The sequence below is a fragment of the Janthinobacterium sp. AD80 genome (assembly GCF_002878455.1).
Classification (GTDB): Bacteria; Pseudomonadota; Gammaproteobacteria; order Burkholderiales; family Burkholderiaceae_D; genus Janthinobacterium.
Genome location: NZ_NRDQ01000019.1, coordinates 1 through 55,842 on the forward strand (window position 1 = coordinate 1; position 55,842 = coordinate 55,842).

At 62.3% G+C, this 55,842-nt stretch carries 57 protein-coding genes (1 of these 57 only partly in view); 19 read left to right on the plus strand and 38 right to left on the minus strand.

Going from position 1 to position 55,842, the window contains the following annotated elements; all coding sequences use genetic code 11:
• On the plus strand, window positions 1-497 hold a 497-nt coding region (locus JaAD80_RS04010), incomplete at its 5' end, for an aminotransferase class IV (RefSeq protein ID WP_180979292.1).
• On the opposite strand, the gene JaAD80_RS04015 is transcribed toward JaAD80_RS04010, so the two are convergent.
• Complete coding sequence (locus JaAD80_RS04015) at window positions 494-853, minus strand: DUF1428 domain-containing protein (RefSeq protein ID WP_102292989.1); 360 nt, start codon at window positions 851-853, stop codon at window positions 494-496. The genes JaAD80_RS04010 and JaAD80_RS04015 overlap by 4 nt on opposite strands.
• Window positions 854-971: 118 nt before the next feature.
• The gene (locus JaAD80_RS04020) at window positions 972-1,565 is read right to left on the minus strand and encodes a glutathione peroxidase (protein ID WP_102293091.1); all 594 of its coding nucleotides are present in this window, start codon (window positions 1,563-1,565) and stop codon (window positions 972-974) included.
• A 180-nt stretch (window positions 1,566-1,745) separates the two neighbouring features.
• Between JaAD80_RS04020 and JaAD80_RS04025 the strand changes: the two genes are divergently transcribed.
• Complete coding sequence (locus JaAD80_RS04025) at window positions 1,746-2,879, plus strand: poly(3-hydroxybutyrate) depolymerase (protein ID WP_102292990.1); 1,134 nt, start codon at window positions 1,746-1,748, stop codon at window positions 2,877-2,879.
• 19 nt (window positions 2,880-2,898) lie between these two features.
• On the opposite strand, the gene gabD is transcribed toward JaAD80_RS04025, so the two are convergent.
• The 15 genes from gabD to JaAD80_RS04100 all read right to left on the minus strand — a co-directional run bounded on the left by gabD (window position 2,899) and on the right by JaAD80_RS04100 (window position 20,041).
• Window positions 2,899-4,353, minus strand: coding sequence for an NADP-dependent succinate-semialdehyde dehydrogenase (gene gabD / locus JaAD80_RS04030; protein WP_102292991.1), 1,455 nt, complete (start codon window positions 4,351-4,353; stop codon window positions 2,899-2,901).
• A gap of 92 nt (window positions 4,354-4,445) precedes the next feature.
• Window positions 4,446-5,288, minus strand: coding sequence for a PPK2 family polyphosphate kinase (locus tag JaAD80_RS04035; RefSeq protein WP_102292992.1), 843 nt, complete (start codon window positions 5,286-5,288; stop codon window positions 4,446-4,448).
• On the minus strand, window positions 5,285-5,707 hold the full coding sequence (locus JaAD80_RS04040; RefSeq protein ID WP_102292993.1) for a CoA-binding protein: 423 nt from the start codon (window positions 5,705-5,707) through the stop codon (window positions 5,285-5,287). The genes JaAD80_RS04035 and JaAD80_RS04040 overlap by 4 nt, the downstream gene beginning before the upstream one ends.
• Before the next feature lie 172 nt (window positions 5,708-5,879).
• The gene (locus JaAD80_RS04045; RefSeq protein WP_102292994.1) at window positions 5,880-6,521 is read right to left on the minus strand and encodes a bifunctional 2-keto-4-hydroxyglutarate aldolase/2-keto-3-deoxy-6-phosphogluconate aldolase; all 642 of its coding nucleotides are present in this window, start codon (window positions 6,519-6,521) and stop codon (window positions 5,880-5,882) included.
• 13 nt (window positions 6,522-6,534) lie between these two features.
• Complete coding sequence (locus tag JaAD80_RS04050) at window positions 6,535-7,431, minus strand: SMP-30/gluconolactonase/LRE family protein (RefSeq protein ID WP_374755223.1); 897 nt, start codon at window positions 7,429-7,431, stop codon at window positions 6,535-6,537.
• Window positions 7,432-7,445: 14 nt separating this feature from the next.
• Window positions 7,446-9,176, minus strand: coding sequence for an L-arabinonate dehydratase (gene araD / locus JaAD80_RS04055; RefSeq protein WP_102292996.1), 1,731 nt, complete (start codon window positions 9,174-9,176; stop codon window positions 7,446-7,448).
• Window positions 9,173-10,186, minus strand: a complete 1,014-nt coding sequence (locus JaAD80_RS04060) for a 2-dehydro-3-deoxygalactonokinase (RefSeq protein ID WP_102292997.1) — start codon at window positions 10,184-10,186, stop codon at window positions 9,173-9,175. Before JaAD80_RS04060 ends, araD begins: the two co-directional genes overlap by 4 nt.
• Window positions 10,187-10,266: 80 nt before the next feature.
• Entirely contained in the window at window positions 10,267-11,037 is a 771-nt protein-coding gene (locus JaAD80_RS04065; protein ID WP_102292998.1) for a hypothetical protein, read from the minus strand.
• Window positions 11,034-12,215, minus strand: coding sequence for a DNA-binding transcriptional regulator (locus tag JaAD80_RS04070; RefSeq protein WP_102292999.1), 1,182 nt, complete (start codon window positions 12,213-12,215; stop codon window positions 11,034-11,036). Before JaAD80_RS04070 ends, JaAD80_RS04065 begins: the two co-directional genes overlap by 4 nt.
• 67 nt (window positions 12,216-12,282) lie before the next feature.
• Entirely contained in the window at window positions 12,283-13,425 is a 1,143-nt protein-coding gene (locus JaAD80_RS04075) for a sugar ABC transporter permease (RefSeq protein ID WP_102293000.1), read from the minus strand.
• Complete coding sequence (gene xylG / locus JaAD80_RS04080; RefSeq protein WP_102293092.1) at window positions 13,422-14,999, minus strand: D-xylose ABC transporter ATP-binding protein; 1,578 nt, start codon at window positions 14,997-14,999, stop codon at window positions 13,422-13,424. Before xylG ends, JaAD80_RS04075 begins: the two co-directional genes overlap by 4 nt.
• Window positions 15,000-15,165: 166 nt before the next feature.
• The gene (xylF, locus tag JaAD80_RS04085) at window positions 15,166-16,140 is read right to left on the minus strand and encodes a D-xylose ABC transporter substrate-binding protein (protein WP_102293093.1); all 975 of its coding nucleotides are present in this window, start codon (window positions 16,138-16,140) and stop codon (window positions 15,166-15,168) included.
• Window positions 16,141-16,304: 164 nt separating this feature from the next.
• The gene (locus tag JaAD80_RS04090) at window positions 16,305-18,101 is read right to left on the minus strand and encodes an IlvD/Edd family dehydratase (protein WP_374755224.1); all 1,797 of its coding nucleotides are present in this window, start codon (window positions 18,099-18,101) and stop codon (window positions 16,305-16,307) included.
• Complete coding sequence (locus JaAD80_RS04095; protein ID WP_102293002.1) at window positions 18,086-18,853, minus strand: SDR family NAD(P)-dependent oxidoreductase; 768 nt, start codon at window positions 18,851-18,853, stop codon at window positions 18,086-18,088. Before JaAD80_RS04095 ends, JaAD80_RS04090 begins: the two co-directional genes overlap by 16 nt.
• A gap of 27 nt (window positions 18,854-18,880) precedes the next feature.
• Window positions 18,881-20,041 carry a fumarylacetoacetate hydrolase family protein gene (locus tag JaAD80_RS04100; protein WP_102293003.1) on the minus strand — a complete coding sequence of 387 codons (1,161 nt, stop codon included), beginning with the start codon at window positions 20,039-20,041 and terminating at the stop codon, window positions 18,881-18,883.
• 101 nt (window positions 20,042-20,142) lie between these two features.
• Here JaAD80_RS04100 and JaAD80_RS30535 point away from each other — a divergent pair, with 101 nt between their 5' ends.
• The 4 genes from JaAD80_RS30535 (at window position 20,143) to mmsB (ending at window position 24,292) form a co-directional block, all read left to right on the plus strand.
• Window positions 20,143-20,301, plus strand: coding sequence for a hypothetical protein (locus JaAD80_RS30535; RefSeq protein WP_180979293.1), 159 nt, complete (start codon window positions 20,143-20,145; stop codon window positions 20,299-20,301).
• A gap of 171 nt (window positions 20,302-20,472) precedes the next feature.
• Window positions 20,473-21,495: a multiple monosaccharide ABC transporter substrate-binding protein gene (chvE, locus tag JaAD80_RS04105; RefSeq protein WP_308410556.1), complete on the plus strand. Its 1,023-nt coding sequence runs from the start codon at window positions 20,473-20,475 to the stop codon at window positions 21,493-21,495.
• 48 nt (window positions 21,496-21,543) lie between these two features.
• Entirely contained in the window at window positions 21,544-23,085 is a 1,542-nt protein-coding gene (gene mmsA, locus JaAD80_RS04110) for a multiple monosaccharide ABC transporter ATP-binding protein (RefSeq protein ID WP_102293005.1), read from the plus strand.
• Entirely contained in the window at window positions 23,075-24,292 is a 1,218-nt protein-coding gene (gene mmsB, locus JaAD80_RS04115) for a multiple monosaccharide ABC transporter permease (RefSeq protein ID WP_102293006.1), read from the plus strand. The genes mmsA and mmsB overlap by 11 nt, the downstream gene beginning before the upstream one ends.
• Before the next feature lie 68 nt (window positions 24,293-24,360).
• On the opposite strand, the gene JaAD80_RS04120 is transcribed toward mmsB, so the two are convergent.
• Together JaAD80_RS04120 and JaAD80_RS04125 are read right to left on the minus strand one after the other, a co-directional pair.
• The gene (locus JaAD80_RS04120; protein ID WP_102293007.1) at window positions 24,361-25,992 is read right to left on the minus strand and encodes an NAD(P)/FAD-dependent oxidoreductase; all 1,632 of its coding nucleotides are present in this window, start codon (window positions 25,990-25,992) and stop codon (window positions 24,361-24,363) included.
• A complete protein-coding gene (locus JaAD80_RS04125; RefSeq protein ID WP_102293008.1) occupies window positions 25,992-27,503 on the minus strand; it encodes a polyamine aminopropyltransferase in 1,512 nt (503 codons plus the stop codon). The genes JaAD80_RS04120 and JaAD80_RS04125 overlap by 1 nt, the downstream gene beginning before the upstream one ends.
• Window positions 27,504-27,562: 59 nt before the next feature.
• Here JaAD80_RS04125 and JaAD80_RS04130 point away from each other — a divergent pair, with 59 nt between their 5' ends.
• The 8 genes from JaAD80_RS04130 (at window position 27,563) to JaAD80_RS04160 (ending at window position 33,809) form a co-directional block, all read left to right on the plus strand.
• The gene (locus tag JaAD80_RS04130) at window positions 27,563-27,949 is read left to right on the plus strand and encodes a DUF350 domain-containing protein (RefSeq protein ID WP_102293094.1); all 387 of its coding nucleotides are present in this window, start codon (window positions 27,563-27,565) and stop codon (window positions 27,947-27,949) included.
• Between the two features lie 31 nt (window positions 27,950-27,980).
• The gene (locus tag JaAD80_RS04135; RefSeq protein ID WP_102293009.1) at window positions 27,981-29,021 is read left to right on the plus strand and encodes an SPFH domain-containing protein; all 1,041 of its coding nucleotides are present in this window, start codon (window positions 27,981-27,983) and stop codon (window positions 29,019-29,021) included.
• Between the two features lie 21 nt (window positions 29,022-29,042).
• A complete protein-coding gene (locus tag JaAD80_RS04140) occupies window positions 29,043-30,506 on the plus strand; it encodes a DUF4178 domain-containing protein (RefSeq protein ID WP_102293010.1) in 1,464 nt (487 codons plus the stop codon).
• Window positions 30,503-30,679 (plus strand): hypothetical protein, encoded by a 177-nt coding sequence (locus JaAD80_RS30540; protein WP_180979294.1) that lies wholly within the window; start codon window positions 30,503-30,505, stop codon window positions 30,677-30,679. The genes JaAD80_RS04140 and JaAD80_RS30540 overlap by 4 nt, the downstream gene beginning before the upstream one ends.
• A 2-nt stretch (window positions 30,680-30,681) precedes the next feature.
• A complete protein-coding gene (gene speD / locus JaAD80_RS04145) occupies window positions 30,682-31,053 on the plus strand; it encodes an adenosylmethionine decarboxylase (protein WP_102293011.1) in 372 nt (123 codons plus the stop codon).
• Between the two features lie 63 nt (window positions 31,054-31,116).
• Entirely contained in the window at window positions 31,117-31,668 is a 552-nt protein-coding gene (locus JaAD80_RS04150) for a hypothetical protein (RefSeq protein ID WP_102293012.1), read from the plus strand.
• A 348-nt stretch (window positions 31,669-32,016) separates the two neighbouring features.
• The gene (gene rsgA, locus JaAD80_RS04155) at window positions 32,017-33,081 is read left to right on the plus strand and encodes a ribosome small subunit-dependent GTPase A (protein WP_102293013.1); all 1,065 of its coding nucleotides are present in this window, start codon (window positions 32,017-32,019) and stop codon (window positions 33,079-33,081) included.
• A 140-nt stretch (window positions 33,082-33,221) separates the two neighbouring features.
• On the plus strand, window positions 33,222-33,809 hold the full coding sequence (locus JaAD80_RS04160; protein ID WP_102293014.1) for a hypothetical protein: 588 nt from the start codon (window positions 33,222-33,224) through the stop codon (window positions 33,807-33,809).
• Window positions 33,810-33,876: 67 nt separating this feature from the next.
• Here the strand turns inward: JaAD80_RS04160 and JaAD80_RS04165 are convergent, their stop codons facing one another.
• From JaAD80_RS04165 to mnmG, 13 genes are all read right to left on the minus strand, one after another.
• A complete protein-coding gene (locus JaAD80_RS04165) occupies window positions 33,877-34,296 on the minus strand; it encodes a F0F1 ATP synthase subunit epsilon (protein ID WP_102293015.1) in 420 nt (139 codons plus the stop codon).
• A 62-nt stretch (window positions 34,297-34,358) separates the two neighbouring features.
• Window positions 34,359-35,759, minus strand: a complete 1,401-nt coding sequence (gene atpD / locus JaAD80_RS04170) for a F0F1 ATP synthase subunit beta (protein ID WP_034752705.1) — start codon at window positions 35,757-35,759, stop codon at window positions 34,359-34,361.
• Between the two features lie 29 nt (window positions 35,760-35,788).
• The gene (atpG, locus tag JaAD80_RS04175; RefSeq protein ID WP_102293016.1) at window positions 35,789-36,664 is read right to left on the minus strand and encodes a F0F1 ATP synthase subunit gamma; all 876 of its coding nucleotides are present in this window, start codon (window positions 36,662-36,664) and stop codon (window positions 35,789-35,791) included.
• Window positions 36,665-36,727: 63 nt separating this feature from the next.
• On the minus strand, window positions 36,728-38,269 hold the full coding sequence (gene atpA, locus JaAD80_RS04180; RefSeq protein WP_034752701.1) for a F0F1 ATP synthase subunit alpha: 1,542 nt from the start codon (window positions 38,267-38,269) through the stop codon (window positions 36,728-36,730).
• A 78-nt stretch (window positions 38,270-38,347) separates the two neighbouring features.
• Window positions 38,348-38,893, minus strand: a complete 546-nt coding sequence (locus JaAD80_RS04185) for a F0F1 ATP synthase subunit delta (RefSeq protein ID WP_071080008.1) — start codon at window positions 38,891-38,893, stop codon at window positions 38,348-38,350.
• 2 nt (window positions 38,894-38,895) lie between these two features.
• On the minus strand, window positions 38,896-39,366 hold the full coding sequence (locus tag JaAD80_RS04190) for a F0F1 ATP synthase subunit B (protein ID WP_071325906.1): 471 nt from the start codon (window positions 39,364-39,366) through the stop codon (window positions 38,896-38,898).
• 43 nt (window positions 39,367-39,409) lie between these two features.
• Window positions 39,410-39,688, minus strand: coding sequence for a F0F1 ATP synthase subunit C (gene atpE / locus JaAD80_RS04195; RefSeq protein ID WP_071080009.1), 279 nt, complete (start codon window positions 39,686-39,688; stop codon window positions 39,410-39,412).
• Between the two features lie 59 nt (window positions 39,689-39,747).
• The gene (gene atpB / locus JaAD80_RS04200; protein ID WP_102293017.1) at window positions 39,748-40,557 is read right to left on the minus strand and encodes a F0F1 ATP synthase subunit A; all 810 of its coding nucleotides are present in this window, start codon (window positions 40,555-40,557) and stop codon (window positions 39,748-39,750) included.
• 51 nt (window positions 40,558-40,608) lie between these two features.
• Complete coding sequence (locus JaAD80_RS04205; protein WP_076564767.1) at window positions 40,609-40,977, minus strand: ATP synthase subunit I; 369 nt, start codon at window positions 40,975-40,977, stop codon at window positions 40,609-40,611.
• A 269-nt stretch (window positions 40,978-41,246) separates the two neighbouring features.
• Entirely contained in the window at window positions 41,247-42,131 is an 885-nt protein-coding gene (locus JaAD80_RS04210; RefSeq protein WP_102293018.1) for a ParB/RepB/Spo0J family partition protein, read from the minus strand.
• Between the two features lie 64 nt (window positions 42,132-42,195).
• Entirely contained in the window at window positions 42,196-42,966 is a 771-nt protein-coding gene (locus JaAD80_RS04215; RefSeq protein ID WP_034752687.1) for a ParA family protein, read from the minus strand.
• Window positions 42,967-43,134: 168 nt separating this feature from the next.
• Window positions 43,135-43,779, minus strand: a complete 645-nt coding sequence (rsmG, locus tag JaAD80_RS04220; RefSeq protein WP_102293019.1) for a 16S rRNA (guanine(527)-N(7))-methyltransferase RsmG — start codon at window positions 43,777-43,779, stop codon at window positions 43,135-43,137.
• Window positions 43,776-45,725 carry a tRNA uridine-5-carboxymethylaminomethyl(34) synthesis enzyme MnmG gene (gene mnmG / locus JaAD80_RS04225; protein WP_102293020.1) on the minus strand — a complete coding sequence of 650 codons (1,950 nt, stop codon included), beginning with the start codon at window positions 45,723-45,725 and terminating at the stop codon, window positions 43,776-43,778. Before mnmG ends, rsmG begins: the two co-directional genes overlap by 4 nt.
• 326 nt (window positions 45,726-46,051) lie before the next feature.
• Between mnmG and sugE the strand changes: the two genes are divergently transcribed.
• The 5 genes from sugE (at window position 46,052) to JaAD80_RS04245 (ending at window position 49,054) form a co-directional block, all read left to right on the plus strand.
• Window positions 46,052-46,372: a quaternary ammonium compound efflux SMR transporter SugE gene (gene sugE / locus JaAD80_RS04230; protein ID WP_102293021.1), complete on the plus strand. Its 321-nt coding sequence runs from the start codon at window positions 46,052-46,054 to the stop codon at window positions 46,370-46,372.
• Between the two features lie 91 nt (window positions 46,373-46,463).
• A complete protein-coding gene (locus JaAD80_RS04235) occupies window positions 46,464-46,823 on the plus strand; it encodes an NADH-quinone oxidoreductase subunit A (protein WP_102293022.1) in 360 nt (119 codons plus the stop codon).
• A gap of 9 nt (window positions 46,824-46,832) precedes the next feature.
• Entirely contained in the window at window positions 46,833-47,000 is a 168-nt protein-coding gene (locus JaAD80_RS30545; RefSeq protein ID WP_180979295.1) for a hypothetical protein, read from the plus strand.
• A gap of 60 nt (window positions 47,001-47,060) precedes the next feature.
• Complete coding sequence (locus tag JaAD80_RS04240; protein ID WP_102293023.1) at window positions 47,061-48,218, plus strand: iron-containing alcohol dehydrogenase; 1,158 nt, start codon at window positions 47,061-47,063, stop codon at window positions 48,216-48,218.
• Between the two features lie 44 nt (window positions 48,219-48,262).
• Window positions 48,263-49,054, plus strand: a complete 792-nt coding sequence (locus tag JaAD80_RS04245; RefSeq protein WP_102293024.1) for an EAL domain-containing protein — start codon at window positions 48,263-48,265, stop codon at window positions 49,052-49,054.
• A 57-nt stretch (window positions 49,055-49,111) separates the two neighbouring features.
• Here the strand turns inward: JaAD80_RS04245 and JaAD80_RS04250 are convergent, their stop codons facing one another.
• The 6 genes from JaAD80_RS04250 to JaAD80_RS04275 form a co-directional block, all read right to left on the minus strand.
• Window positions 49,112-51,172 carry a 3-hydroxybutyrate oligomer hydrolase family protein gene (locus tag JaAD80_RS04250; RefSeq protein WP_102293025.1) on the minus strand — a complete coding sequence of 687 codons (2,061 nt, stop codon included), beginning with the start codon at window positions 51,170-51,172 and terminating at the stop codon, window positions 49,112-49,114.
• A 77-nt stretch (window positions 51,173-51,249) separates the two neighbouring features.
• Window positions 51,250-52,230, minus strand: a complete 981-nt coding sequence (locus JaAD80_RS04255) for a branched-chain amino acid ABC transporter permease (protein WP_102293026.1) — start codon at window positions 52,228-52,230, stop codon at window positions 51,250-51,252.
• A 31-nt stretch (window positions 52,231-52,261) separates the two neighbouring features.
• Window positions 52,262-53,146: a branched-chain amino acid ABC transporter permease gene (locus JaAD80_RS04260; protein ID WP_102293027.1), complete on the minus strand. Its 885-nt coding sequence runs from the start codon at window positions 53,144-53,146 to the stop codon at window positions 52,262-52,264.
• A gap of 167 nt (window positions 53,147-53,313) precedes the next feature.
• Window positions 53,314-54,516: an ABC transporter substrate-binding protein gene (locus JaAD80_RS04265; RefSeq protein ID WP_102293028.1), complete on the minus strand. Its 1,203-nt coding sequence runs from the start codon at window positions 54,514-54,516 to the stop codon at window positions 53,314-53,316.
• 76 nt (window positions 54,517-54,592) lie between these two features.
• A complete protein-coding gene (locus tag JaAD80_RS04270; RefSeq protein ID WP_102293029.1) occupies window positions 54,593-55,321 on the minus strand; it encodes an ABC transporter ATP-binding protein in 729 nt (242 codons plus the stop codon).
• Window positions 55,321-55,842 carry the 3' portion of an ABC transporter ATP-binding protein gene (locus JaAD80_RS04275; protein ID WP_102293030.1) on the minus strand. 249 nt of this gene lie beyond the right edge of the window, so 522 of the gene's 771 nt are visible here — the last part of the coding sequence; its start codon lies beyond the right edge, outside the window — the gene reads right to left on this strand; it ends in the stop codon at window positions 55,321-55,323. The genes JaAD80_RS04270 and JaAD80_RS04275 overlap by 1 nt, the downstream gene beginning before the upstream one ends.

The following is a 55,842-nucleotide window of genomic DNA, read 5'->3' on the forward strand; positions in this document are numbered from 1 at the left end:
CGGCCTGCGCGGCGCGCCCCGACGACGCCCCCTTCCGCCTGCGCCTGGCGCTGCGCTGCGACGGCCAGTTCTACGTGCAAAGCGGCGCCCTGAGCGCCTTGCCTGACACCGTGAAGGTCATGCTGGCGCCCGACGCTACCGCGGCGGACGACCTGTTCCTGCGCCACAAGAGCAGCGTGCGCACGCGCTACGACGCGGCCTGGCGCGCGGCCGAGGCGCAAGGCGGCTTTGACATGCTGTTCTTTAACGAGCGGGGAGAATTGACGGAAGGCGGGCGCAGCAATGTCTTCGTGCAGTTCGATGGGCGCTGGCACACGCCACCCCTGTCCTGCGGTTTGCTGCCCGGCGTGCAGCGCGCGGCCATGCTGGCCGATCCCGCCTGGAACGCGCAGGAAACCGTCATCACGCGCGCCATGCTGGCGCGCGCCGAAGCCATCGTCGTGTGCAATGCGCTGCGCGGGGCGCTGCCGGCCGTGCTGGCCGTGCTGGCAACTTAAAGATCTATGCGCATTTCATAGCCGCCATAGATCATCCGCTTGCCATCGAACGGCAGCTTGGCCGGGTCCATCATCTCGGCCAGGCGGGGGTCTTTCATGACCTTGTCGTTGATTTCATCGCGCTTGGCGCGCGACTCGTACACGATCCAGGAAAACACCACCACTTCGCCATCCTGCAAGTCCACCGCCTGCGGGAACGACGTCAGCTTGCCCGGCTTGACATCGTCGCCCACGCATTCGCGAAACTCCAGCGCGCCATATTCGCGCCAGACGGCGGCGCAGCTGCGCGACATGGCCAGATAGTCATCGAGCCTGGCTTTCGGTACGGGCACCACAAATCCATCGACATACGCCATGATGATCTCCTTGATGGTTGTTCAAAAGATGAACAACCAGCTTAGGACAATGATGGCAAGACGACAAGCGCGGCATTAAAAAAAAGCAGGCATTCAAGCCTGCTTGTGTCTCGACAACTTACATCGCCAGCGCCTTTTCCACCGCGCCAACCAGTTTCTTGTCGTCCGGCGTCACCTTGCTGGGGAAGCTTTCCACCACCTTGCCCTGGCGGTCGATCAGGTATTTATGGAAATTCCAGGCCGGCGTCTTGCCCGTCTGCTTGATCAGGTCCAGGTACAGCGGATTGGGCGCCGGGCCGGAAACCACCGACTTGGCGAACATGGGGAATTTGACGCCATAGGTGTTGTAGCAGAAATCGGCGATTTCCTTGCTGTTGCCCGGTTCCTGCTTGCCGAAATCGTTCGACGGGAAACCCAGCACCACCAGGCCCTTGCCGCCGTACTTGGCGTACAGCGCTTCCAGCCCTTCGTATTGATTGGTAAAACCGCAATAGCTGGCCGTATTCACCACCAGCACGACCTTGCCCGCGTACTGGCACAGGTTTTGCGGTGCTTCATCCTGCAGGCGGTTGAAGGTTTGCTTGAGGATGGCGGGGCAGGCGGCCGGCGCGGCGGCGGCTGCAGGAGCTGCAGGGGTGGCGGCATGGGCCGGCACGGCCAGGCTGGCAGCGAGGGCCGCACACGCAAACAGCGGAGCTAGGATCTTGGACATGAAGGGCACCATGGTCGAAAAGAAAAAACCATTCTATGCCAAACGCCGCGCGCGCGTGCAAGGCAGACAACAACAGCAATTGCTTGAGCGACATCAAAGCCTGTGCAGTACTTGCCCAGCACACAGTTTTTTTACCTATGCTCGGCCTTCCTGTCCCTTTCCTTGCCCTGTGGAGTTGCCATGCCCTACCCGCACCTGACCGCATTCCCCGCCGCCCTGCTGGCCGCCAGCCTGCTGTTCCTGGCCCCAGCCGGCGTGCACGCCGCCACGACCGCCAAGGCAGCCAAAGCCGTCAAACCCGCCGCGGCCAACGATGCACCCGCCCTGCCCGCCTACCAGGTCGACCTGGGCCAGACCACGGTGTCCGGGCTGTCGTCCGGCGGCTTCATGGCGGCGCAGTTTGCCGTCGCCTATTCGGCCACCGTTGCCGGCACCGGCATCATCGCCGGCGGCCCGTATTTCTGCTCGGGCCAGCCGGGCCGCTTCCCGTATATTCCCTACCTGACCAACGCCCTGACGACGTGCATGAATCCGGGCGAATCGCAGGTGGCGCCACCCGTGGCCAGCGAATTGCTGCGCGCGGCCAACGATTTCGCGCGCGCCAATCTGATCGACGATACGGCCAACCTGAAGCGCCAGCGCGTGTATCTGTTCAGTGGAACGCAAGACCGGACCGTGACGCGGCCCGTGGTCAACCAGGTGAGCCAGTTCTACCAGCTGGCGGGTACGCCGGCGGCACAGATCCGCTTCATCGACAATGTCGGCGCGGGCCACGCCATCCTGACGGACAGCGCCAACGACAAGCCCTGCGCCGTGACAGAGTCGCCGTTCATCAACGACTGCGACTACACGCAGGCGCGCGACATCCTGCAGCATCTGTACCCGGACCTGCAGGCGCCAGCGGCCACCCCGACGGGCAAGATAATCGCCTTCAACCAGCGCAGCTTCATCCGCAAAGCGTATTCCAGCATGAACAATACGGGCTACGCCTACATTCCGAAAGCCTGCGACAGCGAAACCTGCCGCGTCCACGTGGTCTTCCACGGCTGTCTGCAAACGACGCAGGCGATCGGCAACCGCTTCTACACCAGCACCGGCTACAACCAGGTAGCGGACGCCAACAAGATCATCGTGCTGTATCCGCAGGCCGAGCCGAGCCCCGTCCACCCCTACAACCCGAAAGGCTGCTGGGATTTCTGGGGCTACACCAGCGTCAACCCCATCGACCCGGATTTCTACCGCAGGAGCGGCACGCAAATGGAGGCGGTCAAGGGCATGCTGGATCGTCTGGCTGCGCGCCGCGGCTCACGTTAAGCGGTCTTACTAAGCGGTCTTAGATACCGCCCATGCAGATGTACTTGATGACCAGGTAGTCTTCAATACCGTAGGTCGACCCTTCACGGCCCAGGCCCGATTGCTTGACGCCGCCGAAGGGCGCGATCTCGTTCGAGATCAAGCCCGTGTTGACGCCCACCATGCCCGTTTCCAGGCCTTCGGCCACGCGCCAGATACGGCCGATGTCGCGCGAATAGAAGTAGGCGGCCAGGCCGAATTCCGTGTTGTTCGCCAGGCCGATGACTTCCTCGTCCGTCTTGAAGCGGAACAATGGCGCCAGCGGGCCGAAGGTTTCTTCGGTGGCCACGCGCATGTCGTTCGTCACGTCGGCGATGATGGTCGGCTCGAAGAAGCCATTGCCCAGCGCATGGCGCTTGCCGCCGGCCAGCAGGCGGCCGCCCTTGCCCAGTGCGTCGGCCACGTGCTCTTCCACCTTGGCGACAGCCTTGTCATCGATCAGCGGACCTTGCGTGACACCCGCCTCGATGCCGTTGCCGACCTTCAGCTTGGCCACGGCCGCCACCAGTTTCTCGGCGAACGCTTCATACACGCTGTCCTGCACGTACAGGCGATTGGCGCAGACGCAGGTCTGGCCCGCGTTGCGGTATTTCGAGGCGATGGCGCCTTCCACGGCCGCATCCAGGTCGGCGTCGTCAAAGACGATGAACGGCGCATTGCCGCCCAGTTCCAGCGACAGCTTCTTGATCGTCGGCGCGCATTGTTCTGCCAGCAGACGGCCCACCTGGGTCGAGCCCGTAAACGTCAGCTTGCGCACGATCGGGTTCGAGGTCATTTCGCCGCCGATGTCTTTCGGCGCACCGGTGACGATGCTGAACACGCCCGCCGGCACGCCAGCGCGTTCGGCCAGCACGGCCAGCGCCAGCGCGGAAAACGGCGTCGCTTCGGCCGGTTTCAGGACCATCGGGCAGCCGGCGGCCAGGGCCGGGCCGACTTTGCGAGTGATCATGGCGGCGGGGAAATTCCATGGCGTGATGGCGGCGCACACGCCGATCGGCTCCTTGGTGATGACCAGGCGGCGATCCGGCCATGGCGACTGCAGGGTGTCGCCCGCGACGCGCTTGCCTTCCTCGGCAAACCACTCGATGAACGAAGCGCCGAACTGCACTTCGCCCTTTGCCTCCGGCAGCGGCTTGCCCTGTTCGGTGGTCATGATCAGCGCCAGGTCGTCGGCGTTTTCCAGGATCAGGTCATGCCAGCGGCGCAGCACGGCGGCGCGCTCCTTGGCCGTCTTCTTGCGCCAGGCAGGCCAGGCCGCGTTGGCCGCTTCGATGGCGCGGCGCGTCTCGGCCGCGCCCATCAAGGGCACCGTGCCGATATGCTCGCCGGTGGCGGGATTGCTCACATTAATCGTCTGGCCACCGTCGGCATCGACCCAGGCTCCGTTCAAGTAAGCCTGGTGACGCAACAAGGTAGGATCTTTCAACTGCAGCATATGGATCTCCGGTCTGGTTTGAATTATCGACGGAAGATACTATGCCACAGCGCGGCCGATTCCGCAGGCGGACAGCCGAAGCGCCCGCGCTTTTACTCGACCTTGTAGGACGACAGCTTCGGGTCCGGCGGCGGATACGCGAGCTTCATGCCCTGCAGGGTTTCCAGCAGCAGCGACGCCACCACCAGATTGCGCTGGGTCTTGGAATTGGCCGGCACCACATACCACGGCGCGTGGTCGGCGTCCGTCTCGCGGATCGCCGTTTCATAGGCGCGCTGGTAGGCGTCCCACTTCTTGCGCTGGGCGATATCGTTGGGATCGAACTTCCATTGGCGGTCGGGATCATCGAGCCGCTCCTGCAGCCGTCCCCTCTGCTCGTCCTTGGAAATATGCAGGAAGATTTTCAGGATGACGGTGCCCGTCTCGCTCAGCATGCGCTCGAAATCGCGGATCTGCGCGTAGCGGCGCTGGCATTCCGGCTTGTCGATCATGTCCTGCACGCGCGTGATCAGCACATCCTCGTAGTGGCTGCGGTTGAAGATGGCGATCTCTCCCTTCACGGGCACGTGCTGGTGCACGCGCCACAGATAATCGTGCGCCAGTTCGATGTCGGTCGGGCCCTTGAAGGCCACGGCGCGGATGCCCATCGGGTTGATATTGCTGAAGATCGCCTTGACGGTGCCATCCTTGCCCGAGGTGTCCATGCCCTGCAATACCAGCAAGACCTTTTTCTTGTGCTGCGCGTACAGCATGCTCTGGCACTCGGCGATCTGCGCCGTCAACGCCACGGTTTCCTCGCGGTCCATGGCCTTGCACTGGGCCGATGTCAACTTCTTGTTGGCCGCCTTGGTGGCCGCGCCCAGCAGGCGCTTGCCGGCGAAGTCCTCGTCTAGCGCATAGCCCTTGCCGGCGCGAAATTGCGTGCGCGCCTTCATGCCGCCACCGCCAGCTTGCGGTGCTCAATTTTTGTGCAGTGGTCCATCACCACCTCCAGCCCCGCCGCCCGCGCCAGCTGCGCCGCCGCCTCGTTGACGATATCGAGTTGCAGCCACAGACAGCCCGCCTTGACGGCGATGGCTTCCTCGGCGATCGGCAGGATGTCTTCCGACTTGCGGAAGCAGTCGACGATATCGATGCGCGCGGGGGCCACAGCGGCAGCAGCGTCGCTCAGGGTGGCAAAGGCGCGCTGGCCCAGCACTTCCTTGCCGGCGAGGGCCGGATTGACGGGCAGCACGCGGTAGCCATGCCGCAGCAGGTAGTCGGCCACCTCGTGGCTGGCGCGTTCCGGCTTGTCGGACATGCCGACGATGGCGATGATGCGGCTGTATTGCAGGATGCGGGCGATGTTGGACATGGTTTGTATAGGCAGGCGTGCGACATTGCCCGCCTAGCGTAGCAGAAAAAGCCTGCTACGCGGCGCGATTTGCGGCCTCCGATACTCACTGCCTTGGCGGCCCCGTGCTTCGCACAGCTGCGCTTCTCAGCCACAACTCACATCCGCTCGCTACGGTTTTCTCAGCAGGACGTTATTGAGAACGCACGGCCGCCATCTTTGCCACGAAGGCTTGCGCGCGCGCCGTCACGGCCGCGTAATCTCCCGTGGCGCCCGGGCCACTCAGGCTGCTGCCGATCCCCACGGCCACGGCGCCGCTGGCGAACCATTCGTGCAGGTTTTCCACCGTCACGCCGCCTGTCGGCATCAAGGGCGCCTGCGGCAGCGGCGCGCGCAGCGCCTTGATGTAGGCGGGACCGAACATCTCGGCCGGGAAGACCTTGACGATATCGGCGCCTGCCTGCAGGGCCGTGACGATTTCCGTCGGCGTCATCGCGCCCGGCATGGACAGCACCTGGTAGCGCTGGCACAGGGTAATCGTCTCGACGTTGACGCCGGGCGAGATGATGAACTGGGCACCGGCCAGGATGGCGGCGCGCGCCGTCTCCGCATCAAGCACCGTGCCCGCGCCCAGCAGCACGTCATGACCATGGCGTTCGCGCAGGGTGCGCAGCACGCCCAGGGTATCGGGCGTGGTGAAGGCCACTTCCAGCGCCGTGACGCCGCCGGCGATGCACGCCTCGGCGATCTGCAGGGCGGCGTCGGGCGAGCCGGCGCGCACGATGCCGACCATGCCCCGTTCGAGGATGCCATTGAAAACCAGGTTTTTTTGCATATGCCTTCTCCTCTCAGGCCGGCACGGCGCCGAAGCGCACTTCCGGCAAGCCGCGCACGCCGGGCTGGCGCGCATGGAACAGGCCACCGGCCAAAGGTTCGGCCGCCAGTTGCACCGGGCTCAAGCTTTCCTGCGCCGTCGTGATGAACAATTCGTCAAAGGTGCCGCCACCGAGGCTCACGCAGCTGGGCTGCGACACGGGCAAGGTCACCGTGCGCTCGACGCTGCCATCGGGCGCGAAGCGCAGCACCTTGCCGCCGCCCCACTGCGCGCTCCACAGGTGATCGTCCGCGTCGATGGTGGCGCCATCGGCCGCGCCGGGACCCGGTTCGAGCACGGCAAACACGCGCACCCGGCTGGCATCGCCGCCCAGGTAATCGTCCCAGCGGTAGATCGCCTTTTTCATCGAATCGCAAAAGTACATGGCCGTGCCATCGACGCTGAAGCAGATGCTGTTCGAGATGGCGATCGCCGGCAGCGGCAGGCGTTCCAGGGTCAAATCCAGGTTGAGGCGGTAAAAGCTGGCGATGGCGTCGCGACACGGACGTTCATCGAGCGTGCCGAAGACAAAGCGTCCCTGGCGGTCGCAGCGGCCATCGTTCAGGCGCGTCATGGGCAAGTCGCCCTCCACCGTGTGCAAGGGCGTGACGGCCCCGCTACGCACGTCAAACCACGCCAGGCGCGAGGCGAGGCCCAGCAGCAGGATGTCGTCGCTATGCGTCTGCGCGAAGCAGGCCAGGCGCTCTGGCATGTCCCAGGTCTGGCGTTCCCCTGAGGCCAGCTCCAGCGCATGCAACTGGCAGCCTTCGATATTCGTCCAGAAAATCCGCCCGCTGCGTTCGCACCAGCGCACGCCCTCGCCCAGGAAATTTTGCGCGTCGACCAGTAATTGGGCCTGTGTCCCCATCATTTTTTCCTTCTTTTTTAATGTGATTCGCGCGGCACGGCCGACCCGCGGCAGCCGACGAGAAAGTCGAGGTCCGCGCCTTCATCGGCCTGCGTCACGTGCTTGATGTACATGGACTGGTAGCCGCCCTTCATGGCTGGCTGCGGCGCGGCCCACTCTGCGCGGCGGCGCGCCAGTTCGGCCTCGTCGACGTCCAGGTGCAAACGCCGGCCCTCGACGTCCAGTTCGATCATGTCGCCGTCGCGCACCAGCGCCAGCGGGCCGCCCACGGCCGCTTCCGGCGCCACGTGCAGCACCACCGTGCCAAAGGCCGTGCCGCTCATGCGCGCGTCCGAGATGCGCACCATGTCGCGCACGCCCTGCTCCAGCAGTTTTTTCGGCAGCCCCATGTTGCCTACTTCCGCCATGCCCGGATAGCCCTGCGGGCCGCAGTTTTGCAGCACCATCACGCAGCTGGCATCGATATCGAGCTGCGGATCGTCAACGCGCTTTTTATAGTGCTCGATGCTGTTGAAGACGACGGCCCGGCCGCGGTGCTGCATCAGCGCGGGCGTGGCGGCCGATGGCTTGATGACGGCGCCGCGCGGCGCCAGGTTGCCATGCAGGACGGCGATTCCGCCTTCGTCCTTGAATGGCTGCGCCAGCGGCGTGATCACCTGCGGGTTGAAATTTTCCGCTTCGGCCACGTTCACGGCCAGGGTCGCGCCCGTCACCGTCAGCGCCTCGCCATGCAACTTGCCCAGCAAGTCGCGGATGATGACGGGCAGGCCGCCCGCATAGTAAAAATCTTCCATCAGGTACTGCCCCGATGGCATCAGGTTCAGCAGGCACGGGATATCGCGCCCCAGGCGGTCCCAGTCGCCCAGGCGCATGTCCACGCCGATGCGCCCGGCAATGGCTAGCAGGTGGATCACCGCATTGGTCGAGCCGCCGATGGCGCCATTGACCATGATGGCGTTTTCAAACGCCTCGCGCGTGAGGATCTGCGACAGTTTCAGGTCTTCATCGACCATGCCGACGATGCGCCGGCCCGTCAGTTGCGCCTGCAGCTTGCGGCGCGCGTCGACGGCGGGAATGGCCGCATTGCCGGGCAGGGTCACGCCCAGCGCTTCGACCATGCTGGCCATGGTGGACGCCGTGCCCATGGTCATGCAATGGCCGGAAGAGCGCGACATGCACGATTCGGCTTCGCGGAACTGCGCCTGCGTCATGCGGCCACCGCGCACATCCTCGGAAAACTTCCACACGTCCGTGCCCGAGCCGATGGGCTGGCCACGGTAATTGCCGTTCAACATGGGGCCGCCGGACAGCACGATGGTGGGCAAGTCCACGCTGGCCGCGCCCATCAGCAGCGCCGGCGTGGTCTTGTCGCAGCCCGTCAGCAGCACCACGCCGTCGATCGGGTTGGCGCGGATCGATTCTTCCACGTCCATGCTGGCCAGGTTACGGAACAGCATGGCCGTCGGGCGCAGATTCGATTCGCCCAGCGACATCACGGGAAACTCGACGGGGAAGCCGCCCGCTTCCAGCACGCCCTTCTTGACGGCTTCGGCCAGGTCGCGGAAATGGCCATTGCAGGGCGTCAGTTCGGACCAGGTATTGCAAATGCCGATGACGGGGCGGCCATCGAAGGCATCGCTGGGATAGCCCTGGTTCTTCATCCAGCTGCGGTGGATGAAACTGTCCTTGTCGTCGCCGCCGAACCATGCCTGCGAGCGCAGGGCGCGCTTGCCTTTCGATTCACTCATGCTGCTTCCTTGCGTAAAATCAGGCCGCGCGCGGCGGCGATCAGCAGGGCGCCATGGCCCGCCAGATGGTTTTGCTGCTGGTCGTCGACGACGATGCGCTTGCCATAAAAGAAGCCCTGCTCCTCGATCAGCAGCGACAGCGCCTGGCGCAGCATGGGCTTGCCCGCGATGACGAGCGGCGTGTCGGGACGCATCTGGATGGCCGTGCTGTTGCGCAGCGCCAGCAAGTCGCCACTGAGCACGGCTCCCATCAGGAAATTGGCACGCTCGTTGCAGTCGACGGTGCTGAACTGGCCCAGGGTGCGCACGCTGAAGCAGGCGCGCGCCAGTCCCGTTTTTTGCGCGGCGGCGGCGCCGGCCAGTAGCATCTTCGGCACCAGGGTCTGCGCAAAGCCGCCTTCGACCGATTGCTTGATCAGCGTATGCTGCGAAATCGCCTGCAGCAGTTCGCCGGCGATGGTGGTGCTGCAGCCGAGGATGCGGCGCTGCTCGTCCACACTGATCAATTTCGTGTGCGAGCCGGGCACGATGATGGTGGCCGCGCCGCGCAGCTGCAACCGCTCCAGCAGGCCGATGACTTCCGTCTCTTCGCCGCGCATCATGTCCATCGCTTCGACGTTATGCAGGCCGATGGCGCCATGCTGGTTGCGCACGCCGGGGATCAGCCACAGGGGCTGGGCCAGCACGTCGGGCAAGTCCACCGCCTGCATGCCTTGCGCCAGCTGCGCCAGGCCGGCCGGCGCCGGCAAATGCGGCACTTCCAGCACGCCCATGGGCGAACTGATCATGCCCGACGCCAGCGCCAGGTGCAGGTCGCCCGGCGCGATGCCAGCACTGTCCAGCACGGTGGCGATGGTCTCGCGCAGCGCCTGTTTCAGCGCGCCGTTGTGGCCATCGATGGCCGTATTGCGCACGCCCGTTTCCTGCTGCGCCTGGGCCAGCACGGCCCCGTCGCGCCATAGCAGGGTACGCGTATTGGTGGTGCCGGCATCGATGGTGACTATATTCATGGGCAGGTTCGCAGCGTCGGTAAGAAAAAAGAAAGGGGAAAAACTACCTCATGGTAGAACTGCCCCGCATATCTGACCAATCACTTATTTAACATCATTGATACCGGTTCAGATATGTCAAAATCATCCATATCCTGCACCCCCAGACGGTAGATCAACGCCAGCCGCGCGGCCACGCCAGGCAACAGTTCCAGCGCCTGCGTGGCGCAGGAAAAACCGCGCGCATCGGTGCGCAAATGGAAACTGGATTGCGTGCTGGAAAAACGCAGGACCCGGGCTGAAGCGGGCTCGGCAACTACTGCCGCTTGCCGCAGTGCGCCATCCCCGGCGCAGTAAAAATCATGATCGAAACCGGCCATCCCCGCCAGCGCCGGCCAGGCCAGCCGTGCGCCCACGGGTGCCGGCTGGCGAAAATCGAAAGCGCTGCCCGCGACATCGACGGGCTCCTCCTGCGTTCGCCCCACCGGCCGGTAGCGGCCGGCCGCCAGGCGCAGCACATGGTCGGCCACGCTGGTGCTGCGGCCCTGCAGATTGAAGCGGGGCGCGGGCAGCGCGAAACGTGACACGGCGTCCGTCGTGGCCTCGCAGGCCAGGTGCAAGCCGCCATCGTCGCCAAGCCGGTACAGCAGGCGCGCCGACAAGCCATCCTGCGCCAGCTGCAGCAGCAGGCTGGCATCGTCAGGCATGCTCCCCAGCCAGCCATTGAGCGCTGGCGCGCCGGGCACCGCCCTGGTCAGCACGTCGGCCATGCGGCCATAGCGGTCGGGCGCCCACCATGATTGCAGGCTGGCGTCGTGGGCATCGACCGCCACGCGCATGCCGCGCGCGTTGTGCAAGGTAAAAACCGTCATGGCGGCGGACGGCTGCGCTGCTGGAATTCGCGCGGCGTGCAACCGAGTTCGCGCTTGAAGACGGCGTGCATATACTGCACCGTGGTAAAGCCGCAACGCACGGCCACCTCGGCCACCTGGCCCGGTTCGCGCGCCAGCAGCGTCTTGGCCGCATCGAGCTTGAAATGCAGGATCTCGTCGTGCACGCTACGCCCCAGCTCATGGCGGAAATGCGCTTCGAGCGAGGAGCGCGACACGCCCACGTAATCGGCCACCTGCTCCGTCTTGATGCCCTGGCAGGCGTACTGGCGGATGAAATGGCGCGCCTGCATCACCTGCGGATGCTGGAACGGCTGGTGGCGCGTGGAAGCGAGCACGTTCAGGCCGGCCGGCGGCACGAGGATGCGCGTGCCGGCCAGGCGCGCGCCATTCAACATCTGGTGCAGCAGGTGCGCCGCCGTGCGGCCCATTTCCTCGGTTCCCTGGATCACGGAACTCAAGGGAATGCGCGTGAGCATGCGCGCCAGCGGGTCGTTGTCGATGCCGATCAGGGCCACTTGCTCCGGCACGGCGATGCCCGCGTGCATGCAGGCCTGCAGCAGCTGGCGCGCGCGCGCATCGCTCACCGCGATGATGCCGACGGGCTTTTCCAGGCTGTTGAGCCAGGCGATCTGCTGCTCCACCGCCTCGTCCCACGAGGGCGCACTGGTGGCCACGCCCCGGTACACGTCGGCGCGCAGGTGGTCGCGCTGCATCAGCGCGCAAAACGCCGTTTCGCGCTCCTGCGCCCAGCGGTTGACCTCCGCCTCGGGCAGGCTGAAGCAGGCGAAACGCGTCAGGCCCGCTTCCACCAGGTGGTCGTAGGCCAGCTTGACGATCTTGAAGTTATCCGTGGCGACATAGGGAATGCCGGCCGGGTAGTCGGCTTCGCGCGCATACGAGCCGCCGACAGCCACCACGGGCACGCGGCTATGGGCCAGCGCCGCGCACACGGCGGGATCGTCGAAATCGGCGATGATGCCGTCGCCCTGCCAGCGCTCGATGCCGGGCAGGCGGCATCGAAAGTCCTCTTCCAGGAACAGGTCCCACGACACGCGCGTGGTGTTCAGGTAGGCGGCGATACCCGCGATGATGTCGCGGTCATAGATTTTATTCCCGTTGAACAGCAGCGCGATGCGGTGCGCGGTCGGTAACTTCATGCTGGTGGCTCCTCCATGTGGCGGCCGGAACGTATCGTCGTCCCTGGCTGCCGGTCACGCATCGGTCTTACCGGCGTCCCGCCCTTGTACTGACATCAACCCAGACGGCGAGAGTCAGAATACTGCCTTTCACGATCATCTGCCAGTAAGTGTCCACGTCCAGCATGGACATGCCGTTATCCAGGCTGGCCATCACCAGCGCGCCGATCAGGGCGCCGTACACGGTGCCCGAGCCGCCGCGCATCGAGGTGCCGCCGATGAAGCAGGCGGCGATGGCATCGAGCTCGCTGAAGGTGCCGGCCGAAGGCGAACCGGCCGCCAGGCGGCCCGTGTTGATCAGCCCGGCCAAGGCGCACATCAGGCCCATGATGCCGAAGATCCACAGCTTGACGGCCTTGACGTTGATGCCGGACAGGCGCGTCGCTTCCATATTGCTGCCGACGGCGTAAATGCGCCGGCCAAACACGGTCTGGCTGGTGATGTAGCTGAACAGGCCAAGCAGGGCCAGCAGCAGAAGCACGGGCAGCGGAATGCCTTCATAGCCGTTCAACGTCTGCACGAAGGCATACAGCACGGCGCCGATGACGGCCACGCGCAAACCGTCGAGCCACGCGGCCGGCTGCGGCAAGCCATGCTGGGCGCGGCTGGCGCGCGCGCGCCACGTCAAAAAGGCGGCCAGCAGGAACAGGCCGATGCCCAGCGCGATGCCCGGCACGGCGGGCAGGTAGCCCTGCCCAAGGTAGACCATCGGTTCGGAGACGGGGGCGATGGTGATGCCGCCCGTGATGCCCAGCAAAATGCCGCGGTAGGCCAGCATGCCGCCCAGGCCGACGATAAATGAAGGGATGCCGCGGTACGCCGTCAGATAGCCATTCAAGAGGCCTATCACCAGGCCGCAACCCAGCACGGCCGCCAGGTTCAGCGCCAGCGGCCAGTGCTGCGTCACGTCCAGCACGGCGGCGATGCCGCCCAACAGGCCCAGCAGGGAACCGATGGACAGGTCGATCTCGCCGGCGATAATCACCAGCACCATGCCGCAGGCGAGGATGCCCGTCACGGACATCTGGCGCAGCAGATTCGACAGGTTGCGCGGCGTGAGGAAACTGCCCTCCGTCTTCCAGGAAAAGAAGGCCCAGATCAGCGCCACGGCGATCAGCAGGGCCAGCATCTTGTATTGGGTGAACAGCTGTTTGACGTTCATCGGTTTCATGCGGCGGGTTCCTTGTTTGCGGGGGTGGCGGCGGGCGCCGGATGCTGCGACAGCGCGGCTGCCAGCACGGTTTCCTGGCTCAGGCCATCGTTGATGAAGTCGCCGCGCAGCCGGCCTTCGCCCATCACCAGCACGCGGTCGGAGACACCCAGCACCTCGGCCAGCTCCGACGAGACCATGATGATGGCCACGCCCCGGTCGGCCAGCGCCAGCATCAACTTGTAGATTTCATATTTGGCGCCCACGTCCACGCCGCGCGTGGGTTCGTCGAGGATCAGCACGCGGGGTCGCGTCAGCAGCATCTTGGCCAGCACGGCCTTTTGCTGGTTGCCGCCCGACAGGCTCGTGATGGGCAGCGACGGGCTGGCCGTTTTCAGTTCCAGCTGGGCGATCTCGCCGCGCACGGCCGCCAGTTCCGCTTCGCCGTCGATGCGCGTGGCGCGCGCAAACTGCTCCAGCACGGCCAGGGTGATGTTCTGTCCCACGTCCAGGTCGGGCACGATGCCGTGGTGCTTGCGGTCTTCCGGCACCATGGCCAGGCCCATGGCGATGGCTTTTTGCGGCGTGCCCGTATCGATGCGGCGGCCATCGAGCCACACTTCGGCCTGGCACGGTCCCTGGTAGGCGCCGAACAGGGCGGAGACAAGCTCCGTGCGCCCCGCGCCCACCAGTCCGGCGATGCCTAGAATTTCTCCCTTGCGCAGGCTGAACGACACGTCGTCGACGCGCTTGCGCTGCGGGTTGTCCGCATCGATGCAGGTCACGTGGCGCGCCTCGAACAGCACCTCGCCGATGGCCGCTGTGTTTTCCGCTGCGCGCTGCGGATACAGCTGGCTCATTTCGCGGCCCACCATCTGCGCGATGATGCGCTCGACATTCATCTGCGCCATGGGCGTGGTGGCGATGTGTTTGCCGTCGCGGATGACGACAATGGTGTCGCAGATGGCGGCCACCTCATCGAGCTTGTGCGAAATATAGATGCAGGTGACGCCACGCGCCTTCAAAGCGCGCAGGATGTCGAGCAGCACGGCGATTTCCGACGCCGTCAGCGACGACGACGGTTCATCGAGGATCAACAGGCGCGCATTCTTGTTGAGCGCCTTGGCGATTTCCACCAGCTGCTGGTGGCCGCCGCCGTAATTCATGACGGGCAGCGCCACGTTCAGCTGCGGGATTTTCAATTCGCGCAGCAGTTCGTCGGCGCGCTTGTACATGGCCGCATAGTGCATGCGTCCGCCGGGCAGGGTGAGTTCGCGACCCATGAAGATATTCTCGGCCACGGACAGCTGCGGCACCAGCATCAGTTCCTGGTGGATGATGATGATGCCCGCGTCTTCCGTGTCGCGGATCGATTGCGCGCGCAGGGGCTGGCCTTCCCACAGAATCTCGCCGTCCCAGCTGCCGTGCGGGTAGACGCCGGACAGCACCTTCATCAGGGTCGACTTGCCGGCGCCATTCTCGCCGCACAGGCCGATGCACTCGCCGGCCCGCACCTGCAGGTCGATGCCGTCGAGCGCGCGGACACCGCCAAACTGTTTGACGATGCCTTTCATTTCAAGCAGATAATCGGACATGCTCACTCTCGTTGCGGATACGGGGAAAACCACAGGCTGGAAGACCGGCGTAGGTCGGGTTAGCGCGCAGCGCGTAACCCGACACCATCACCAGCGCTTTGCAAGCGCCGGCGGGTGTCGGATTACGCTACGCTAATCCGACCTACGTCCAATATTCTCGCGGAACTTAATTACCCAGCTGCGCCTTGGTATAGAAGCCGTCATCGACGAGAATGTTCACGTTCGCCTTGGTCAGCGGCGTCGGTTTCAGCAGCACGGTGCTGACCTTTTTCAAGCCATTGTCATAGCTGGAGTTGTAGGCTGGCTTCTCGTTGCGCGCCAGTTGCACGGCCAGCTTGGCCGCTTCCGAGGCGATGGTTTTCAGCGGCTTGTAGACGGTCATCGCCTGCGTGCCGGCGATCACGCGTTTGACGGCCGCCAGGTCGGCGTCCTGGCCCGAGACAGGTACCTTGCCCGCCAGCTTTTGCGCAGCCAGCGCCTGGATGGCGCCGCCCGCCGTGCCGTCGTTCGAGGCGACGATGGCATCGATCTTGTTGTTATTCGCCGTCAAGGCGTTTTCCACGATGGACAAGGCTTCCGTGGCGCTCCAGTCCTTCACCCACTGCTGGCCCACCACCTTGATATCGCCCTTGTCGATGTAGGGCTTGAGCACTTTCATCTGGCCTTCGCGCAGCATCTTGGCGTTGTTGTCCGTTGGCGCGCCGCCCAGCAGGTAGTAATTGCCCTTCGGCTGCAGCTTGACCACGCCTTCGGCCTGCATCTCGCCCACTTTCTCGTTATCGAAGGAGATGTACGCGTCGATATCGGCGCCCAGGATCAGGCGGTCATACGACAGCACCTTGATCCCGGCCTTTTTTGCTTCCTTGATGGTGTTGTTGAGGACAGTGGCGTTGAATGGCACGATCACCAGCACGTCCACGCCACGCGAGATCAGGTTTTCGATTTGCGAAATCTGGCGCTGTTCGCTGGCGTCGGCCGACTGCACGAAGACCTTGGCGCCCTGCTTTTCGGCGGCGGCGATGAAGAAATCGCGGTCGCGCGTCCAGCGCTCGACGCGCAAATCGTCGATGGAAAAACCGATCTTCGGGTTTTTCGCGTCGGCCAGAGCGGCGCTGCTGCTCAATGCCAGCATGGCGGTCATGATGGCTGCACTGATGATCTTGTTCATTGTGTGTCTCCTTGTGGATGTTATTAACGACGTTTTTTAACTACGGGTACTGCTGAAAAATTTGCTGATCGTGGTGTTGTCGGCTTACGCGCGCAGCGCTAAGCCGACCTAGCCGACCTACCCCGACCTACGTGCTGCTAATGGTTATGCCGTGGCAGGGTCTGGCCGACTGCGCGGTATTTCAGCGCCAGCTCCATGCAGGCCCCCGTTTCCAGCTGGCCCACGCTGGCGCGGTACATCTCCTGCCATGGCGTGGCGCTGTCGTTGACGGGTGGCGGCAGCTCCTGCGCGCGGCGTGCCAGCTCGGCGGCATCGACCAGCATGTCGCAGCGCCCCGCATGCAAGTCCACGCGGATGATGTCGCCCGTGCGCAGCAAGGCCAGGCCGCCGCCGACAGCGCTTTCAGGCGACGCGTTCAGGATCGACGGACTGTCCGAGGTGCCCGACTGGCGTCCGTCGCCCAGGGTCGGCAAGTTCAAAATGCCGGCCTTGAGCAAGGCATCGGGCGGCTGCATGTTGACCACTTCGGCCGAGCCGGGCCAGCCCACGGGACCGGCGCCGCGCATCACCAGCATGCAGCTGTCGTCGATATTGAGCGCCGGGTCGTTGATGCGGGCGTGGTAGTCGGCGGAACCATCAAAGACGATGGCGCGCGCCTCGAACACGCCCTCGCTGCCGGGACGCGACAGGTAGCGTTCGCGGAAAGCGGGCGAAATCACGCTGGTCTTCATGATGGCGAAATCGAACAGGTTGCCCTGCAGGGCCAGGAAGCCCGCCTTTTCCTTCAGCGGCGCGGCAAACGGACGGATCATCTCGCGGTCCGCGCTTTCGCGCCCTGCCAGGTTGGCCGCCATGCTCTGGCCCGTGACCGTCAAGCGGTCCGCGTGCAGCAAGCCCGCCTCTTGCAGCTCCCACATGACGGCGGGCACGCCGCCGGCGCGGTGGAAGCGTTCGCCCAGATATTTGCCGGCCGGCTGCATGTTCAGCAGCAGCGGCACGTCATAGCCGTGTTCCATCCAGTCGCTCGAGTGCAGTTCCACGCCCGCGTGGCGCGCCATGGCCATCAGGTGCGGCTGGGCGTTGGTCGAGCCGCCGATGGCCGCATTGACGATGATGGCGTCCAAAAACGCCTCGCGCGTGAGGATGCTCGACGGGCGCACGTCGTCGTGCGCCATGCCGACGATGCGGCGCCCCGTTGCATAGGCGATCTGGCCCCGCTCGCGGTAGGGTGCGGGAATGGCCGAGCAGCCCGTGAGGGACATGCCCAGCGCCTCGGCCAGCGCATTCATGGTCGATGCCGTGCCCATGGTGTTGCAGTGGCCGGCCGACGGCGCCGAGGCGGCGGCGATCTGCAGGAATTTGTCGTTGTCGATCAGGCCGGCGGAGAGCTGGCGGCGGCCCTTCCAGATGGCCGCGCCCGAACCCACCAGTTCACCGTCCATCCAGCCGTCGAGCATGGGGCCGCCCGACAGCACGATGGCGGGAATATCGACCGTGGCGGCCGCCATCAGCTGCGCCGGCGTGGTCTTGTCGCATCCCGTGGTCAGCACCACCGCGTCGATCGGATAGCCGTGCAGGATCTCCACCAGGCCCAGGTAGGCCAGGTTGCGGTCCAGCGCCGCCGTGGGGCGGCGGCAGTTCTCGAAGATCGGGTGCAGCGGGAATTCCATCGGGATGCCGCCCGCATCGCGGATGCCGTCGCGCACGCGCTGCGCCAGTTCCAGGTGGATGCGGTTGCACGGGCTGATGTCGCTGCCGCTTTGCGCGATGCCGATGATGGGCCGGCCCGAACGCAGTTCCTCGGCCGTGATGCCGTAGTTCATGAAGCGCTCCAGGTACAGCGCCGTCATGTCGATGTGGTCGGGATTGTCGAACCAGTCCTGCGAACGGAAACGCCGCGGTGCTTTAGCGGTGACGTTCATGCGCCGTACCATCCCGCGTCGACGAAATATTCACGTCCCGTGCACTTGGCCGCGTTGTCGGACGCCAGGAACAGCGCCAGCGCCGCCACGTCTTCCGGTTCCACGCGCGTCTGCAGGCATTGCCCCTGCAGGATCACGGCTTCCGCTTCCGGCGTATGCCACAGGCGCTCCTGGCGCGGCGTGCGCACGGCGCCGGGAATGATGCAATTGACGCGGATGCCATCGGCGCCCAGGTCGCGCGCCAGGCCATGCGTCAAGCCTTCGATGCCCGCCTTGGCCGTCATGTAGATCGACAGGTTGGCTTGCGCCAGGTGCCAGGAAATCGAGCCCAGGTTGAGGATCACGCCGCTGCCCTTGCCACGCATGGCCGGCGCCACGGCCTGGGCGCAGAAATACTGGTGACGCAGGTTGACGGCGATGCGTTCGTCCCAGTAGGCGGGCGTGACGTCCTGCAGCTGATGGCGGTCGTCGTTGGCCGCATTGTTGATGAGGATATCCGTGGCGCCACTGGTGTTGCCGATATCGGCGAAGGTGGCGGCCAGGGCGTCGAGGTCCGTCAGGTCGCAGTAGCGGAACACGGGCGGCTGCGGCAGCTGAGCGAGTTTTTCCTGCAGCGCCAGCGAGGCGTCACGGGCAATGTCGAGAAAGGTGACGTGGGCGCCCTGGCGCGCGAATGCCTCGACGATGGCGACGCCGATGCCGGTGCCGCCGCCCGTGATGACGACGCGTTTATTGGCCAGGCTGGGATAAGTTGCATGCTGCATGGTGTCTCTCTTTTTAAAATAATCGGATCAAAGCAAACCGCGTTGCGCCAGGTTCTGGTACAGCGCGCGCACGCCGAAGGTCCAGGGCGGGATCGCGTCGCAGCGCTGCACTTCGTTGACCAGCGCGCCCAGCGCGGCGCTGGCGATGGTGACGCGGTCGCCCAGGTGGTGCGTAAAACCGCCGCCCTGCGCACCGCGGTCCTTCACGGGCGAGAACATGGTGCCGAGGAAGAGCATGAAGCCGTCCGGATACTGGTGGTAGGCGCCGGCCGTCTGGCGCACCAGGTCCAGCGGGTCGCGGCTGATCTCGCGCATGAAACTGGCGCCTTCCAGGACAAAACCGTCGTCCGCCCCCTCGATCAGCAGCGACACTTCCGCCTGGCGCACGGTATCGAGCGTGAAGTGCTCGTCGAACAGGCGGATGAAGGGGCCGATGGCGCAGGAACCGTTGTTGTCCTTGGCCTTGCCCAGCAACAGGGCGCTGCGTCCTTCGATGTCGCGCAGGTTCACGTCATTGCCCAGCGACGCGCCAAGCACCTGGCCGCGACTGTTGACGGCCAGGACGATCTCCGGCTCCGGGTTGTTCCAGGCGGACGATGGCAGCAGGCCCACTTGCGCGCCGCAGCCGACCGAAGACATGGCCTGCGCCTTGGTGAATACTTCCGCATCGGGGCCGATGCCCACTTCCATGTACTGCGACCAGGCGCCGCGCTGCTGCAGTTGCTGCTTCAGGCGCTGCGCGGCATCGGAACCGGGCTTCAATGCCGACAGATCGCTGCCCAGGGTGGCTTGCAGCGCGCCGCGCAAACTGGCGGCGCGCGCCGCATCGCCGCCCGCCTGCTCCTCGATCACGCGTTCGAGCAGGCTGACGGCGAAGGTCACGCCGCATGCCTTGATCGCCTGCAGATCGCATGGCGCCAGCAGCAGCGGTGCATGCGGCGGCGCCGCCAGCGCCTGTTCCAGCAAAGCCTGCACGGGGCCGAGCGAGGTGCCTGGCGCATGGCGGGCGATGCCCAGCGCATTGTCGCTCTCGAACAGTTCGGCCACCGTGGCGACGGTGTCCGTGATATCGACCACTTCACCGCCGCGCACGGCGACGATGCAGGGACCGTCGCGCCAGATGCGGCCAATCAGGGTCGCTTGCGCCAGATCGGCGGGTAGCAGGGAAGCGGGAGAAATCGGCAGCATGTCAGCTTTCAAAAGACGGTCATCGGGTGGTCGGGCTTCAAGGTCGAACCGATTCTGCGCGCCGCCATGGGTCACCGCAATTACGAAAATCACCAAATTGCATGATGATTATTGGTATTGCGGTGCACCAAAAAATGCCGCGAAAAGCCCCCTTGCAAGCCCCCGCTTCCACCTGTGACAGAGGGAATTTGGCGCATCGCATCAATCGTGCCATCGATACCGTTTTGGATATCGACAATGCGAAAAAAAGTGATTGGTGAGGCAGGTATGGACAAACTAGTATCAGCCGTGGCCCACATGCGGCCATCGGCATGGAGGCGGCCCGCAGAGGCCACGACGCCGGCACATTCACACTCAAAAGACGGTGGAGACCTGAAATGAAAACAACAATGAAAATGCTGGCCGCGAGCCTGGTGCTGGCGACGTCCGGTATGGCAGTCGTTCCCATGGCGAATGCCGCGGACAAGGGCGCGATCGGCATCTCGATGCCGACCAAATCCTCGATGCGCTGGATCGCCGATGGCGACAACATGGTCAAGGTATTCAAGGAGCGCGGCTACAAGACCGACCTGCAGTTCGCCGACGACGATATCCCGAACCAGCTGGCGCAAGTGGAAAACATGATCACCAAGGGCGCCAAGGTACTGGTGATCGCCGCCATTGACGGCACCACCCTGTCGAACGTACTGCAAAAGGCGGCCGACAAGGGCATCAAGGTCATTTCCTATGACCGCCTGATCCGCGGCACCAAGAACATCGATTACTACGCCACCTTCGACAACTTCCAGGTCGGTGTGCTGCAGGCGGGCTATATCGAATCGGCGCTGAAACTCAAGGAAGGCAAGGGCCCGTTCAATATCGAACTGTTCGGCGGCTCGGCCGACGACAACAATGCGCACTTCTTCTACAACGGCGCGCTGTCGGTGCTGAAACCCTACATTGACAGCGGCAAGCTGGTGGTACGCTCGAAGCAGATGGGCATGGACAAGGTGGCGACCCTGCGCTGGGATGGCGCCGTGGCGCAGGCGCGCATGGATAATCTGCTCAGCGCCTACTACGGCAATGCGCGTGTCGACGCCGTGCTGTCGCCATATGACGGCCTGAGCATCGGCATCCTGTCGTCGCTCAAAGGCGTCGGCTACGGCACGCCGAAACAACCGTTCCCCGTCGTCACGGGCCAGGATGCGGAAATCCCGTCCGTCAAATCCATCATCCGCGGCGAGCAGTCGTCCACCGTGTTCAAGGACACGCGTGAACTGGCCAAGGTGACGGCGAACATGGTCGACGCCATGTTGTCGGGCAAGGCACCGACCGTCAACGATACCAAGACCTACAACAACGGCGTGAAGGTCGTGCCGTCCTACCTGCTCAAACCCGTCACCGTCGACAAGGCGAACTGGAAGCAGGTGCTGGTCACGGGCAGCGGCTATTACACCGAAGCGCAAGTGAAATAAGCATCGACGGCATGCAAGGCCCGGCACTGCCGGGCCCAGAGAGGTTATATGACAAACACGATCCTGGAAATGCGCGGGATACGCAAGACCTTCCCCGGCGTCGTAGCACTCGACAATGTGAACCTGCGGGTGCGCAGCGGCGAAATCCACGCCATCGTGGGGGAAAACGGCGCCGGCAAGTCGACGCTGATGAAAGTGCTGAGCGGTGTCTACGGCCACGGCAGCTATACGGGCGATATCGATTACCAGGGCCAGACGCGGCATTTCCGCGGCATCAAGGACAGCGAGGAAATCGGCATCATCATCATCCACCAGGAACTGGCGCTGGTGCCCTTGCTGTCGATCGCCGAGAATATCTTCCTCGGCAACGAGCCGGCCAGCATGGGCGTGATCGACTGGGAATATGCGCAAAGCCGCACGCGCGAACTGCTGCAAAAGGTCGGCTTGAAAGAGTCGCCCGACACCCTGATCACCAACCTGGGCGTGGGCAAGCAGCAGCTGATCGAAATCGCCAAGGCCCTGTGCAAGGACGTCAAGCTCTTGATCCTCGACGAGCCGACGGCCAGCCTGAACGAAAGCGACAGCGCGGCCCTGCTCGACCTGCTGCTGGAGCTGAAGCGCCAGGGCATCGCCTCGATCCTGATTTCGCACAAGCTCAACGAAATTTCGCGCGTCGCCGATGCCATTACGGTGCTACGCGACGGCAACACGGTCGACAGCTTCGACTGTCGCATTAAGCCCGTCAGCGAAGACCGCATCATCGAGAAAATGGTCGGACGCGAAATGGCCGACCGCTATCCGGCCCGCACGCCCAGCATCGGCGAGACCATTTTCGAAGTGCGCGACTGGCGCGTGTTCCATCCCGAGCACGCCGACCGCCCTGTCATCAAGGGCATCAGCATGCACGCCAAAAAGGGCGAGATCATCGGCATCGCCGGCTTGATGGGATCAGGGCGCACGGAACTGGCGATGAGCATTTTCGGGCGCGCCTATGGCCAGCGCATCAGCGGCACGGTGCTCAAGAACGGGCAGGAAATCGACGTCAGCACCATCGGCAAGGCCATCGCGCATGGCCTTGCATATGTGACGGAAGACCGCAAGGGCCTGGGCCTGATCCTGGAAGAAGACATCAAGAAAAACACCAGCCTGGCCAACCTGGACGCCGTGTCGCGCCACATGGTGATCGACGAGGCGCGCGAATTCGGCGTGGCCGACGATTTCCGCCGCAAGCTGAAAATCCGCTGCTCGAGCATCCTGCAAAAAGTGGTCAACCTGTCCGGCGGCAACCAGCAGAAAGTGGTACTGGCGAAGTGGCTGTTTTCACGCCCCGACATCCTGATCCTCGATGAGCCGAGCCGCGGCATCGACGTGGGCGCCAAGTACGAAATCTACAGCATCATCAGCGAGCTGGCCGCCGAAGGCAAATGCATCATCATGATTTCCTCGGAAATGCCCGAATTGCTGGGCATGTGCGACCGGATCTATGTCATGAACGAAGGCCGCTTCGCGGCCGAATTAAGCGCAGCAGAGGCGTCACAGGAAAGAATCATGCGCGCCATCGTCACACACGGAGAACACCATGGACAATAAACTGACCGCGGACGCGGTGCCGGGCGCCGCGCCCGTCAGCGCGCCGCAAGCCAAGAGCTACGCCGGCTTCCTGAAGAACAATATGCGCGACTACGGCATGCTGCTGTCGCTGCTCGTCATCATGGGCTTTTTCCAGTACATGACGGACGGCACCCTGATGCAGCCGCTGAACCTGACCAACCTGGTGCTGCAGAACAGCTACATCGTCATCATGGCGCTGGGCATGCTGATGGTCATCGTGGCCGGGCATATCGATCTGTCGGTCGGCTCCGTGGTCGGCTTCGTCGGCGCGCTGGCGGCCGTCCTGATCGTCAACTATGAAATGAACTTTGTCGCCGCCAGCATCGTCTGCCTGCTGGCCGGCGCCGTCATCGGCGGTGCGCAAGGCTATTTTGTCGCCTTCTTTAAAATTCCGTCCTTCATCGTCACCCTGGCCGGCATGCTGGTGTTCAAGGGCCTGACCCTGGCGCTGCTGGCCGGCCAGTCGGTCGGCCCCTTCCCGGAAGGCTTCCAGATGCTCAGCTCGGGCTTTTTGCCCGACCCGTTCGGCGGCGAGAACCTGCGCGGCTTCTCGCTGCTGCTGGGCGTGATCGCCGCTGGCGCGCTGCTGGTCACCTCGCTGCGCAGCCGCGCCAAGCAGCTCAGGCACGGCATGGAAAACGAACCGCGCGCCTTCTTCCTGCTGAAGAACGGCATCTTTGCCGCCGTGATGGTGTATTTCAGCTACCTGCTGGCGTCCTACCGCGGTTTCCCCAATGTGCTGGCCGTGATGTCGGTGCTGATCGTCGCCTACACCTTCGTTACCAACCGCACGGTGCTGGGTCGCCGCGTGTATGCAGTGGGCGGCAATGAAAAGGCGGCGCGCCTGTCCGGCATCAAGACGGAGCGTGTCAGCTTCTACACCTTTGTCAACATGGGCATGCTGGCCGCACTGGCCGGCCTAATCTTCGCCGCGCGCCTGAACACGGCCACGCCCAAGGCGGGCACGGGTTTCGAGCTGGACGTGATCGCCGCCTGCTTCATCGGCGGCGCCTCGGCCTCGGGCGGCGTGGGCAAGGTGATGGGGGCTGTCATCGGTGCCTTCATCATGGGCGTGATGAACAACGGCATGTCCATCATGGGCATCGGCATCGACTACCAGCAAGTGATCAAGGGCCTTGTGCTGCTGGCGGCCGTGTTCATCGACGTCATAAATAAAAATAAATGAGAAGAACAAGGAAGCACAGGTTCGAGCCTTAGGGGGCTCTGGCCGGCGCTTGCGCCGGCCTTTTTCATTTATGTGATCGCCAGCCGCGCCGCCCTGTCACCCCACCACGCCGCTTCCTCGAACACGGAAAAGCCCGACAAATCGGCATGCGCAAACAGAATCGCGCCATCATGCTCGCGCAGGGCTTTCAGGCCCGCATTGCTGCGAAAGCCCGTCAGCGGCGCGGCCATGGCGTGGCCGCGCAAAGTGATGTCAACGCGCTCGACGCAGCTGGCGAAATCGCGCCCATACGCCGTTTTCAAATCGACGCTGGCCAGCGCCAGCAATTCTTCGGGGCTGGCCGTATCGAGCCACTTGCGGGCTTGCTGCGGCGTGCGGTCGGACAGGGCCACGTAGGCGCTGAAGACGGTTTTCTCGGGCGGACGCACGCGGATATCCTGGTGCGTGGCGACGACATAGCCGAGACCCGGTTCCTGGTACACCACGTTGTCCCAGCAAAGGGGCGCATGCGGCAGTTCGTCGGGAAAGCGTTTAAGTAAAAAGTTCGCCACCATCCATGGCGCATACGCGGGGGTGTCGCGCTTCGCGTCAAAGCCATAGCTGGCGATGTTCTCCACCACGCGGGCCGCCACGTACACGGGCATGGCGCAGATGGCCTTGCGCGCCTTGAGCAGATAGGTGCGCGGCTGGCCATCGATCAGCTCCAGGCACAGCGCTTCGACGCCCTGCGCCGTGGTCTTCACGGAGACCACCGTGCCGGCGCGGCGCTTGACACCAGAGGCGTGTTCCATGGCCGTGGCCACCGGCTGCATGCCACCGGGCCAGGTCAGCCAGGCGCCATTGCCTGCATTTGCCGCCTGGCCCCAGCGGCTGCAGTAATAGTGCAGGCCGGCCCAGGCCGAGACCTGGTCGTAGCGGGTGCCGTAATCGTCGCGGCAGCAGTAGTTCAGGTACCAGTGCAGGGTGGGCGAGGTATAACCCTCGCGCTCCATCCACTGCTTCAGGGTGATGTCATCGAGCGAGCGCCAGGCGGGATCCTGCGACGACTCCACGGTGGGAAAGACAAACACGCGCTTGCCGTCATTGCCATGCGTCTGGCGCAAGCGCCGCACCTCGGCAAAAAAGCGCTCGTGCTGCGCCAGTTCATCGGCAGAGACGCCTTCGGTGGGAATGAAGCCATCCTGCCACTGGCCGTTGAACAGCAGGCGTTCCTCGGGCGCGTGCAAAATATAGCGCTCGTCGTAATAGGGTTTTTCCGCCATCGGGTCGCGCTCGATGATGCCCAGGTCGAAGAGGATTTCGCGCACATGCGTCGATTCGGGCGACGGCAGCGGCAGGTAATGGCCGCCGGTCGGATACGCCAGCTCGCCGAACTGCCCGCCGGCCGCGTTGCCATACGGCTGCGGGCCATCGATCATGAGAAAGTCCCGGTGCCCCAGCTTGTTCAGGCGCCATGCGGCCGTCAAGCCGGCGATGCCGGAGCCGAGGATGGCCACGTCGGTAACGATGGTCTCGGAGGGCGGCGGCAAGGCCTTGTGCTCGCGCAGCAGTTCGCGCAGATAATGGCCTTCCGTGCGGCCCGGATACAGCACCCTTGGCGTGATTTCCTGCCAGCGCAGATAGGCGGCGATGCTGCCGATGCCGGCTGCCGCCGCCGCGGTGCCGCCGGCGGCCCACAGCATGAAGGAACGGCGCTGCATCAGCGGATCACCCGGTTCCAGTCCTGCTCGAACTCATGCACGAGCGACTGGGTATTGAGGCGGTTGGGCGCCATCGGCAAGGGCTGCATGTCGGGCGGGAAGATGAACATCTCGCGCGTGGTGTCCGCATTCAGGTAGCGCATGGGCAGGCGGTAGGTCGTCGGCGGCGTGTAGTCGAGCTGGGGCGAGGCCAGGATAAAACCCCATTCGCCGAACGAGGGCACGTAGGCGTGGTAGGGCCAGGTGCGCATGCCCACTTCGCGCAAGGTCGCATTGATGGTCCAGTAGGCGTGCGGTGCGAAAAATGGCGACGTCGATTGCACCACCATCAGGCCCTTGGCGGCCAGGTGCTTTTTCACCAGGTCGTAGAACGGCACCGAATACAGTTTGCCGAGCGCGAAACTGGACGGATCGGGGAAGTCGACGATGGCCGCATCGAACATCTCCTGGTTATTGCGCAGCCAGACGGCGGCATCGGCGTTGATGACGGTGACGCGCTTGTCCGAGAACGAACCATTATTCAGCTTGGCCAGTTCCGGGCGCGTGGTAAACGCGGCCGTCATGGCCGGGTCGAGGTCGACCACGGTGACGTGTTCGATCTGTGGATAACGCAGGATTTCGCGCAGCGCCAGGCCGTCGCCGCCGCCCAGCACCAGCACGCGGCGCGCCCACGGCAGCGCTTCCAGCACGGGGTGCACCAGCGCTTCGTGGTAGCGGTACTCGTCGCGCGAGGAAAACTGCAAATTGCCATTGATGTACAGGCGCGTATCGTCCTTCCAGCGCGTGATCACCAGGCGCTGGTAGGGCGTGGTGGTGGAATACACGATCTGGTCGCCGAACAGGCCGTGCTCTCCCCAGGCCACCATGCGGTCCGACATGGCAAAGCCGGCGACGAGCAGCAGCATCACGGCGCAGGCGCGCAGCAGGCGCCCCGTGAGGTTTTTCAGCTCCGCGCGGAAGACATAGATACTCCACAGGCCCACGCCCACATTCAGCATGCCAAACAAGAAGCCCGTGCGCACCAGGCCCAGATACGGCGACAGTACCAGCGGGAACAGCAGCGAGACAGCCAGCGCGCCCAGGTAATCGAAGGTCAGCACGCGGCTGACCAGCTCGGAAAATTCCGTCTGCCGCGTGTTCAGGGCGCGCATCACCAGCGGTACTTCCATGCCGACCAGTGCGCCGATCAGGAACACCATCACATACAATAAGGTGCGGAACGGCGCCGCCATCCACGAAAACGTCATGAACAGGATCGCGGCCGACAAGCCGCCGATCAAGCCCACTGCCAGCTCGATGTCGACAAAGCGCGAGAGCACGTCGTCGTCCTTCACATACTTTGAAAAGTGAGCGCCCACACCCATGGCAAACAGGTAGCAACCAATGATGGTGGAGAACTGCAGGATGGAATCACCGAGCAGGTAGCTGGACATGGCGCCGGCGATCAGTTCATACGCGAGGCCGCAGGAGGCGACCACGAAGACAGACAAAATCAGAATCTTTTTGTTCATGGGACTTTTTTTGTTCTAATATGCGTTGACGTTATCAAATGCTCATTGCGAGGAATGCCGTGCCCGCCATCCTAAACTATCTGATCCATCTTATACTGGCCGCCACGCTGCTGATTGCCTTTTTTATCATCTATACACGCGTCACGCCCTACAATGAAGTGCTGCTGATCCGCCAGGGGAATCACGCGGCGGCCCTGTCGCTGGGCGGCGCGCTGCTGGGCTTTTCCGCCACCATCGCCTCGTCGCTGATGCACACGGCCGACTACCAGCAGTTTTTCGCCTGGGCCTTCGGCGCCATGGTGGTGCAGCTGCTCGTGTATGTGGTAACCACGCGGCTGCTGCGCATGTCGAAAGACCAGATCGAATCGAACAACAGCGCCTTCGGCGGGCTGCTGGGCGCCATTTCCCTGTCGCTCGGCGCCATCAACGCCGCCTGCATTTCCTGACACCGCTTTATCTTCTTCAAGGACATCCATCATGAGCCTCGGCAGCTTTATCAAGAAGCAGTTTATCGACGTACTGCAGTGGAACGAAGAGACGGAAGGCGTACTGGCCTGGCGTTTTCCGATGCAGGATTTCGAGATCCAGAACGGCGCCATCCTCAATGTGCGCGAATCGCAGGTAGCCGTCTTCGTCAATGAAGGCAAGATCGCCGACGTCTTCGGCCCCGGCACGCACAAGCTGACGACGCAGACCTTGCCGTTGCTGACCAACTTGAAAAACTGGGACAAGCTGTTCGACTCGCCCTTCAAGTCGGACGTGTATTACTTCAGCACCCGCGTGCAGACGGGCCGCAAGTGGGGCACGCCGCAGCCGATCACCATCCGCGACAAGGATTTCGACATGATCCGCGTGCGCGCCTTCGGCATGTACTCGTACCGCATCGCCGACGCCCGCACCTTCTTCACCGAAATCAGCGGCACGCGCGAGGTCTACACGCGCGATGAAGTGGAAGACCAGCTGCGCGGCATTCTGATGTCCAGCATGGCCAGCTCGCTGGGCGGCGCGAACGTGCCCTTCCTCGACATGGCGGCCAACCAGGCGCTGATGGCGCAGGAGGTCAAGGATGGCCTGGCGCAGGCCTTCGCGCGCTACGGCGTGGGCCTCGACGAGTTCAACGTGGCCAGCATCAGCCTGCCCGAGGAATTGCAGGCGGCGCTCGACGAGCGCATTTCGGCCGGCATGAAGGGCGGCCTGGGGGCCGACAAGATGAGCGGCTACACCAAATTCCAGGTCGCCAACGCCATCCCGCTGGCGGCGCAGAATGAAGGCGGCATGGCCGGCATCGGCGCGGGCCTCGGCGCCGGCCTGTCGATCGGTCAGGTGATGGCGCAAGGCATGGGCAATGCGCTGCAGCAGCCTGCCCCGGCGCCAGCGCCGGCCGCGCCACCGGCCCCCGTGGAAGAGCCGATCGAGGCGCGCCTGGAAAAGCTCAAGGGCCTGCTCGACAAAGGTCTCATTTCGCCAGCCGACTACGACGGCGCCAAGGCTGAACTGCTGAAAAAACTGATCGGCTAAATATTAGCGAAATACGACTGCATGCAAACTGTTTCCTGTCCCAGCTGCGGCGCGGAAGTCCACTTCCGCTCGCACGCTTCCGTGCTTGCCGTGTGCGAGTACTGCCACAGCACCATCCTCAAGGACGCCGATTCCGTCAGGGACGTGGGCAAGATGTCGGCCGTCCTGGAAGACTATTCACCGATCCAGATCGGCACGGCCGGCGTGCACGATGGCCTGCACTTCACCGTCGTCGGGCGCATCCAGCAGCGCTACAGCGCCGGCACGTGGAACGAATGGTATCTGCTGTTCGATGACGCCAGCACCGCCTGGCTGGGCGACTCGTCCGGCCTGTACACCCTGACGCGCGAACGCAGCACGCAAGATACCTTGCCCGCCTTTGGCGAACTGGCGCCGGGCAGGCGCTACACGATCTGCGGCGAACCATATACGGCGGCCGAGATCCGCAGCGCCGAATGCATCGCCGGCCAGGGCGAACTGCCGTTCAAGGTGGGCGCCGGCTGGCGCATCCAGGTGGCGGATTTCCGCAACTACGCCAGCTTTGTCACGCTCGACTACACGGATGGCCCGCAGCCCGTCGTCTACCAGGGCGTGGCCGTCACCCTGGATGGCTTGCAATGCCAGCTGCTGCGCGATGACGACGCCATCGCCAAAAGCGCCGGCAAGTACCGCGGCAAGCTCGATGCGCTCGACTGCCCATCCTGCGGCAGCGGCATCCAGTACGTCCCAGGCGCGGCGGCGCAGCTGGTGTGCCCCGCCTGCCACGCGCAGCTCGACGCCAGCGGCCCGGAAGCGCAGGTGCTGGCCATCGGCAAGCAGGTGCACGAGAACGCCGACATCACGCTGGAACTGGGCGCCAGCGCGAAGATCAACAATGTGGACTTCACGGTGATCGGCATGATGCGCCGCGCCGACGACGAAGGCAGCGAGTGGAACGAATACCTGCTGTACAACGCGCGCGCCGGCTTCTTCTGGCTGGTGGAGACGGACGATGGCTGGTCGCGCGCCAACGTGCTGCCGAACTGGCCCAGCTGGGCTTCCGTGGATGCCGACAGTTGCACCCTCGATGGCGCCACCTACCGCAAGCTGTATGGCTATGGCTCGCAGGTCGTGTACGCGGCTGGCGCCTTCAACTGGAAAGTGGCGGTGGGCGACAGCACGCAGGTGGTGGAATTCGAGCATGGCCAAACCAAGCTGGCGGCGGAAATCACCGGCGAGGAAATGACCTGGTCGCGCTCCGTGCCCGTCGCCTATGACCAGATGGCGGCCTGGTTTGGCGCCGCCTTCCATGGCGCCAGCAAAACGACGAATATCCAGCTGAGCCACCGTGGCATTGCCAAGATTTTCATCGTCATCGTGCTGGTGCTGAATGCGATCCCGATGTTTGTCTCGTTTTCCAGCACCCTGATGTGGAGTTTGCTGGGCTGCCTGGCGCTGTTCCTGCCCGCCGCCTTCCTCGACAAGAATGAAAAGAATCCCCCATGAGTAAATACGTGATCTATGCCTTGATGGTGACGTTTTCCGTCACGGCCGCCAACTGGGTGCGCATGTTCAAGGTGGCCGGCAGCAGCACCGGTGGCGGCAGCAGCTGGAGTTCGCGCACGGGCGGCGGTGGCGGCAGCTATGGCGGCGGCTCCAGCGGCGGCAGCCACAAGTAAGCATGACAGCCACACCGCATCTGCCCCTGGGCACCCATTTGCTGGCCGACCTGTCCGGTATCGCACCGGAGCGGCTGCGCGACGGCGCCGCGCTGGAACAGCTGCTGCGCGGCGCGGCCATCGCGGCCGGCGCGCAAGTGCTGCACAGCCATTTCCACAGCTTTGGCGCCGGCATGGGCGTCACGGGCGTGGTGCTGCTGGCCGAGTCGCACATCTCGATCCACACGTGGCCGGAATGCGGCTTCGCCGCCGTCGACATCTTCATGTGCGGCGCGGCGCGGCCGCAACTGGCATTGGGCGCCATCAAGGATGCGCTGCAGGCGCCGCACTGCCAGCTGCAGTCCGTGCGGCGCGCACCGCCCGGGCAGGCATAAGCCCGCTGGTAGATCGCGGGGGGATCGCTTACACTGTCGGCTCATCTTCCAACCGTGACTTCCATGCGCCGTTCCGCCCTGCTTGCCCTGCCCCTGCTGCTGGTCTCCGCCTGCAACGACTACACGGCGCCCAGCCTGTACCAGGCCACTACGCCCGAATGCAAGACGTGGACGGAAGGCTCGCGCTTCGAGCTGCCGCGCGGGATCAGCTTGTACGCCACGCCGCCCGTCACCTTGAAGGAAGGCGGCACGGAACTGGCATTGATCTTTACCTTGCCCATCGGTACGCAAGCGAGTTTTACGCGCCTGTCGTTCCTGCTGGAAGAACCGCACAAACCGCCGTTCGCCGCAGCCAAGGTACTGACCATCTACCAGCGCGGCATGAACCGCAAGGCGGAAATCGTCGACGTCATCGAGACCTTGCCCATCATGTTTTCCGCCGTCGGTTCAAGCGCCGAGACGCAATGGCGATTGCGCCTGCAGCTGCCGCGCCAGCTGCCCCAGCGCTTCGACCTGTCCATGCCCGACATGCTCATCGCCGGCAAGCGCTATCCGGTGCGCACGTTTACGTACCGCTATTTCCCCGAACGCCAGGCTTACGGCATGTGCAGCTAATTCAACAATCGCGCCAACAATGTGTCGGATTACGCCCTGCGGACTCATCCGGCCTACGGCAGGTGCAGCCAAGCCACACATTCCGTTGACGCCGGCGCGCGCCGCTGGCACACTGGCATTTTCCATCACACACTAGGAGTAGACAACATGCGCCATTCGGATACTGCCGTGCTGTCGGCTGCCTGATCACCGTTTTTCCCTGCTAAACCTTTTAGCCCGCACTTCTCCATACGCGTGATCGCGTAGCCGACGTTCCCCTTCTTTCGTGCCAGTCATCGCGACTGGCGGTGCCTGCACGCGCAGGCGATATGTCCGCACGCGGACGACAGAATACGGAATCACGCTACCATGATCGCATGCGATTTTGCACAACTACGCTACATCGGACTGCAGCAGGCCATCGCCGGCGCAGCCGCCCAACTCGACCTCTCTTCTTCCACCGCACAGCTGATGCGCGTGAGCGCCGTGCACCGCGACAGCATCGGCGTGCACGACGGCGTGCAGGAACGCCCGGCGCAGATCCTGCCGCACCTGCTGCACGACTTGCGGGCGCAGGACCATATCCTCACGGTCGGCGACTGGATCGCCGCCGAAGCCGATGCACACGGCACCTTGTGGATAACGGCCTACTTATCCCCAGTCACGCAGATCGCGCGGCGCGGCAATGACGGCCGGCGCCAGCTACTGGCCAGCAATGTCGACACGGCCCTGCTGGTGATGGGACTGGACGAAGACTTCAACCCGCGCCGCCTGGAGCGCTACCTGGCCATCGTGCTGGCCGCGCAAGTGACGCCCGTGGTGGTGCTGAGCAAGGCGGACGTGGCCAGCGACGTGGCGGGCAAGCTGGCGCAGCTCAGGCAACGCCTGCCCTCCCACGTGCCCCTGTTTGCCATCGATACGCGCCATGCGTATGACGTGGCCATCCTGGAGCCGTGGCTGGAGGCGGGACAGACCCTGGTGCTGCTGGGTTCATCGGGGGCCGGCAAGTCCAGCCTGACCAATACCCTGTGCGTCGCGCAGCAGGCGACGAAAGGCGTGCGCCATGGCGACAGCCGTGGCCGGCACACGACGACGGCGCGCTCGCTGCACCTGTGCGCCAGCGGCGCCTGCATCATCGACACGCCGGGCTTGCGCAGCTGGCAGGCCGATGCCGATGCGTCAACCCTGGCCGCCACCTTTGACGACATCGCGGCGCTGGCAGCGACGTGCCAGTTCCGCGATTGCAGGCACGCCAGCGAACCCGGTTGCCAGGTGCGTGGCGCCATCGATGCGGACCGCCTGCGCAATTATCACAAGCTGCTGCGCGACGCCCGGCGCGGCGAGGTAACCCCGCTCGAACGCATTGCGGCGCGCGCCAGGTGGAAAGTGACGCTCAAAGCCGTCAAGCAACGCGGCAAGAACGGGCTTGCGTGAACAGGCGTACGGAATCACAGCTTGTCAACTTTATCAAAATTGCAGTTGGGAAATATGCAAGGTATAGTCAAATGCTGTACCAACAGACATGCGCCGCATGCGATGCACGCGGCCCGCCCACCATGGAATGAGGATGCACTGTGTTCAAGAAAAAAACCATTTTACTTCTGAGTACATTGTCAGCGTGCCTGTTCGCCAGCGGCACGCTGTTCGCGCAAAAGCTGAGCGTGCCGCAAGAGATACACTATGCCGACAAGGTCTACAAGCTGGCGTTTACCGCGCCACAGAATCGCAACAGCAAACGGGCCTTGTATGAATACACGACGAACGGGGAAGCGGTGGAAAAATGGAGCAGCCTGATTACCCTGCTATACGATAGCAATGCCAAAAGCGATCCATTTGCCTTCTCGGCGGCCCTGCTCAAGTCGCTGGCGGCCACCAAGCCGGAGCCCGTTTCTTCCGTCGTGATCCACGATGGCCATGTGCTGATGCGTTCCGTCTATGAACCGGATGCCGCCAACCCCGTGTATGAATCGAATGTAAGCAAGAGTTTTCATGGCGCCGCCGCCTGTGGTGGGCTGTTGCAGTTCCAGTATGCGGTAAAAACGCCGCCTGGCGAGGACCAGTCGGCGGCGGGCAAGCAGGCGATACTCAAGCTGGTCAATGAGGGCAATGCCAGCTTGGCAACCCAGTTGCGTGATGGCGGCTGGCAACCAAGCTGCGAATAAGGCGGGAGGCCGTGGCATAAAAAAAGGCAGCCCGAAGGCTGCCTTTCTTGTGCGGCGCAGATTGAAATTAAATCTTGCGCAGCTTCTGGATCGCTGCCAGCTGCGCAATCGCGCTGGCCAGCTCGGCTTGCGCTTGCGCGTAGTCGATGCCCGAATCCTTGTTGTGGATATTTTCTTCCGCCAACTTCTTCGCTTCCAGCGCTTTCGCTTCGTCGAGGTCGTGACCGCGGATCGCGGTATCGGCCAGGACGGTCACGGTATCCGGTTGCACTTCCAGCAGGCCGCCGGCGACGAAGACTAACTCTTCTTCTGCCTGGCCGACTACCTTGATGCGGACCGCGCCCGGACGGATGCGGGTAATCAAAGGCGTGTGGCGTGGGTAGATACCCAGCTCGCCCTGTTCACCCGGCAACGCGACGAATTCTGCTTCACCTGAAAAAATCAGTTCTTCAGCGGAAACCACGTCAACGTGAATTGTGTGTGCCATGTGTGTCCTATCGGGTTGAAGAACCCCGCCTTCTGAGGGGCGGGGTTAGGCCCAGACTTAACTTAGTTAAGTTTCTTGGCTTTTTCGATTGCTTCTTCGATCGTGCCGACCATGTAGAACGCTTGTTCCGGCAGGTGATCGAGTTCGCCCGAAGCGATCATTTTGAAGCCCTTGATCGTGTCTTTGAGCGAAACGTATTTACCAGGCGCGCCGGTAAAGACTTCAGCGACGTGGAAAGGCTGCGACAGGAAACGCTGCATCTTACGTGCGCGGGCAACCAGCAGTTTGTCTTCCGGTGCCAGCTCGTCCATACCCAGAATCGCGATAATGTCGCGCAATTCCTTGTAGCGTTGCAGGGTCGTTTGCACGGCACGCGCGGTGTCATAGTGCTCTTGACCAACGATCAACGGATCCAGCTGACGCGAGGTCGAATCCAGCGGGTCCACGGCTGGGTAGATACCCAGGGAAGCGATGTCACGCGACAGCGCAACGGTCGAATCCAAGTGAGCAAACGTGGTAGCAGGCGACGGATCGGTGTAATCATCGGCTGGAACGTAGACGGCCTGGATCGAGGTGATCGAACCGGTCTTGGTCGACGTGATACGCTCTTGCAGACGGCCCATTTCTTCAGCCAGGGTCGGTTGGTAACCCACAGCCGACGGCATACGGCCCAGCAGTGCCGAGACTTCGGTACCAGCCAGCGTGAAGCGGTAAATGTTGTCGACGAAGAACAGAACGTCCTTGCCTTCATCACGGAACGATTCAGCGATCGTCAGGCCGGTCAGCGCGACGCGCAGACGGTTACCTGGCGGTTCATTCATCTGACCGTAGACCATCGCCACTTTGGAGTTCTCTGGATTTTCCAGATCAACCACTTTCGCGTCAGCCATCTCGTGGTAGAAGTCGTTACCTTCACGGGTACGCTCACCAACACCGGCGAACACGGACACGCCGCTGTGCGCCTTGGCGATGTTGTTAATCAGTTCCATCATGTTCACGGTCTTGCCTACGCCAGCGCCGCCGAACAGACCAACTTTACCGCCTTTTGCAAACGGGCAAACCAGGTCGATCACCTTGATGCCGGTTTCCAGCAGTTCTTGCGAAGGCGACAGTTCGTCGTATGCAGGAGCGGTGCGGTGGATCGACGCGATCTGCTCGTGCGACACGGGGCCGCATTCGTCGATCGGGTTGCCCAGTACGTCCATGATGCGACCCAGGGTTGCTTTACCGACTGGCACCATGATTGGTTTGCCGGTGTTCTGAATCATCATGCCGCGACGCAGGCCATCGGACGAGCCGAGTGCAATGGTACGGACAATGCCGTCGCCCAACTGCTGTTGTACTTCCAGGGTCAGTTCCGAGCCTGCCATCTTCAAGGCATCAAATACCTTAGGCATCGCGTTGCGGGGAAACTCAACGTCCACCACAGCGCCGATACACTGAACGATTTTGCCATCAGCCATGTTCGTTCCTTCAATATAGTTAAATTCGTTTAAACCGCAGCCGCACCGGCGACGATTTCGGAGAGTTCTTTGGTAATCGCAGCTTGGCGGGTCTTGTTGTAGATCAGCTTTAATTCGCCGATCACACTACCCGCGTTGTCGCTTGCAGCTTTCATCGCGACCATCCGTGCCGATTGCTCGGACGCCAGATTCTCCGCGACTGCCTGGTACACCAGCGCTTCTACATAGCGCTCCAGCAATTCGTCGATGATGCTTTGTGCATCCGGCTCGTAGATGTAATCCCACGAGTGTGCGCTCTTGTCGGCGACCATTTTGTCGGCCGTCAATGGCAGCAGCTGTTCGACCACTGGTTCCTGCTTCATCGTGTTGATGAATTTGGTGTAGCACAGGTACACTGCGTCGAGCTTGCCAGCCTGGAACTCTTCGAGCATGACCTTGACAGGTCCGATCAATTTTTCCAGGTGGGGCGTATCACCAGTTTGAATGGCAGAGGCGACGATCTTGACGCCGATGCGATTCAAAAAACCCAAACCCTTGTTACCGATGGCAACTGCTTCAACCCGGTTGCCAGCTGCTTCCAGCTCGCGCGACTTCGACGTCACCTGGCGCAGGATGTTGGTATTCATGCCGCCGCACAGACCCTTGTCGGTCGTCACAACGATGAAACCTACTGCCTTCGCTTGCGTACCCTGGGCAGCTGCCAGGAACGGGTGCGTGTATTCCGGATTGGCATTCGCCAGATTGGCGGCGATATTCCGAATCTTGTCACTGTAGGGACGGGCGGCCCGCATCCGGTCTTGCGCCTTGCGCATTTTGGACGCGGCGACCATTTCCATCGCCTTGGTGATCTTCTTCGTATTCTCTACGCTCTTGATCTTGCCTCGTATCTCTTTGCTTGATGCCATGAGTCCTTACTCCTTCTGCGCGTAGGGCGGCGCCTCACTCAAAGGTGGGCGCCGCCTGGCCGCTTAATATGCGCCGGATTTCTTGAAATCAGCAATGGCCGCCGACAGAGTTGCTTCGCTGTCTTTGTCGAGTTGCTTGGTTTCTTCGATCTTGGCCAGCAGAGCAGCTTGCTTGGTCTTCATGTAAGCGTGGACACCAGCTTCGAACGACAGCACTTGCTTGACTGGCACGTCGTCCATGAAGCCTTTGTTCACCGAGAACAGCGATACGGCCATCAGCGAGATCGACAGTGGCGAGTACTGGGCTTGCTTGAGCAATTCCGTCACGCGGGCACCACGGTCCAGCTGCTTGCGGGTCGATTCATCCAGGTCCGAAGCGAACTGCGCAAACGCAGCCAGTTCACGGTACTGCGCCAAGTCGGTACGGATACCGCCGGACAGGTTTTTGATGACCTTGGTCTGGGCGGCGCCACCGACGCGCGATACGGAAATACCGGCGTTAATCGCAGGACGGATACCGGCGTTGAACAGCGAGGTTTCCAGGAAGATCTGACCGTCGGTAATCGAAATCACGTTGGTTGGAACGAAGGCGGACACGTCGCCAGCTTGCGTTTCAATGATCGGCAGCGCCGTCAGGGAACCCGTCTTGCCTTTGACGGCACCGTCGGTGAACTTCTCGACGTAGTCGGCGTTCACGCGTGCTGCGCGTTCCAGCAGGCGGCTGTGCAGGTAGAACACGTCGCCTGGGTACGCTTCGCGACCTGGTGGACGGCGCAGCAGCAGCGAGATTTGACGGTATGCAACAGCTTGTTTGGACAGATCATCATAGACGATCAGTGCATCTTCACCGCGGTCACGGAAGTATTCGCCCATGGCGCAACCGGAGTACGGCGAGATGTATTGCATGGCGGCTGATTCCGAAGCGGAAGCGGCGACAACGATGGTGTATTCCATCGCGCCGTGCTGTTCCAGCGAGCGCACGATGTTCTTGATCGACGAGGCTTTTTGGCCAATCGCGACGTAGATACATTTCATGCCCTGGCCTTTTTGATTGATGATCGCATCAATCGCCACAGCCGACTTGCCGGTTTGACGGTCGCCGATGATCAGTTCGCGCTGGCCGCGGCCAACTGGAACCATCGCATCGATCGACTTCAGGCCGGTTTGCATCGGTTGCGAAACGGACTCACGGGCGATCACGCCCGGGGCGATTTTTTCAATCGCGGCCGTCAGTTTGGTCTCGATGGCGCCTTTGCCGTCGATCGGCTGGCCCAGCGCGTTGACTACGCGGCCTAGCAGCTCAGGACCGACTGGCACTTCCAGAATGCGGCCGGTGCATTTCACCGTGTCGCCTTCGGAGATGTGCTCGTAGGCACCCAGAATCACGGAGCCGACGGAGTCGCGTTCCAGATTCATTGCCAGGCCAAACGTGTTGCCTGGGAATTCCAGCATCTCGCCTTGCATCACGTCCGACAAACCGTGGATGCGGCAGATACCGTCGGCGACGGAAATAACCGTGCCTTGATTACGCACTTCAGCGCCGCCGTCAAGACCTTGGATCCGGCTCTTGATCAACTCGCTGATTTCAGATGGGTTGAGTTGCATACTAACTCCTAAAAGTGTTTCTCTCAGCTTGCGCGAGGGGTAAGGGTCTGTCTAAGCTGGCCTGCCGAAGCGCGTGTCTTACGACACCAGTGCAGCGTGCAGTTGCTGCAACTTGGCGCGCACCGAGGTATCGAGCACCTGGTCGCCTACGACCACGCGCACGCCGCCGAGCAGCGATGGATCCACTGTGACGGCAGGGTTGAGCTTACGACTGAATTTCTTTTCCAGCGTTGCGACCAGCTCGGCCGTTTGGCCTTCGCTCAGATCGAAAGCGCTCGTGATCTCGGCGTCAGCCGCACCTTCCAGGCCATTTTTCAAGGCATGGAATTGCGCGCCGATTTCCGGCAGCAGGCTGATGCGGCCATTTTCGATCAACAACGTGACGAAGTTTTTCACTTCTTCATTGAGCGGCGATTTCAACAACGACAGGATGGTGGCGGCGACGTCGCTTTCCGAAACTTTCGGATTGCGCGCGTACGCCTGTACCTCGGGGTGGCTACCGATCTGTGCCAGTTCGGACACCAGTTCGGACCACGCCGCGAGGTTGCTTGACTCCTTACCAGCTTGGGCTACGCGGAACAAAGCTTCCGCGTAGGGACGGGCGACGGTTGCGAGTTCTGCCATGATTACAGCTCGACAGCAAGACGCTGCAACATTTCGGCGTGAGCCGTTGGGTTTACTTCACGCTTCAAGATCTGCTCGGCACCCTTGACAGCCAGGTCAGCCACCTGAGCGCGCAATTGTTCGCGTGCTTTCGACAGTTGCTGTTCGGCGTCCGACTGGGCTTGCGCAATGATACGCGCAGCTTCAGCTTGTGCATTTTGCTTGATCTCTTCAGCAACCAGCTGCGCGCGCTTTTCAGCGTCCGCAACGCGTTGCGAAGCTTCTTCACGTGCACTGTTCAATGCCTCTTGCGCACGCTTTTCAGCGACAGCCATCGAAGCCTGACCTTGATCGGCCGCAGCCAATCCATCCGCGATTCGTTTGGCACGCTCATCCAGCGCGTTGTTCAACGCTGGAAATACGAACTTCATCGAGAACCAGACCAACACCGCGAAGGTGATCATCTGGCCGATGAGCGACATATTGATGTCCATACCTTTGCTCCTAACTAAAAGTTTCTCCTAGGGTTGGAGCGAATTACTGAGCAACAGCCGTCAGAGCGGACAGGAACGGGTTAGCGAACGTGTACAGCAGAGCGATACCAACGCCGATCATCGAGATTGCATCCAGCAGACCAGCGATAACGAACAGTTTGGTTTGCAGTTGTGGCATCAGTTCTGGTTGACGTGCCGACGCTTCCAGGAATTTGCCACCCAGAATAGCGAAGCCCAGAGCGGTGCCGATTGCGGCCAGGCCGATGATGATTGCTGCTGCCAGAACGGTCATGCTTTGTACTTGTGCGATCAGAGCTTGCATAAAATTCTCCTAAATTTAAAAACGAAAGATACTAAAAAAACAAAATATAAAGTTAATGATTAATGTTTCTCAACCGCAAGGCTCAGATACACAACCGTCAACGCCATAAACACAAAAGCTTGCAAAGTTACAATCAAGATATGGAAAATTGCCCATGGACCACCCAACGCCCACTGTGCCCACCAAGGCAACAACGCGATCAAGATGAAAATCAGTTCGCCGGCATACATATTGCCGAACAGTCGCAGCGACAGGGAGATCAGTTTTGCAACCAGCTCAACCATTTGCAGCAGGAAATTGACAGGGGCCAGCAAGATCGTGCCGATGATGCCGCTGGCATGGAACGGTGCCGTGAACAGCTCCTTGATCCAGCCGCCCAGGCCCTTGGCCTTGACCGAGAAGGCGATAATGCACAGGACTACCGAGAACGACATGGCGAAGGTGTGGTTGACGTCGGCCGTTGCCACGACGCGCAGTTTATGCACGCCAAACCAGCTCAGAATCATCGGCAGCAAGTCAACCGGCAGGAAGTCCATCGCGTTCAGCAGCCAGACCCATACAAAAATAGTGATGGCCAGCGGTGCGATGATCTTGCTTTTCGCGTGAAAGGCCCCATTAATAGTGTCATTGACCATTTCCATGATCATTTCGACGAAGTTTTGCAGCTTGCCAGGCACGCCGGCAGTGGCACGACGCGAAGCCATGTAGAAAACAGCCAGGAAAACAAAGCCCAGAATGGCCGAAATCCAGAACGTGTCCAGATTGATGGTGCCTTCGGCATTGCGTAGGTGAGCCAGATGGTGGCTGATGTATTCTGTGGCGTTGGCCGGGGCAGCATGGCCCGCTTCAATAGCGTGTTCTGTGGTCATAATGAATTTAGATTTGTCGTTTCAGAGCACAACAGGCCCCAAAACCAATGATTAAACAGCGAGCAATGAAAACCAGTATGCTAAGGTTGCCACCGCGAAACCCAAGATCAGCCATAACCAGGCGGCCGACTGAAACAACACCAGTGCCAAGATAAAGAGCACCGCTGTGATAAATATTTTCACCACTTCTGCGCGCAAATGCGCCCGGAATGCCTTATTGGCGTCGCTAGAACCGCGAACGACCAACATGGCATACACCAGGCTACCGATGACTGCGATAGCGCCGCCATATGCGGCGGACCAGCCCTTCACACTGCCACCGAAAAACAGGGTGACCGTGGCAAAACTGATGGCAATTGCGAGCTGCAAAGCAACTACTTTGTAGACTGGTTTGGCAATATTTTGTTGTGAATCACTCAATTGCCAGGTTCCCAGAAAAATCTACACACGCAAAGACACGGGATTATAGTTGGCTTTGATCTATAGAGTCAAACGTTGCTGCACCGCAGCAGGGCAATTGCTGCGCGAAACTGACGCTTTACCGACTATTCGCCGCCATTTGCACCACTATATGGCAAAGTCGCTTGCCGGGCCGCTTCCAGCCGTGTTATCAAGGAATCACGTGGTCCATCCGGAAAGCATGGCCGGATTGTCCACACCGTATATCCCCTGTCTTTGCAGCTTGCTATTTAACCACGCAAGCGTGCCAACACACCATCGAGCACGTCAAGATCGGCAAAATCGATCACCAGTTGGCCACGCCCTTTGTTGCCCATCTTGAAGACCACCGGCGTGGCCAGCGCATCGGACAGCTCTTCTTCCAGGCGCGCGATATCGCCGGACTTTTCCTTGTGGCGCGGCTCGACCGGATTCGCCGCTTCCTCGATGGTGCGGGTCACCAGCTTTTCCGTCTCGCGCACGGACAGGCGCTTGGCCACCACCTGGTTGGCCAGCGTGATCTGGCTGGCCGCGTCGACGGCCAGCAGCGCGCGCGCGTGGCCCATGTCGATATCGCCGGCCATCAGCATGGTCTGCACGGGATGGGCCAGATTCATCAGGCGCAACAGGTTGGACACAGCGCTGCGCGAGCGTCCCAGCGCAGTGGCCGCTTGCTCATGCGTAAAACTGAAGTCGGCGATCAGGCGGTGAATGCCCTGCGCTTCTTCCAGGGGATTCAAGTCTTCGCGCTGGATGTTCTCGATCAGCGCCATGGCCGCGGCGGCCAGGTCGTCGACGTCGCGCACCAGCACCGGCACTTCCGTCAGGCCGGCCAGTTGCGAAGCGCGGAAACGGCGCTCACCGGCGATGATTTCATATTTGACAAGTCCGCTCAAGGTATCCTGGCCGATCGGACGCACCAGGATAGGCTGCATCAGCCCCTGCGCCTTGATCGAGGCGGCCAGTTCATTGAGGGCGCCTTCGTCCATGCGCGTACGCGGCTGGTATTTGCCGGCTTGCATTTGTGACACGGGCAAGTTCGACGGTTGATTGGTTTCCGGACTGGCGAAGTCGCCGCCGCCGCCCAGGAGGGCGTCGAGTCCGCGACCGAGTCCTTTTAATTTTTTCGTAGCCATGCTGTCCTAATCGTGTTTTCAGAGTAAGCGCTCACATCTTGATGTGCAGACGCTCGCCCCTTGTTTACATATGTTTGATGCGTTCGACCATCTCGGCGCCGAAGGCGATATACGCCTGGGCACCTTTCGAGCTGGGGTCGAAGGTCACGCCCGGCAAGCCGTACGATGGCGCTTCGGCCAGGCGCACATTACGCGGGATGATGGTATTGAATACCTTGTCGCCGAAGTGCTGTTCCAGCTGCGCCGACACTTGTTGCGATAATGTCATGCGCGGATCGAACATCACGCGCAGCAGGCCGATGATTTTCAAATCCGGGTTCAGGTTGGCGTGCACCTTCTTGATGGTGTTGACCAGATCGGACAGTCCTTCCAAGGCGTAGTACTCGCACTGCATCGGAATGATCACGCCATGCGCGGCGCACAGGCCGTTCAGGGTCAGCATCGATAATGCCGGTGGGCAGTCTACTAATATGAAGTCATATTCGCCATCCACTTCGGCCAGCGCATCCTTCAGGCGGCGTTCGCGGTTGTCCAGCTCGACCATCTCCACTTCGGCGCCGGCCAGCTCGCGGTTCGAGGGCAGCACATCGAAGCGTCCGGCTTCCGAACGCTGGCGTGCCGTTTTGACATCGGACTCGCCCAGCATCACTTCATAGGTCGACGCCTTCAAGCCGGCCTTGTTGATGCCGGCGCCCATGGTCGCATTGCCCTGCGGGTCGAGGTCGACCAGCAGCACGCGCTGGTTCAACTTGGCCAGACCGGCGGAGAGGTTGACGCTTGTTGTGGTTTTACCAACACCACCCTTTTGATTTGCTACACAAAAAATTTTGGCCATGTATCTTCTAGTTGTAAATAGGTGCAAACTTCATCGTGCGCCCCGGCATCCTGCCGAAACGATTTATACTGTTTATTTGATTTATACGATATAAATCGTTTATACGGTTTATATTATTTATACCGTATAAACTGTTTATATGATTTATATCGTTTAATTCTGCGTTCTTTAAATTCTTGCTATAAAGACCAGATGACGCTCTGCATTTAGCCCTGGCACCTGGATTGCTCGTAATTCCGTCACTTTCCAGTCCGCCGGCAGTCGCTCTCTCTCGTCTGGCGGTGCCACCCCTTTCAAGGCGATGAATTGCCCACCCTCGGCCAGCACATGGTTCGACCAGTTGACGAAGTCGGACAGGTCGGCAAAGGCGCGCGAGGTGATCACGTCGAATTTCTGCTGCACTTCCAGCTGCTCCACCCGTTTCGTGTACACGGTGACGTTGGCCAGGCCCAGTTCGGCCTTCACTTGCGTCAGGAATGCCGTCTTTTTATGCACCGTGTCGATCATCGACACCTTCACATCGGGCCGCGCGATAGCCAGGACCATGCCCGGCAAGCCGCCGCCAGCGCCCACGTCGAGCACGTTCTTGGCTTGCGCGAACGCCGGCACGGCCGCCAGCGAATCGAGCACGTGCAAGGTCAGCATCTGCAGGGGATCGCGCACCGACGTCAGGTTGTACACGCTATTCCATTTGGCCAGCAAGGCCAGGTAATCGAGCAGTTTTTCCGTCTGATCCGCGCTCAGCTCCAGGCCCAGCGCGGCGATGCCTTCATTCAAAATCTGGGCCAAAGCGGCCCGGTCAAACTGCTTCATTCAACAACCTCATCCTTTAAAGTGGTGGTCTGTATTTCGGCCTGACCTGCACCAAAACCGCGCTTTTTCAGGTGCACCAGCAGCAGCGAAATGGCCGCCGGGGTCACGCCGGAAATGCGCGATGCCTGGCCCAGGGTTTCCGGGCGCTGCTTGTCGAGTTTTTGCCGCACTTCGACCGACAGCGCGCCGATGTCCAGGTAGTTAAAACCTTCCGGCAAGGCCAGGTTTTCATAGTGTTCGTGGCGCTCGATTTCCTTGCTCTGGCGCTCGATGTAGCCCGCGTATTTGAGCTGGATTTCCACCTGCTCGCGCACTGCCGCGTCTGCCACGCCGGGGCCGGCCAGGGCCTGGCCCTCCATGCCCGTCATGCTCATCAAGGTGTCATAGGCAACGTTCGGGCGGCGCAGCAAGTCCGCCAGCGAGTATTCGCGCTCGATGGCCTGGCCAACGATGCGTTCCGACTCGGCGGCCGCCAGGATGCGCGGGTTGACCCACGTGGAACGCAGGCGCTCGAGCTCCAGCGCCACCGCTTCGCGCTTGGTTTCAAAGGCTTGCCACTGGGCGTCGCCGACGCAGCCCAAAGCGCGGCCGATTTCCGTCAGGCGCATGTCGGCATTGTCTTCGCGCAGGCTCAAACGGTACTCGGCGCGGCTGGTGAACATGCGATACGGCTCCTGCACGCCCTGGGTGATCAGATCGTCGACCAGCACGCCCAGATAGGCCTCCGAGCGGCCCGGTACCCAGGCGTCCTTGTCTTGCGTCAGCAAGGCCGCATTCAGGCCCGCCAGCATGCCTTGCGCGGCCGCTTCCTCGTAGCCCGTGGTGCCATTGATCTGGCCGGCGAAGAACAGGCCCGCCACGGCCTTCGTTTCCAGCGAAGCCTTCAAGCCGCGCGGGTCGAAATAATCGTACTCGATGGCGTAACCAGGGCGCAGGATGTGGGCGTTTTCCATGCCCTTCATCGACTGCACCAGGGCGATCTGCACGTCGAATGGCAGGCTGGTGGAGATGCCGTTCGGATAGAACTCGTGCGTCGTCAAGCCTTCCGGCTCAAGGAAGATCTGGTGCGATTCCTTGCCCGAGAAACGGTGGATCTTGTCTTCGATCGACGGGCAGTAGCGGGGGCCGACGCCCTCGATTACGCCCGTGTACATGGGGCTGCGATCGAGGCCGGCGCGGATGATGTCGTGCGTCTGTGCATTCGTGTGCGTGACCCAGCACGGCACCTGGCGCGGGTGCATGGCCGTGTTGCCCATGACGGAGAACACGGGTACCGGGTCGAGGTCGCCCGGCTGTTCCTGCATCACGGAAAAGTCGATCGTGCGGCCATCGATGCGCGGCGGCGTGCCCGTTTTCAAACGGCCCTGCGGCAGTTTCAGCTCTTTCAGGCGGGCCGACAGCGAGATGGCAGGCGGATCGCCGGCGCGGCCGGCCGAATAATTGTTCAGGCCCACGTGGATCTTGCCGTCGAGGAAAGTACCTGCCGTCAGCACCACTGCGCGCGCCAGGAACTTCAGGCCGATCTGCGTCACGGCGCCTACGACGCGGTCGCCTTCGACGATCAGGTCATCGACGGCTTGCTGGAACAGCCACAGGTTAGGCTGGTTTTCCAGGCGCGTGCGGATGGCGGCTTTATACAGGATGCGGTCGGCCTGGGCGCGCGTGGCGCGGACTGCCGGGCCTTTCGAGGAATTCAGGATGCGGAACTGGATACCGGACTCGTCGGTGGCGATCGCCATCGCGCCGCCCATGGCATCGACTTCCTTGACCAGGTGGCCCTTGCCGATGCCACCGATGGAAGGATTGCACGACATCTGGCCCAGTGTCTCAATATTATGCGTGAGCAAAAGCGTCTTCTGCCCCATGCGGGCGGAAGCGAGGGCCGCTTCGGTACCGGCGTGACCACCACCGACAACGATGACGTCGAATTCTGTAGGAAATAACATGATAAATAGGTAACAGTGCAAGTAAAAATGCGGGAAGAGAGCTCCGATTATAGAGTCTTTTTGCAGACGCAACCTTCCGCCGGCCATTTTTTGCTTAATTTTTACTCAGCAAGGGTGTGGCGCCACCCGTTTCTGTTTCACGTGGAACACGAATTGACCCCGCAAGCGCACCCTGGATAGAGCTGCAGGGTCCGCCAATGTTTGCTACAATTGCCGCATCGTCCATCAACGTCGCCACGCCAGTGGCCATCGGGACGGTCATTCAGGAGGACGGCCTCCCCCACATGGGAACACACCGGGACGGCCCGCTCTGCAAAGGAGCCGCCATGGCCTGGATACTTTTACTGATTGCCGGCATGTTTGAAGTCGTGTGGGCATACTCGATGAAACTCTCCGAGGGTTTCACCAGACTCACCCCCTCTATCGTTACCGTGGTCATGATGATCGCCAGCTTCGGCTTGCTGTCGATCGCCATGCGTACCCTGCCCCTCGGCACGGCGTACACCATCTGGACCGGCATCGGCGCCGTCGGCGCCTTCATCGTTGGCGTCGCCGTCCTGGGCGAACAGCTGAGCTTGATGCGCATCTGCGCTGCCGTCCTGATCGTCAGCGGCATCGTTCTGATGAAGCTGTCTTCGGCCCACTAAGTTTTCCCCGGTAGCGCCTGGCGTAGACACGTCCTGCGCTACCACCTCACCCACCGCCTGTACTACACAGCAAATCTCCACAGGAATTCCCATGCTCCTCGAAAACTACTTTCCCATCCTGCTCTTCATCCTCGTCGGTATCCTGGTCGGCATCGTGCCCATGCTGCTGGGACGGGTGCTGGGACCGCACAAGCCCGACCCGCAGAAGCTGTCGCAATATGAATGCGGCTTCGAAGCGTTTGGCGACGCGCGCATGAAATTCGACATCCGCTTCTACCTGGTCGCCATCCTGTTCATCCTGTTCGATATCGAAGTCATCTTCCTGATGCCGTGGGCGGCCAACGTCAACGCACTGGGACTGGTCGGCTTCTGGGCCGTCATGGGGTTTCTCGCCGTACTGACGATAGGCTTGGCCTATGAGTGGAAAAAGGGCGCGCTGGAGTGGGAGTGAGCAATGGGAATGAGAAACCTGCTCCTGCTGAATATCGTGCTGGGTGTGGCGCTGGCCTATGCCGCCACGCGCGAGTACCGCAAGGACGCCCAGGCATGCCGGCTGCTGGCAACGGTGGCCGGCGTCGCGCTGACGGTCAGCCTGGCGCTGCTGGTGCTGCAGCGTGGTTCCACGTGAAACATGCGCGGCGTTGGAAAGCGGAGTAAGCTCGTTACTGTCCCACTGCCAGGAGTCCGCATGTCCGCCTTCCAGTTCCGCACCGTGCCGCATCTGATCGTCGAAGCAGGCTGTGCCGCCCAGCTGGGCCAGCACGTGGCCCGCCACTTTCCACACGTACGCCGCGCCCTGCTCGTCACCGATGCGGGCTTTTTGCGCACCGGACTGGCCGATACTCCCTTGCGCAGTCTGCAGGCGGCAGGTGTCGAGGTGCACGTGTTCGCCGATGTCCAAGCGGATCCACCCGAAGCCGTCATCCTGGCTGGCGTGGCGCAGGCACAGATGTTTCACGTGGAACTGGTGATTGGCCTCGGTGGCGGCAGCTCGCTGGATGTGGCCAAGCTGATCGCCGTGCTGGCACGGGGCCACCAGGAGCTGGGGCAACTGTATGGTATCGGCAATGTCCACGGCCAGCGCCTGCCGCTGGTGCAGTTGCCAACCACGGCCGGCACGGGTTCGGAAGTGACCAGCATCGCCATCGTCACGACGGGCGCCACCACCAAGATGGGCGTAGTCGCCCCGCAACTGTATGCGGACCTGGCCCTGCTCGACGCCAGCCTGACCCTGGGCCTGCCACCGGCGGTGACGGCCGCCACCGGCATCGATGCCATGGTGCATGCGATCGAGGCATATACCAGCCGCCTGCAAAAGAATCCGCTGTCCGACATGCTGGCCACCCAGGCGCTATCGCTGCTGTCCGCCAACCTCGTCACGGCATGCCGCGATGGCCAGAACCTGGCCGCGCGCCAGGCCATGCTGCTGGGCGCCATGCTGGCCGGCCAGGCATTTTCCAACGCCCCCGTCGCCGCCGTGCACGCCCTCGCCTATCCCATCGGCGGCCTGTTCCACGTGCCACATGGATTGTCGAACGCGCTGGTGCTGCCACATGTGCTGCGCTTTAACTTGTCCCATGCCGCGCCCCTGTATGCGCAGCTGGCCGCCGTCTTGCAGCCCGGCATCACGGGCAGCGACGAGGCACGCGCCCATGCCTTGATCGATACCATGCAGGACATTGCCCTCGCGACCGGCATCGCACGAACCCTGCGCGAGGTGGGCATCGCCGCCAGCGACCTGGACCGCCTGGCCGACGAAGCCATGCTGCAAACGCGCTTGCTGGGAAACAATCCCCGCAGCGTCACGCGCAGCGACGCGCGCGCCATCTATGCGGCCGCACTGTGAGCCAGCAGACGGAGTCGCCTGACCCACCCTGTTACACTGCTGCCATGACGCCACCCGACATCCCCATTCATGCCGACGACAGCAGCCCGGCACCCGGGCGCTGCACCGGCTGCCACGATAGCGCACCGCTGGGCTTTGCCTTCGAGTACGCCTATCAACCTATCGTCGACCTCGCCACACGCAGCATCTACGCACACGAGGCGCTGGTACGCGGCCCACATGGCGAAGGTGCCGCCAGCGTGCTGGCGCAAGTGAACGACGAGAACCGCTACCGCTTTGACCAGGCTTGCCGCGTCAAGGCCGTGGCTGGCGCCGCCAGGCTAGGCATGCAAGGTTTTCTGTCGATCAATTTCCTGCCCAATGCCGTGTACCGTCCCGAGGTCTGCATCCGCAGCAACTTGGAAGCGGCCAAGCTGCACAACTTTCCTACCGACAAAATCATCTTTGAAGTGACGGAAGGCGAACGGGTGCAGGACCGTCCCCACCTGGTCGAGATTTTCCGCGCCTATCGCCGCTTCGGTTTTCAGACGGCCATCGATGATTTTGGCGCCGGCTATGCGGGCTTGAACCTGCTGGCCGAATACCAGCCCGACATCGTCAAGATCGACATGGACCTGGTGCGGCAGATCGACACCTCGCCGCCGCGCCAGGCCATCGTGCGGGCCGTCGCCAGCTTGTGCCGCGAGCTGGGCATCCGCGTGCTGGCCGAAGGCATCGAGACGCGCGCCGAGCGCGATTTTCTTTCCGGCTGCGGCATTTCGCTGATGCAGGGCTACTGGTTTTCCAAGCCCGTGTTCCAGGGTCTGGGGCAGATCCCCGACTCCGCCTGGATCTAGCCCGGGCATAAAAACGGCCACGTGAAACGTGGCCGCAAGTTCCCCAGACGGTGCAGTCTAGTTGGGAATATCCACCACCGTGCCCGTCACACTGATGAGATTACCGGCCGCCGGTGCCGCCGCGATCGGCGGCACGTTGACATTCGTGATCAAGGTCGATGCATCGGCACGCGTTACCGTGCGCACCACCTGCGATGGCGGCAAGGCCTGCTTGACGGTCAAGTGTGCATACATGGCGTCGAGCGCCCGGTTCAGATACACGTGCAGGGGCACAATCAAGGTCGGCAAGGCGCTGCTGAAAGAATCGAAGTGGTTGGCATGGGTCACCTCGATATAGCGCAGCTTGCTGCCTGCGCCCTCGCCCACCGCATTCAGTCCCACATAGGCACGCGACGCGTGATTCACGGGAATCAGCGTATCGCTGCGGCCATGCACGATGATGGCCGGTTTGCCATTGAGCTTGGCCGTTGCCTGCACCTCGGCCACGCCGGCACGCACCCGGACACTCTGCGCCGCCAGCGTGCCCTGCAAGGCGGTGCCGCTGACGCTGTCGCGTCCCGTCGCCAGGCTGCGCAGGCACAAGAAACCATCGAGTGACTGGTCGGCCAGGCCGTTGGAAGGCGACACGCCAGCCGTGTACACCTTGGCGCCGCCAACGCTGTTCTCATACACGACATTGCCCAGGATGCCGTTTTGCGCGGCAAAGCTGGCCGCCTTTTGCGCGCTCGTGTAGGCGATGGGGTTGCCCGTCCCGTCCGTCTGCGCAAAGCTAAAACCGCACACCTTGTCCGTCACGGAGAATTTGCCGTAGGCGTACGCATACGTGACAGCCACCAGGATGTTGGTGCCCGCGTGCGCCGCCTGCAGTGGATCGGAGTCCGCCAGCCAGCCATACGCCTGCAGGCGCCGCTTCGCATCCGCCTGCTGTTGCGCCAGGTCGGTGCCGCTCAGCAAGCCCTTGGCGACGAGCGCCGTGCAGCGTCCCGCGCTGCCGGCCACGGAGGCGATGCACGGCTGGTACAGGGCGGCATAGGTGGCGTAATCGAACAACGCGCGGCCCGGCCCGCTCACCACCACCCCGCCCTGGCGCACGCTGTAGGCGGTCGATGGCGCCGGCTGGACTTGCGGCTCGCTGACGGCCACGCCGCTGATCAGGCCGCGCGTATCCTGCTCGGCCGCCAGCAAGGCCGAGCCGCCGCCGTTGGAAATGCTCGAGGCGATCGTGATGGTGTTCTTCGGCGTCAGGCGCAGCAGGTGCGAACTGCCGTCGCGCGCCAGCACGCCGTAGCGCTCGTTCAACACGTAGTACGCCAGCTCGATGGCTTGCAAGGTGACCTTGCCCCAGTCCTTCTCCGGATTCTGCTGCGAGTGCGCATGCTTGAAGGCGATGCGGTTGGGGTTCGCAGCCGCCCAGGCCTGGCGCTCGGCGTCGCTCAGGTCGGGCGCGAAGAGCGCGTTCTTGCCGGCCGCGACCCTGCCCGCGCGCACGCCGTTTTGCAGGTTGACGCTGTCATCCTCGAACACATACAGGCCCGTGCCGGAACCCTTGTCCGCATAGGCCACGGCGCAGCCCTTTTTCAGGCCCCACTCGCCCGAGCTGCCGATGGCGCCATAGATGCCACGCGAGCCGCTGGACGTGCCCGTGACGATGCAGGCACGGTCCGGGTCGAAACTGGCCGGCACCTGCACCATCAGGGTGACGTTTTTCTTGCCCGTGCCATCGTCCGCATAGGCGATGTATTCGCTGCCGGCGATCAAGCCTTCGCCGCTGCCCGCATTGCCCGCCGCATCCACGTTCGGCCCATACAGGGTGCCGTAGCCGCTGTTGGCGGCAATGTCGAGCACGGCGCGGTAGTTGGCGTGGATGGCGTTGCGGCGCAGTTCCAGCGGCGTGGGACTCTCCGCATTCGCGTATGCGGGTGCCGCTGCCGCCAGCCCCGTCTTGCCCAGGCCGGCCGTCAGCAGGTCGTTGCTCTTGCCGTCGTAGTCGGTCCGCGTGATCGTGCCCAGGTAGCTGGGCATCTGGTTCAGCTCTTCCGGTGCATGATTGCTGCCGCAGGCTGACAGCAGCAGCACGGTGCACAGGCCGGTGCCGGCGCGCATATTCCTTGTTTGCATGGTGGTTCTCTCCGTTGAGGTAACACTGGACGCACAATGAAAAACGCCGGACAGACAGTCCGGCGTTGCTGCAACCATCAGACAGCGGCCTTGGCCGGCCTGCCGCCGAAACGGGCAAGCGCTTCGCCGACGATGCCACGCCGAAACATCAGCACGCAGATGACGAAGATGATGCCGGTAACGATGCCCACCGATTCGCCCAACGTCCCGAACCACTCGACACCCGTGTGCGTGGCCAGATAGGTGCCAAAGTCGCCCAGCTTGTTTTCCAGCGCGATGATCAGCACGGCGCCGATGATGGGGCCGGCCAGGGTGCCCATGCCACCGACCAGTGTCATCAGCACGACCAGGCCCGACATGCCCCAGTACACATCGGTCAACGTCTCAAAGCCCAGCACCAGGGTCTTGGTGGCGCCGGCCAGCGCGGCCAGCGACGCCGACAGGACGATGGCCATCAGCTTGTACTTGTTGACGTCGTAGCCGAGCGAGATGGCGCGCGGCTCGTTTTCCTTGATGGCTTTCAATACTTGCCCGAACGGCGAGTGGATGGTGCGCACGATCAGGGCGAAGCCGGCGATGAAGATGGCCAGCACCACGTAGTACAGCACCGTGTCGTTGCCCAGGTCGATTGTGCCCAGCAAGGTTCCACGTGGAACACCCTGCAAGCCATCCTCGCCGCCCGTGAACGGCAGGCGCAAGGCGAGGAAGTACACCATCTGCGCCAGCGCCAGGGTGATCATGGTGAAATAGATGCCCTGGCGACGGATGGCCAGGCCGCCCATCACCAGGCCCAATAGCGCCCCGGTGGCGACGCCGGCCAGCAAGCCCAGTTCCGTCGGCCAGCCCCAGGTGCGCAGCGCATAGCCGGTGACATAGCCGGCGCCGCCAAAGAAGGCAGCGTGGCCAAACGACAGCAAGCCCGTATAGCCGATCAATAAATTGAAGGCGCAGGCAAACAGGGCAAAGCACAGCAACTTCATCAGGAAGACGGGATAGCCGTAAAACGGGGCCGCCAGAGCCAGCAGCAGGGCAATGGCGTAGCCTACATTCTTATTCATCGTGGTAGCTCCAATACATGACTGATGAGGATTACTTTTCTTTACCGAACAGGCCGGCGGGACGCAGCAGCAGCACGATGACCATCACCACGAAGACCACGGTGGCCGAGCCTTCCGGGTAGAACACGCGGGTCAGACCCTCGATCACGCCCAGGCCCAGGCCCGTCAGGATCGAGCCCATGATGGAACCCATGCCGCCGATCACCACCACGGCGAACACGACGATGATGAGATTCGAGCCCATCAGCGGCGAGACCTGGATGATGGGGGCGGCCAGCACACCGGCGAACCCGGCCAGCGCCACGCCGAAGCCGAAGGTCAGGGTCACCATCAGCGGCACGTTGATGCCGAACGCTTCCACCAGCTTCGGGTTTTCCGTGCCGGCCCGCAGGTAGGCACCTAACTTGGTTTTTTCGATGACGAACCAGGTGGCCAGGCAGACGGAGAGCGATGCGATGACGACCCACGCCCGGTAGTTCGGCAGGATCATGAAACCCAGGTCGGTGGCGCCGGCCAGCGCTTCGGGTACCGCATACGGCTGGCCCGAGACGCCATAGAACGAGCGGAACACGCCTTCCATGATCAGCGTGATGCCAAAGGTCAGCAGCAAGCCATACAGGTGGTCGAGTTTATACAGCCAGCGCAGCATGGTCTTTTCAATCAGGATGCCGACCAGGCCGACGACGATCGGGGCGATGACCAGCATGGCCCAGTAATTGATGTCGAAATAGCTGAGGCCCATCCAGGCCAGGAAGGCGCCCATCATGTACATGGCGCCGTGCGAGAAATTAATGACGTTGAGCAAGCCGAAGATCACGGCCAGACCGAGGGACAACATGGCATAGAACGAGCCGTTGACGAGGCCCAGCAGCAGCTGGCTCATCATCGCTTGTAATGGAACGCCGAAAATTTCCATGGCATCACAGTATAAAAAGCACCGCCGGGTAGCGGTGTGGTATCAAGGGAAACACGCCACCGCGGACGGGTGCGGCGGCGCAAGGCGCACCCTGCGCACCGGCAGGTGGCGCGCAGGAAGGCAGACTGCCCGCGCGCGGCGGGCAATCCGCAGGGATTGCTACAACGTTACTTCCACAGCGAACACTTCGATTCAGCCTTGGTCACGTACGCTTGCGCGCCGGGCACGGTGGCCACCACCTTGTAGTAATCCCATGGGTATTTCGACTCGGACGGCTTTTTCACTTCCATCAGATACATGTCGTGCACCATGCGGCCATCGGGACGCACTTCGCCGTTCTTGGTGAACATGTCATTGATCCTGGTTTTCTTCAGATACGCCATGACCTTGTCGGTATCGTCCGTGCCCACCGCCTTGACGGCTTTCAGGTAGTTCGCCGCCGCCGAATAGTCGGCCGCCTGCAGCATCGACGGTTCCTTCTTCATCTTGTCAAAGTAACGTTTCGACCAGGCCCGCGTTTCCGGATTCAAGTCCCAGTACCAGCCGTCCGTCAGGTACATGCCCTGCGTCAGGTTCAAGCCCAGCGAATGGATGTCATTGATGAAGATCAGCAGACCAGCCAGTTTCACGTTTTTCGTCACGCCAAATTCGTTGGCCGCCTTGATGCTGTTGATGGCGTCGCCACCGGCATTGGCCAGGCCCAGGATCTGCGGCTTTGCCGCTTGCGCCTGCAGCAGGAAGGACGAGAAATCCGAGGCGCCCAGCGGATGCTTGACGCTGCCCAGCACCTTGCCGCCGGCTGCCTTGACGACTTCGGCCGTGTCTTTTTCCAGCGAGTGGCCGAACGCGTAGTCGGCCGTCATGAAGTACCAGTTCTTGCCGCCCTGCTTGACGATGGTGCCGCCCGTGCCGCGCGCCAGCGCCACGGTGTCGTAGGCGTAATGCACGGTGTATGGCGTGCACTCTTCATTCGTCAGGCGGGAGGAGCCGGCGCCGATGGCGATGAAGATTTTTTTCTTTTCCGCCGCCACCTTGGCCATGGCCAGGCTGGCGCCGGAATTGGTGCCGCCGATCAGCATGTCGACGCCCTGCTGGTCGAACCATTCGCGCGCCTTCGAAGCGGCGATGTCGGCCTTGTTCTGGTGATCGGCAGAAATGAATTCCACCTTTTTGCCAGCCAGTACGACGCCGGCATCGGCGATCGCCATCTTGATGGCTTCCGCGCCACCGAGGCCATCGACGTCGGAATACACGCCGGACATGTCGGAAATAAAGCCGATCTTGATGGTGTCGCCCGACACCTGGGCGTGCGCGGCAGCGGACAAGCCCAGTGCGCAGAGAGTGGCGGTGGCGATAGCGTTACGTTTCATAGTGTCTCCGTTGGGATTATTGTTTGCTATTCAGACGATTGCTGGTCGATGACGAGTAAAACGCACTACATGGGGACTACACGCCTAGCAGCTCGGTCAATACCGGCATCTTGGCCTCCAGTTCGGATGCAGCAAAAGTCTCGACGATCTGACCGTGCTCCATCACATAAAACCGGTCCGCCAGCGGCGCGGCAAACCGGAAATTCTGCTCCACCATGACGATGGTGTATCCCTTCGCTTTCAGGGTGGTGATCATGCGCGCCAGGCCCTGCACGATGACGGGCGCCAGGCCTTCGGAAATTTCATCGAGCAGCAGCAGGCGCGCGCCCGTGCGCAGGATGCGCGCCACGGCCAGCATCTGCTGCTCGCCGCCCGACAGCCGCGTGCCCTGGCTGTGGCGGCGCTCCTGCAGGTTCGGGAACATGGCGTAGATCTCCTCCACCGACATGCCCTTCTCGCCGCTGGCCAGGGTCGGCGGCAGCATCAGGTTTTCTTCCGTCGACAGCGACGAGAAAATGCCGCGCTCTTCAGGACAGTAACCGATACCCAGGTGGGCGATTTTGTGCGTGGCCAAACCTATCGCTTCGACGCCGTTGACCTTGATGGAGCCCGTGCGCGCGCCCGTCAGGCCCATGATGGCGCGCAAGGTGGTGGTGCGGCCAGCGCCATTGCGGCCCAACAAGGTCACCACTTCGCCCTGCCGCACTGTCAGGTTTACGTCGTGCAGGATGTGCGATTCGCCATACCAGGTATGCAGCTGTGCAATTTCCAGCGCGGGTGCGCCGCCATTCACTTGTGTCGCCATCAATGCGCCCCTTCCAGTTCCGCGTGGGTGGTGCCCATGTACGCTTCCATCACCTGTGGATTACGCGACACTTCCGCATAAGTCCCTTCGGCCAGCATGGCGCCGCGCTGCAGCACGGAAATCTTGTCGCAGATTCCGGAGACCACGTTCATATTGTGTTCCACCATCAAAATGGTGCGGCCAGCCGACACCTTCTTGATCAGTTCCGTGACGCGATGCACGTCTTCGTGGCCCATGCCCTGGGTCGGTTCATCGAGCAGCATCATTTCCGGTTCCATCGCCAGGGTGGTGGCAATTTCCAGCGCCCGCTTGCGCCCGTACGGCATGTCGACCGTGATGGTGTCGGCGAACTCCGTCAGGTCGACCTCGGCCAGCAAGGCCATGGCGCGGTCATTGAGCTGGTTCAGCGAGCGTTCGCTTTGCCAGAAGTGGAACGAGGTGCCCAGCTGGCGCTGCAAGCCGATGCGCACATTTTGCAGCACGGACAAATGCGGGAAGACGGCGGAAATTTGGAACGAGCG

Excerpts from the sequence above, each read along its gene's own strand:
- JaAD80_RS04070 (WP_102292999.1), bottom strand. The coding sequence starts at position 12,215 with ATGAAGTTACCGACCGCGCACCGCATCGCGCTGCTGTTCAACGGGAAT.
- JaAD80_RS04165 (WP_102293015.1), bottom strand. The coding sequence starts at position 34,296 with ATGGCACACACAATTCACGTTGACGTGGTTTCCGCTGAAGAACTGATT.
- JaAD80_RS04040 (WP_102292993.1), bottom strand. The coding sequence starts at position 5,707 with ATGTCCAACATCGCCCGCATCCTGCAATACAGCCGCATCATCGCCATC.
- mmsA (WP_102293005.1), top strand. The coding sequence starts at position 21,544 with ATGACAAACACGATCCTGGAAATGCGCGGGATACGCAAGACCTTCCCC.
- JaAD80_RS04250 (WP_102293025.1), bottom strand. The coding sequence starts at position 51,172 with ATGCAAACAAGGAATATGCGCGCCGGCACCGGCCTGTGCACCGTGCTG.
- mmsB (WP_102293006.1), top strand. The coding sequence starts at position 23,075 with ATGGACAATAAACTGACCGCGGACGCGGTGCCGGGCGCCGCGCCCGTC.
- xylG (WP_102293092.1), bottom strand. The coding sequence starts at position 14,999 with ATGTCCGATTATCTGCTTGAAATGAAAGGCATCGTCAAACAGTTTGGC.
- rsgA (WP_102293013.1), top strand. The coding sequence starts at position 32,017 with ATGATCGCATGCGATTTTGCACAACTACGCTACATCGGACTGCAGCAG.
- atpD (WP_034752705.1), bottom strand. The coding sequence starts at position 35,759 with ATGGCTGATGGCAAAATCGTTCAGTGTATCGGCGCTGTGGTGGACGTT.
- atpB (WP_102293017.1), bottom strand. The coding sequence starts at position 40,557 with ATGACCACAGAACACGCTATTGAAGCGGGCCATGCTGCCCCGGCCAAC.
- sugE (WP_102293021.1), top strand. The coding sequence starts at position 46,052 with ATGGCCTGGATACTTTTACTGATTGCCGGCATGTTTGAAGTCGTGTGG.
- JaAD80_RS04125 (WP_102293008.1), bottom strand. The coding sequence starts at position 27,503 with ATGAACAAAAAGATTCTGATTTTGTCTGTCTTCGTGGTCGCCTCCTGC.
- JaAD80_RS04265 (WP_102293028.1), bottom strand. The coding sequence starts at position 54,516 with ATGAAACGTAACGCTATCGCCACCGCCACTCTCTGCGCACTGGGCTTG.
- mnmG (WP_102293020.1), bottom strand. The coding sequence starts at position 45,725 with ATGTTATTTCCTACAGAATTCGACGTCATCGTTGTCGGTGGTGGTCAC.
- JaAD80_RS04135 (WP_102293009.1), top strand. The coding sequence starts at position 27,981 with ATGAGCCTCGGCAGCTTTATCAAGAAGCAGTTTATCGACGTACTGCAG.
- JaAD80_RS04090 (WP_374755224.1), bottom strand. The coding sequence starts at position 18,101 with ATGGTACGGCGCATGAACGTCACCGCTAAAGCACCGCGGCGTTTCCGT.
- JaAD80_RS04270 (WP_102293029.1), bottom strand. The coding sequence starts at position 55,321 with ATGGCGACACAAGTGAATGGCGGCGCACCCGCGCTGGAAATTGCACAG.
- JaAD80_RS04120 (WP_102293007.1), bottom strand. The coding sequence starts at position 25,992 with ATGCAGCGCCGTTCCTTCATGCTGTGGGCCGCCGGCGGCACCGCGGCG.
- atpE (WP_071080009.1), bottom strand. The coding sequence starts at position 39,688 with ATGCAAGCTCTGATCGCACAAGTACAAAGCATGACCGTTCTGGCAGCA.
- JaAD80_RS04015 (WP_102292989.1), bottom strand. The coding sequence starts at position 853 with ATGGCGTATGTCGATGGATTTGTGGTGCCCGTACCGAAAGCCAGGCTC.
- JaAD80_RS04095 (WP_102293002.1), bottom strand. The coding sequence starts at position 18,853 with ATGCAGCATGCAACTTATCCCAGCCTGGCCAATAAACGCGTCGTCATC.
- JaAD80_RS04260 (WP_102293027.1), bottom strand. The coding sequence starts at position 53,146 with ATGGAAATTTTCGGCGTTCCATTACAAGCGATGATGAGCCAGCTGCTG.
- JaAD80_RS04150 (WP_102293012.1), top strand. The coding sequence starts at position 31,117 with ATGCGCCGTTCCGCCCTGCTTGCCCTGCCCCTGCTGCTGGTCTCCGCC.
- JaAD80_RS04065 (WP_102292998.1), bottom strand. The coding sequence starts at position 11,037 with ATGACGGTTTTTACCTTGCACAACGCGCGCGGCATGCGCGTGGCGGTC.
- JaAD80_RS30545 (WP_180979295.1), top strand. The coding sequence starts at position 46,833 with ATGAGAAACCTGCTCCTGCTGAATATCGTGCTGGGTGTGGCGCTGGCC.
- JaAD80_RS04100 (WP_102293003.1), bottom strand. The coding sequence starts at position 20,041 with ATGCTGCCGATTTCTCCCGCTTCCCTGCTACCCGCCGATCTGGCGCAA.
- atpG (WP_102293016.1), bottom strand. The coding sequence starts at position 36,664 with ATGGCATCAAGCAAAGAGATACGAGGCAAGATCAAGAGCGTAGAGAAT.
- JaAD80_RS04190 (WP_071325906.1), bottom strand. The coding sequence starts at position 39,366 with ATGGACATCAATATGTCGCTCATCGGCCAGATGATCACCTTCGCGGTG.
- speD (WP_102293011.1), top strand. The coding sequence starts at position 30,682 with ATGACAGCCACACCGCATCTGCCCCTGGGCACCCATTTGCTGGCCGAC.
- JaAD80_RS04255 (WP_102293026.1), bottom strand. The coding sequence starts at position 52,230 with ATGAATAAGAATGTAGGCTACGCCATTGCCCTGCTGCTGGCTCTGGCG.
- araD (WP_102292996.1), bottom strand. The coding sequence starts at position 9,176 with ATGAGTGAATCGAAAGGCAAGCGCGCCCTGCGCTCGCAGGCATGGTTC.
- JaAD80_RS04050 (WP_374755223.1), bottom strand. The coding sequence starts at position 7,431 with ATGATGGGGACACAGGCCCAATTACTGGTCGACGCGCAAAATTTCCTG.
- JaAD80_RS30535 (WP_180979293.1), top strand. The coding sequence starts at position 20,143 with ATGATGATTATTGGTATTGCGGTGCACCAAAAAATGCCGCGAAAAGCC.
- xylF (WP_102293093.1), bottom strand. The coding sequence starts at position 16,140 with ATGACCGCCATGCTGGCATTGAGCAGCAGCGCCGCTCTGGCCGACGCG.
- JaAD80_RS04035 (WP_102292992.1), bottom strand. The coding sequence starts at position 5,288 with ATGAAGGCGCGCACGCAATTTCGCGCCGGCAAGGGCTATGCGCTAGAC.
- JaAD80_RS04060 (WP_102292997.1), bottom strand. The coding sequence starts at position 10,186 with ATGAATATAGTCACCATCGATGCCGGCACCACCAATACGCGTACCCTG.
- JaAD80_RS04245 (WP_102293024.1), top strand. The coding sequence starts at position 48,263 with ATGACGCCACCCGACATCCCCATTCATGCCGACGACAGCAGCCCGGCA.
- rsmG (WP_102293019.1), bottom strand. The coding sequence starts at position 43,779 with ATGAAGCAGTTTGACCGGGCCGCTTTGGCCCAGATTTTGAATGAAGGC.
- JaAD80_RS04025 (WP_102292990.1), top strand. The coding sequence starts at position 1,746 with ATGCCCTACCCGCACCTGACCGCATTCCCCGCCGCCCTGCTGGCCGCC.
- JaAD80_RS04235 (WP_102293022.1), top strand. The coding sequence starts at position 46,464 with ATGCTCCTCGAAAACTACTTTCCCATCCTGCTCTTCATCCTCGTCGGT.
- chvE (WP_308410556.1), top strand. The coding sequence starts at position 20,473 with ATGGCAGTCGTTCCCATGGCGAATGCCGCGGACAAGGGCGCGATCGGC.
- JaAD80_RS04215 (WP_034752687.1), bottom strand. The coding sequence starts at position 42,966 with ATGGCCAAAATTTTTTGTGTAGCAAATCAAAAGGGTGGTGTTGGTAAA.
- JaAD80_RS04240 (WP_102293023.1), top strand. The coding sequence starts at position 47,061 with ATGTCCGCCTTCCAGTTCCGCACCGTGCCGCATCTGATCGTCGAAGCA.
- JaAD80_RS04075 (WP_102293000.1), bottom strand. The coding sequence starts at position 13,425 with ATGAAACCGATGAACGTCAAACAGCTGTTCACCCAATACAAGATGCTG.
- JaAD80_RS04045 (WP_102292994.1), bottom strand. The coding sequence starts at position 6,521 with ATGCAAAAAAACCTGGTTTTCAATGGCATCCTCGAACGGGGCATGGTC.
- gabD (WP_102292991.1), bottom strand. The coding sequence starts at position 4,353 with ATGCTGCAGTTGAAAGATCCTACCTTGTTGCGTCACCAGGCTTACTTG.
- JaAD80_RS04020 (WP_102293091.1), bottom strand. The coding sequence starts at position 1,565 with ATGTCCAAGATCCTAGCTCCGCTGTTTGCGTGTGCGGCCCTCGCTGCC.
- JaAD80_RS04140 (WP_102293010.1), top strand. The coding sequence starts at position 29,043 with ATGCAAACTGTTTCCTGTCCCAGCTGCGGCGCGGAAGTCCACTTCCGC.
- JaAD80_RS04185 (WP_071080008.1), bottom strand. The coding sequence starts at position 38,893 with ATGGCAGAACTCGCAACCGTCGCCCGTCCCTACGCGGAAGCTTTGTTC.
- JaAD80_RS04210 (WP_102293018.1), bottom strand. The coding sequence starts at position 42,131 with ATGGCTACGAAAAAATTAAAAGGACTCGGTCGCGGACTCGACGCCCTC.
- JaAD80_RS30540 (WP_180979294.1), top strand. The coding sequence starts at position 30,503 with ATGAGTAAATACGTGATCTATGCCTTGATGGTGACGTTTTCCGTCACG.
- atpA (WP_034752701.1), bottom strand. The coding sequence starts at position 38,269 with ATGCAACTCAACCCATCTGAAATCAGCGAGTTGATCAAGAGCCGGATC.